Genomic DNA, 56,357 nt, shown 5'->3' on the forward strand with positions numbered 1-56,357 from the left:
CGGGAAAGAGGAGGGCGGAGGCGACCGCGTGATGGCCCTTCATGACGGGGAAGCCGATGGCGGCAAGGACGCGCCCGTTGGGCGCACAGGTGATCTGGTACGTCTGCGGCAGCGCACTCTCCAGGATGGTCCGACAGACCGCAGTGATCTCCTGGGACGGATCGCCGTGCAGCAGGTGGGCGGCGGCTCGATTGAGCACGAGGAGACGCCCCTGGTCGTCGAGCACCAGCAGGCCATCGCTCAGGTGATCTGCGGCCGCGACGATGAAGGGCCCTAAGAGCTTCTCGGCGGCGTGGTGCCGATCAAACGGATCAGGACGCTGCGACGGCGTAAGGAGAGAGCCTGGCAGCAGTTCAACCACCAGATCGCTCTTGACGTGGGTACGGCAGAGCAACACGTGGCCTTGGGCCTGCTCTGCAGCCGAGAGGATCGGGCGCGGCTGCTCGACCCGGTGGATCTGGCCACTGTGGACCATGGCCTTACACCCGCCGCAGTCGCCCTCCGCACAGCGGGTATCGACGAGGCGCAGCCCCTGCCGGAGCGCGTAGTGCAGGATCGGCTCGGTCGCCTCACACTCAATCGTGATCCCCAGCGGTTCAAACCGCACCGTGCGCTTTAGCGTCATCCTGCCGTGTCCCCTCTATGTGCGCCTGCCCCTCGTGCCTGTCACCGGGCACATGTAGCAAGCTAGCAACTCTCGTTCCACTTTTCTGTAGGGGTGGGAGGGGGGGCTCACAGGTCTTCGGTCGACGTCGCCTGTCTGCCCTGGTGGGCGCGGTGACGGACCGTCGGTGTAGAGGCAGCCACCCCTGAGGCGAACACCGCTTCGTCCGGCCACTGCACGGGGATCTTGAACCCGATGTACTGCTCGATCGCGTCGAGCGACAGGACGTACTCCTCGTCAGCCAAGCTAATCGCCTTGCCGGCCGCCCCGGCCCGCGCCGTTCGCCCGATCCGGTGGACGTAATCTTCCGGATCCTGGGGGAGATCGTAGTTGATCACGTGGCTGACCGCCTCGACGTGTAGCCCACGGGAGGCGACATCGGTCGCCACCAGGATCGGCAGCGTGCCCTCTTTGAACTTGGCTATGATTCGAAGGCGCTTGGACTGATCGATGCTGCCGCTGATCAGATCGGCCTGGAAGCCGCACCGGACCAGCTTTTCGGTGAGCCGCTCTACGCCTTGCCGGGTGTTCGAGAAAATGAGAATTCGTTGCCATGCCTCGCGCTGGAGCAGCCATCGCAACAGCCGGAATTTCTCCTTCTTCTCGACGTGGAAGAGTAGGTGCTCAACCTTATCCACCGTGACCTGTTCGGGGGAAATGGCGACCTTGATCGGGTTATTCATAAACTCATACGAGAGCTCCATCTCCCGAAATGAGAGCGTCGCCGAGAAGAGAAACGACTGCCGCTTATGGTAGGGTGGTAGCCGTCTCAGCAGGAAGCGAAGATCCTTGATGAAACCCATGTCGAACATCCGGTCGGCCTCGTCCACAACCAGTACCTCGACTTGGGAAAGCTCGTAGACCTTCTGTTTGAAGTAGTCAATAAGCCGCCCAGGCGTCCCGACGAGTATGTCCACGTTCTGCTGGAGCGCGTCCCGCTGTTTCTGGTAGTCCACTCCTCCATAGACGGCGAGCCGCGTCAGGCCGGTGAACTTACCCAGCAGCTCCGCATCACATAGGATCTGCACGGCAAGCTCACGTGTGGGGGCCAGGATCAAGGCGCGGGGGGCGCCAGGAATGGTGGGGCGCTTTGAATTGAGCAGTCTGACGAAGAGGGGGATCAGGAAGGCAGCCGTCTTGCCGCTGCCGGTCTGGGCTTGCCCGGCGACATCTTTCCCCGCCAGGGCGAGCGGCAGCGTCTCGGCCTGGATGGGCGTGCACCGGGCAAAGCCGACCGCCTCTATCCCCTTACGGATCGGCCCAGGCAGTGACAAGGCGTCAAAGGTCATACGCCGCTCCCGTACCGGACAGTCCCGGAAGGTGTTCCCGCAGGGTGTACGATGGTCGTCCAATTGTATTTTACAGGCGTGTACATGATTGTGGCTATTATGCCTCTCATAATGGGGATTGACAAGAGAAATCCATTGTGATAGAAAAACTAGGCTCTTCCTATAAGCGGGCAGATGCAGTGTGTGATAGCAACGGATTGGACGACGACCGAAGCGATTCGATTGCCTGGTAACGATGTTACCCGGCAGGCTGAAGGATCTTGCCAAAGGGCAGTTTCGGGAGCATACCCGTTGATTTCCCCTTCAATGGCTCGCCGTCCGGGAAGCGTTACGCGGAACAAGAGTTTGTCCTAACCCTTTAACTTTCTACGGAGGTACAAGTGAAGCTCAGAAACATTGCGACAGGAACGCTCATCCTATCCCTATTTTTCCTTACCGGCTGCGGGGGAGAGGGAGGGGTAGCGAAAGGGGATCCAATAACCGTGGCAGAGCAGTTTATGGATCTGTACTATCATAAAGCGAATATCAAGGAGGCGGCGGCGTTGGCTACACCTGAGACGGCCCAGAAGATCGATCCGGCGCCCGGATCTCCTGCTGTGGACGCTTCAAAGGAAAAGGACGCGGGCCAGGAGATCTCGTATTTCCTGAAGGAAAAGAGTATGGAGGGGAAGCATTCGTACGCCCTGTATCTGATCACTATCACGAGAAAGGATGCCGAGCCCATTTACAAGACGACCGCCCTCTTCATAGATCTGGTCGGAGAAGCCTGGAAGATTACCCTCTTTGATGAGAAGATCCATAACGGACCACATCAGGAAGTAAAGAAGGGCTAGTTAGGCCTTTAGACTGAAGGCTGAAGGCTATTAGGCTTAGCTTCTTCAGTCTTCAGTCTCAGGAAATAAAAAGCCCCAGGGGAAACATCCCCTGGGGCTTTTCTTCTTCCCTTCAGCCTTCAGTCTATCGACCTACTTTTCTAGCCGGATCGCTGAAAGCTGATGGCTTCTTCTTAGTACATGTCCCCCATACCGTGACCACCCCCTGGCGGCATCGCCGGCATCTTATCCTTCTCCGGAATATCGGTCACCATCGCCTCGGTGGTGATCATCAGTGAGGCGATGCTCGCCGCATTCTGCAGCGCAATTCGAGCCACCTTGGTTGGGTCGATGATCCCGGCCGCCATCATATCTTCGTACGTCTCCGTCTCAGCGTTGAAACCGTACGAACCATCCTTCTCTCGGACCTTCTGGACGACAATCGAGCCCTCGACCCCTGCATTCTCTGCGATCTGGCGGATCGGCTCCTCCAGTGCTCGCCGAATGATGTCGCCGCCAATCTTCTCGTCGCCTTTGAGGCCCAGCTTTTCGATCACCCTCGACGCCCGAAGGAAAGCCACGCCGCCGCCCGGAATGATTCCCTCTTCGACAGCCGCACGAGTCGCGTTCAGCGCATCCTCAACGCGGGCCTTCTTCTCCTTCATGGCAATCTCGGTGGCCGCTCCGACCTTGACGATCGCCACGCCGCCAGCAAGCTTGGCCAGTCGCTCCTGCAGCTTCTCCTTGTCGTAGTCCGAGGTCGTATCCTCGACCTGGGTCCGGATCTGCTTGATGCGGGCCTCGATCTCCTTCTGAGAGCCGGACCCTTCGATGATGGTGGTATTCTCCTTGTCGATCACTATCTTCTTCGCCTTGCCCAGATCGTCCAGCCGGATGTTCTCCAGCTTGACCCCCAGCTCCTCAGAGAGTACCTCACCGCCGGTCAGGACCGCGATGTCCTTCAGCATCTCCTTGCGCCGGTCGCCAAAGCCCGGAGCCTTGACCGCCGCACAGTTCAGGGTCCCTCGCAACTTGTTGACCACCAAGGTGGCCAGCGCCTCGCCATCAACCTCTTCAGCAATCACCACCAGCGGCTTACCCATCTTGGCAATCTGCTCCAGAATCGGCAGGAGATCCTTGAGGTTGCTGATCTTCTTTTCGTGGATCAGGATCAGGGGGTTCTCCAGGACTACTTCCATCCGCTCAGGATCGGTCACGAAGTAGGGCGAGGTGTAGCCTCTGTCAAACTGCATCCCCTCAACCACATCGAGGGTCGTTTCCATGCTCTTGGCTTCCTCGACGGTGATGACCCCGTCCTTGCCGACCTTCTCCATAGCATCGGCGATGAGGTCGCCGATTTCCTTGTCGTTGTTGGCCGAGATTGTGGCAACCTGGGAGATCTCCTTCTTCCCCTTGGTTGGCTTGGAGATTTTCCTCAGTTCCTCTACGACGCCCTCAACAGCCTTCTCGATTCCTCGCTTCAGCGCCATTGGGTTCGCGCCGGCCGTCACGTTCCTGATTCCCTCCCGGAAGATCGACTGAGCCAATACGGTGGCGGTGGTGGTGCCGTCTCCGGCCACATCGGAGGTCTTACTCGCGACCTCCTTCACCATCTGGGCGCCCATATTCTCAAAGCTATCTTCAAGCTCGATCTCTTTGGCCACCGTGACCCCGTCCTTCGTAATATTTGGGGCGCCAAACTTCTTATCGATCACAACATTGCGCCCCTTGGGACCCAGGGTTACCTTCACGGCGCGGGCAAGGAGGTCAACTCCTTTTTGAATCTTTCGCCTTGCCTCCTCATCAAACAGTATTTGCTTCGCTGGCATATCAGCTTTCCTCCTTAAACGATATCAATGTTTGATCGCGAAATAGCGATCTCGTCGTCAACGCCCTACAAACCTGCTATTGCAGGATGCATAGAACGTCTTCCTCCCTCATGATCAGCAATTCCTTGTCGTCGATCTTCACCTCTGAGCCAGAGTACTTGCCAAAGAGGATCTTGTCGCCGGCCTTCACATCCATCGGCTGTCTTTTCCCGTCATCGCCGACCTTACCTGGGCCAACGGCAATGACTTCGCCCTCTTGAGGCTTCTCTTTCGCGCTGTCGGGAATGATGATCCCGCCCTTCTTAGTTTCTTTCTCTTCCAGACGCTTCACCAGGATTCTGTCGTGCAGTGGCTTCACCTTCACGATCCCTTACTCCTTTCTCCCTGTCTGCTATCTGCCGACAGGCAGGCGCGGAGCAGATATGCCCCAGCAACCCCCTGACTGTACGATGCACGCAGACAGGCACTACGGTTTACCGCAACGCACCCAACAACGATCTCACACTCACAACGATTCTGTTAGCACTCTCCTTGAGTGAGTGCTAATGGAGTATAGGCGCTTTGACCCTCATTCGCAAGGACAAATGATCGGATATATTCGGATAAAAAGTGGCAATAATCGCCATTCTAAGCAGTTAATCAATTATTGGGCTATTTATCGCTGAAACACGCATACGTTCTTTATGGTGATCTGTATTTTAGGCTCGACAGAGGGCCCGAAGGAGTCTCCCACATGAGCCGGATCAATGTCGCTTCAGGCAGGAACCCGCTCACAAAACTCTCGCTCTCATTCAATGTGCTGAAGCGGTTCTCTCCATTCTTCACTCCACTGCCGCAGAGACCTATCGCTTAATCCACCCACGCGCGCCCAATGTTTCCCTTCAGTCGATAATGGTCTTGACAGTATTCTGCGCTGGAACCTATACTCCTTCGACAACTTGGTCTATCTGGTCTGTTTGGTCTATCTGGTCTGTTTGGTCTATCTGGTCTGTTTGGTCTATCTGGTCTGTTTGGTCTATCTGGTCTGTTTGGTCTATCTGGTTTAGCTGGTCCGTTTGGTCTTGACCAAACGACGAAACAGACGAGATAGACCAGATAGACGCCATAGACATTTTCAGAGGAAGGCGTATGAAAGCCGTTATTATGGCCGGCGGATTCGGAACGCGACTGCGTCCGCTAACGATCAGCATCTCCAAGCCGATGATCCCAATGGCCACCAAGCCGATGATGGAGCATATTGTGGCACTGCTCAAGAATCACGGCTTTGACGATCTCATCACCCTCCTCTACTTCCAGCCAGAGGTCATCGAGCGCTACTTCGGCGACGGTAGCGAATTCGGCGTCAAGATGGTCTATGCCACTGCTACCGAGGACTACGGCACAGCCGGAGCGGTCAAAAACGCCGAGGCCTTTCTCGACGATACCTTCCTGATCATCAGTGGCGACCTCCTCACTGATTTTGATCTCACGGAGGCGGTCAAGTTTCACAAGGATCATGGCGCCCTAGCCACCATCGTCTTAACCAGGGTCGAGAACCCGCTCCAGTACGGTGTGGTCATCACGTCTCACGACGGCCGCGTCACACACTTCCTGGAGAAGCCGAGCTGGAGCGAGGTCTTTAGCGATACCGTGAATACCGGAATCTATATCCTCGAGCCCGAGGTACTCGATCTGATCCCGCCTGGGAAGTCGTTCGACTTTAGCCGCGATCTATTCCCGAAGCTCTTGAATGAGGGCCGCGCGCTATACGGCTATGTGGCGACCGGGTACTGGAAGGACGTGGGCGATCTGATCGAGTACCGCCTTGCGCATCGGGATATCCTGGCCGGTATGGTGAAGGTCGCACTTCCAGGGAAGCTGGTGGAGGGACTTGACAAGCCGATCTGGCTTGGGGAGGGGAGTCGCGTCGATTTCACCGCGTCGCTGAAGGGCGGCGTCCTGATCGGCAAACACACGCAGGTCGGGCCAAATGTTCATATCACCCGCAGCGTCATCGGCGACAACTGCGTCATCGAGGAGGGGGCCGTCATCGTTGGATCGGTCCTCTGGAATAACGTCTTTATCGGCCCCCGCGCCATCCTGAAGGAGAACATTGTCGGCCGTGGAAGCGAGATTAAGGCGCACGCTCACCTCTTTGAGGGTGCGTTAATCAGTGATCAGTGTAAGGTCGGCGAGGGGTCAGTGGTCAAGGCCGACGTGAAGGTCTGGCCCCATAAGGTGGTGGAGGACGGGGCCATCCTGGCCACCAGTTTGGTCTGGGGGCAGAAGTGGTCCCGTTCTCTGTTCGGGGCCTACGGTGTGACCGGGTTGGCTAATCTTGAGATCTCGCCTGAGTTTGCGGCCAAGCTCGGGGCCTGCTTTGGGGCAACTCTCCGGATGGGAGCGATCGTCCGCACCAGCCGTGATTGTCACCAGGCCTCTCACATGGTCAAGCGCGCGATCATCTGTGGCCTCCACTCCGCCGGCGTGGATGTGCACGATTTTCGCATCGTCCCTATCCCGGTGGTCCGGTACCAGATGGGCGCTCGCGGTGCGGTGGGTGGTGTGCACGTCCGAAAGTCCCCCTTCGATCCCGAGCTGATCGACATCCAATTCTTTGATGAGCGCGGAATGGATATCTCGTCCAGTTGGGAAAAGAGCATCGAACGATCCTTCTTTCGGGAAGACTTCCGCCGCGCGAAGGTCGATGAGATTGGCCACCTCTCTCTCCCTGTGTACGACGTGGAATTGTACCAGGAGGGGGTGCTGAGCGTTATCGATCGGGGTGCGCTGCGCGGTCGTGGCTTCCGGATCGTGATCGACTACGCCTATGGTTCATCCTCCATTATCTTCCCCCAGATCCTCGGGAGGTTGGGGTGTGAGGTGATTGCGCTGAACGCGTACCTGGATCCGGGTAGAATCACCAAGAGCGCGGAGGGCTTCCATCGTTCATTGCAGCAACTGTCGGAGATTGTCAGAAGTCTGGGAGCTGACCTGGGGATCATGCTTGATACCGGGGCAGAGAAGATCTTCGTTGTGGATGACAATGGCGACCTGTTGAGCGATGACCTGGCATTAGCCCTCATGGCCCTACTGGTAATGCGGACCCATCCTCCGGGGGTGATCGGCGTTCCCATCACCGCCAGCTCAGCCATTGAGGATCTGGCCCGCGACCAGGGCTTTCGGGTCATCAGGACGAAAACGGCCCCGCGTGCGTCGACAGAAGCGGCAACCCAGGAGGGTGTCATCTTCGTGGGCGACGGTCTCGGCGGTTTCATCTTCTCGCAGTTCCAACCGGTCTTTGACGGAATGCTCGCTACCCTCAAGCTCCTGGAAATGTTAGCCGCTCAGGATATTCGGTTGCATCAACTGATCCGCTCCATTCCGCAGCGTTTCCGGTGCCACGAGCATATCCCATGCCCCTTGGAGCGAAAGGGCGGGACGATGCGGGCACTCATCGCCGATACTGCAGATGAGCAGGTCGAACTGGTGGATGGGGTAAAGGTCCATCTTGGCAATGACTCCGTGATCCTCTATCCGGATCAAGACCGGCCGTATTTCCACATCATCGCCGAAGCCGGTACGCTCGCGCGGGCAGAGGCCCACTTGGCTCGGTATCGAGAAGTCCTCGCGCTCTGCATGAAGAGTAGCCTGCCAGAGGTCGCTCCGTGAATCCTATCCGGTTCGGTACCTCCGGCTGGCGCGATGTCATCGCCGACACCTTCACCTTTGCCAATGTCCGCCTAGTAACGCGAGCCATCGCAGAATACCTGCTCGACGAGGGAGCAGATCAACCACAGGTCGTCGTGGGGTACGACACTCGCTTTCTCTCGGAAGCCTTTGCGGCCGAGGCGGCGACGGTATTGGCGGCTCACGGAATCCGGGTCTGGCTCACTGATCGGGATACTCCGACACCCGTTATCGCTTACGAAGTGATCCGCCGCGGCGCAGCAGGCGGCCTGAACATTACCGCCAGCCACAACCCTCCAGAATATAACGGGCTCAAATTCTCCGGCCCCTCAGGCGGCTCGGTTCCTCCCGCAGTCACCGATCGAATCGAAAAGAGGGTCCAGGAGCTACTGGCGCAACCCGAGGTCCAGTACCCCTCTCTCGCAGAGTTAGAGGCCAAGGGACTCGTGGTGCGGATCGACCCGCGGCCGACATACCTGAACCGACTACGGGAGCTGGTAGATCTCAAAGCGATTGCGGCAGCACGCCTGAAGGTGGCAGTCGACCTGCTCTACGGGACCGCCAGGGGCTACTTGGACGAGATCCTGCGCGAGGCCGGGTGTGACGTGCAGACCTTGCACGGATCCAGTAATCCCGCTTTCGGCGGTCTGACGCCGGACCCCTCGGAGATGAACCTCCGGGAGCTGGCGACTGTCGTGCGGGCCGGCGGATTTCATCTCGGGTTAGCCGCCGATGGCGATGCCGATCGATATGGGATTATTGACAAGGACGGCGGCTTCATCGAACCCAACTATATCCTGGCCCTGCTCCTGAAACACCTGACCACTACTCGCGGATGGCGCATGGGGGTAGCTCGATCGGTGGCCACAAGCCATCTGGTCGATGCGGTGGCCCGACTGCAGGCGGTCCCGGTGTATGAAACCAAGGTCGGTTTCAAATACCTCGGTGAACTCATCACCCAGGGAAAGGTCGCACTCTGCGGCGAGGAAAGCGCCGGATTGTCAATCCGGGGTCACGTGCCGGAAAAGGACGGAATTCTCGCCGCCCTCCTAGTAGCGGAAATGGTAGCCATAGCCGGTGGCCCCGGCGTCCAGAGCCTTCTCGATACGCTCTATGCCGAGGTGGGGGGTGCGATTTACGCTCGCCGCCTGAACCTCCATCTGACGCGAGAGCAGCAAGGACGCCTAGCTGATCGCCTGAAGGATTTACCGGCGCGGGTGGGTGGACTTGCCGTAGTGGAGGTGAACACGCTGGACGGCACGAAGCTGCTGCTTGAGGACGGCAGTTGGTTCCTCGTGCGGCCTTCAGGAACAGAACCGGTGGTGCGTCTCTATCTGGACGCGCATTCCGAGGCACAGATTGAGGAGCTGACGACAGCGGCGCGGGCGCTCCTCGATGTCTGAACGGGTGGTGGCGTAAGGATGCGGACGGGACAGGTTATCGCCAGCGCACAGGAGGAACTCGCAGCAGCGAAGCGCACCCGCAAACGGCGGATTGTCTTCGTCGCCGTCGTTCTGGTGATTCTGATAGCGGCTCCCTCTGTGGGCGGAAAGAAGAGCCTCGTCAAGATCTTTCAGATGAGCAAAACCAGGACCGAGCTTCAGCAGGAGATCAGCCGGCTCAGGCAGATCAACGAAGAGATCACTCGGGAGATCCAGGCCCTCGCCCACAATCCGAGTCAGGTCGAGGCAATTGCTCGCGAGGATCTCGGACTGGTTAAGCCGGGCGAGATCGTTTACCAGTTCAGTTTGCAGAGGCCAACCACTGCTCTGCCAGCTCCCTCCCGTTGAGTTGCGATGCCAGCCTACAGCCTGAACACCTATTCAGGTAGATAGACTGTAGGAACGCGCACAGATGAGCCAGGCGTTTTTCTGAATGCGACGCGAAAACGATGGATACCGAAAAGGTTCCGAGCGCCTTGATTCGGTCCATGCGCAATGGCTAACAGCCTTCAGCCTAAACACCTGCGTAGTTACGTCTTATGTTCGGACCGGACTTTTGCGCTTGACATTGCTCGGCAGTTTTGTAAATCTGTACCCTCAGCGTGTGGCGTGTAGTTGGGGTAACGGTTAATGGTCTCATGGGTGTATCTCCTCGGTAGCGCGGTGCTCGGCTACTGAGGCGGATTCTCGATGCACTGCTCAGTCAACAATCGCAGGATATAAAGGAGAAGATGGCAGATGGCAGGAATGGCCGCGGTAGTAATAGGTATCCTTATGACACCGATAGGGGCTATCGGAGGGCTTGTTGCGCTTATAGCTCTTGGTCTTTTCGCTCGATGGGTCTTTAAGGATTAGCCACAGAAATAACGATTCCACACTCGAATCTTCCGCCTTGTCTCGTACGTAAGAGAGGATCGAAGGCCTGCAGGAGGGCCTTCGATCCTCTCCGTCCGGTCAAACCTCTCAGCATTGAAGAATCAGCGCCGTTCCGTAACTACTTAGGTAGATAGACTGTAATAACGCGCACGGATGAGCCAGGCGTTTTCTAAATGCGACGCGAACATGATGGAGACCGAAAAGGTTCTGGACGCCTTGATTCAGTCCGTGCGCAAAGACTAACAGTCTTCAACCTTCAGCCTAAAACACCTTGTAGTTACGCATCACGTTAGAACGTCACCAGCCGCTATCCGACGAGCGTTTTGACGCTCATTCTATCGCTTTTCCGCCCTGCTCGGCTCGTATGCATTAGTATCTGCGAGAAATTGGTTGCGACCACTCCTCTACTCCGCCAGAGGGGAGCGCCACTCATGTCTAATAACTGGCCCGTCGGTGCGCCAAAAGATCTTGCCAAAGGTTCACGATCCGACTATACTGAGTCATTAAAGTCAAGTGAATAGCGGGTCCACCGTTGATGATTAGCATTGTGTAGCGCCAAGGGGAGAGGCGACAGTGAAGCGCGTAAGCATACTTGGCTCAACAGGGACTATCGGGGTCAAGGCCCTGGCAATGATAGATCTGCACCGCGACTCCTTTGAGGTGGTGGCTCTTGCGGCCAGGGATAATATCGATCTTCTGGAACAGCAGATCAGGCGGTTCTCTCCCCGCATTGTTGCTGTCGGAACCTCTAAGAGTGCGACAATCCTGAAAGATCGGGTGAAAGATGTACCCGTTGAGATCGGGTGGGGGGACGAGGGGGTACTGAGCGTCGCCACGGCGGCAGAGGCAGACATTGTCCTCTCCGCGATAGTGGGCGCGGCTGGCCTGCTTCCGAGCCTCGCCGCCATCAAGGCGGGAAAGGACATTGCCCTCGCCACGAAGGAGATCATGGTCATGGCGGGGGAGCTGGTGATCGCCGAGGCCCGAGCACGGGGCGTTCGGATCCTTCCCGTCGATAGCGAACATTCGGCCATCTTCCAGTGCCTGGGAGGACAAAATAGCTGTGAGCACTTGAAGCGGGTGCTCCTGACCTCCTCGGGCGGACCGTTCCGTCAGCGCCCGAAAGGAAGCTTCGCGAGTATTACCCCGGAAGAGGCGCTGCAGCACCCGACATGGGTCATGGGGAAGAAGATTACCGTCGATTCGGCTACCCTCATGAATAAGGGGCTGGAAGTCATCGAAGCCAGTTGGCTCTTTTCCCTCACGCCGCAACAGATCGACGTAATTATTCACCCACAGAGCATTATCCATTCGATGGTGGAGTTCATGGACGGTTCGATCCTGGCTCAGATGGGGGTGACAGACATGGGGCTGCCGATCCTGTACGCCCTCTCGTACCCTGATCGGCTTCAGTCTCCACTACCGCCCCTCGACCTGAACGCCCTGTCGGCTTTGACCTTCGAACCGGTTGATCACGAAAGGTTCCCCTGCCTTGGATTCGCCTATCAGGCGCTCCAGGCCGGGGGGACCTATCCGGCCGTCCTCAACGCAGCCAACGAAGTGGCGGTGGACCTGTTTCTCTCCAGCCGGATCACTTTCCCTGACATTCCCGCCCTCATCGCCAAAACGATGGACAGCCACCAGGGTCGTAAGATCGATTCTCTTGAAGATGCTCTGGATGCCGATCGCGAGGCCAGACGGCTGGTCTTGGCGGCACTGCAAACCTAAGGTGAGGAGAAGGGCTTGTACGCTGGTATGATAGCCTTGGTAACTACGGCTGCCTTCAGCCTCTTTGATGTGGTAGATCCTCGACCGCTCCTTTCGCATCTCGACTCTCTCCTTTGGGCTGTCCTCGTCCTGGGTGGGCTCATCTTCATCCACGAGCTCGGCCACTTCCTGGTCGCCAAGCGGGCGGGGGTCAAGGTGTTAAAATTCTCCCTCGGTTTTGGCCCAAAAATTATCGGGATAACGCGGGGCGAGACCGAATATCTCCTATCCGCTATCCCGCTTGGCGGCTATGTCAAGATGCACGGTGAGGATCCCAAGGAAGAGGTGGCCGACCCGGAAAGATCGTTTTCCGCAAAATCGGTCGGGTGGCGCTCGCTGATCATCCTGGCCGGCCCTGGATCCAATCTTCTCCTTGCCGTCGCCATCTTCTGGGTTATCTTCACGATCAGTGGTGTCCCGGTCCCTTCTACCAGAATTGGCAAGATTTTGGAGGGATACCCAGCCCAGACCGCAGGACTGAAAACCGACGACAGAATCTTGGCAATCGACGGGAATCCGGTCGATAGCTGGGAAGACATACCAGCGAGGATTTCCAAGCGCGCCGGTCAACCTGTTCAGCTAACAGTAGAACGGGAAGGAACTAAGTTCGATGTCACTGTCCATCCGAAAATTGACAGAGTAAAGAGTATATTTGGAGAAGAAGAGGAAATTGGACGAATCGGGATTTCACAGGCCGAAAACATCGTTATGGCCAAAGCCAATCCGCTTAGCGCATTCGGCAGAGCGATCTCTCATACGTACGATCTCAGCCGCCTGATCCTGCTCACCTTTGTCAAGCTGATCCAGGGTGTTGTCCCGGCCAAGACGATTGGTGGACCGCTCCTGGTGGCGCAGATGGCCGGCCAGCAAGCGCGCCTGGGTATCTTGTATCTCCTGAACTTTACCGCCGTCCTATCCATTAACCTGGCAATCCTGAATCTGCTGCCGATCCCTATTCTGGATGGGGGGCACCTGCTCTTCTCGCTGATTGAAGCCGTTCGCGGTAAGCCAGTCAGCCTGCAGAAGCGAGAGATGGCTCAGCAGGTTGGAATGGCCATGTTGGTGGCCCTGATGATTTTTGCCTTCTACAACGATATCTTCCGCCTGCTTGGAAAACAGTGAGATCGTTCGAAGTTCAAAGTTCAAGGTTGGAGTTCACGATGCTGGTTGTTGAGAACCTTGCACGTTGAACATTGTACTTTCTTGAACGTGAATCATGATTGAAAGACGTAAGACACGGCAGATTCAGGTTGGACCAGTCAGGGTCGGCGGTGACGCGCCGGTGACTGTCCAATCGATGACGAAGACCGATACGCGGGACGTCCGGGCCACGGTGGATCAGATCTGGGCATTGGAGGCAGCCGGGTGTGACATCGTGCGAGTCGGTGTCCCGGACAAAGACGCTGCAGAAACACTGGGCGAGATTCGAAAGCAGATCAGGATCCCGCTGATTGCCGATATTCACTTCGATTATAGACTCGCCCTCATTGCCCTCGATCAGGGAGTCGACGGCCTCCGCCTCAACCCCGGCAACATCGGGGACCGTTCTCGCGTGGAAGAGATCGTCAAGGTGGCGGCGGAGCGAAAGATTCCGATCCGCATTGGCGTGAACGCCGGATCTCTGGAAAAGGACCTGCTGGCCAGGGACGGCGGGCCGACTCTAAAGGGGATGGTGGAGAGCGCCCTGCGCCACATCCGGATTCTCGAAGACCTGAACTATCCCGAGATGAAGGTCTCGCTGAAGGCCTCTGATCCCCTGATGATGATTGAAGCATACCGCCTCCTGGCGGAAGAGATCGACTACCCTCTCCACCTTGGCGTCACAGAGGCCGGGACGCCGGGGGTGGGAACGATCAGGTCGGCCGTCGGCATCGGGACGCTGCTTGCCGAGGGAATCGGCGACACCATCCGAGTGTCGCTCTCGGCCGATCCCGTCGAGGAGATCAAGGCGGGAATAGCCATCTTGAAGTCACTCGGTCTTCGGAAGGGCGGGCTGACCTTCGTCTCCTGTCCGTCTTGTGCGAGGGCCGATATCGATCTGGTTGCCCTCGCCCAGGATGTAGAGCAGCGACTGGCGGGGATCACCAGGGAGATCCACGTCGCCGCGATGGGGTGTGAGGTGAACGGACCAGGAGAGGCCAGAGGCGCCGACATTGGGGTCGCCGGCGGTAAGGGGATCGGCTGGATTTTTAGGAAGGGAGAGGTGATTCGCAAGGTCAAGGAGTCGGAGATCGCCGATGCCCTGATGGAGGAGATCAACAAGATGTTGGCAGAAGGCGACGGCCATACTTAGCGGTCAGCCAACAGACTCTTGCTGCACGTTGGCTGCTCATAGCTGATCATTTTCCCCGGGGGAGTGCATACGACTCGCTCCCCCTTTATTTTTTCTGAAAGCTGACAGCTGATGGCTGAACGCTTCTTATTTGGGGTTACGCCATGCGTTGGACCAGATCACTGATCCCGACACTGAAAGAAGAACCTGCAGAAACAGAGGCGGTCAGCCATACACTGATGATTCGGGCCGGCTTGGTTCGACAGCTCGCGGCTGGAATTTACGTCTACCTGCCACTAGGGCAGCGGGTGATGGACAAGGTGAACGGTATCATCCGTGAAGAGATAAATGGGATCGGCGGGCAGGAGATCACTATGCCGATCCTGCACCCGGCCGAGCTGTGGCAGCAAACCGGACGATGGACGACCATCGGCGAGGAGATGTTTCGGCTGCAAGATCGTGGCAAGCGTCAAATGTGTCTGGGGATGACCCACGAAGAGGTCATTGCCTGGCTTGCAGCCCGGGAGATTCGATCTTACCGGGATCTCCCGCAGATCTGGTACCAGATCCAGACCAAGCTCCGAGACGAGGCAAGGCCCAAGAGCGGTATCCTCCGGACGCGGGAGTTCCTGATGAAGGACTCCTACTCGCTGGACCGGGATGATGAGGGGCTGGAGAGGAGCTACGAGCTTCACAAGGAAGCCTATCGTCGCATCGTGACGCGGTGCGGCCTGTCCTGTCACGTCGTCGAGAGCGACCCGGGAATGATGGGCGGTGCAACCGCGCACGAATTTATGGCGCCAAGCGAAGCCGGAGAGGATGAGGTTGCCCTCTGTGAGCGCTGCAGCTACTCGGCAAATGTCGAGCTCGCCATCTCAAAGCGATGTCCGCATTGCGAGGGCAGCCTGCGGACCCTGCGCGTGATCGAGGTCGGGAACATCTTCAAGCTCGGAACAAAATATTCGACTGCTCTCAAGGCGATGTATCTAAATGAGGCCGGAGAGGAGCGCCCCATCGTCATGGGAAGCTACGGGATCGGGCCAGCCCGGATCGCCGCCGCCGCGATCGAGCAGCACCATGATGAGCTGGGAATCATCTGGCCCACGACCATCGCGCCCTTTCAGCTCCATCTGCTGCCGGTGAACGTGCGCGATCAGAAGTTGGTTGAGATGACCGAGGCTATCTATACCCAATTTATAAGGGAGCGAATAGAGGTCCTGTACGATGACCGGGATGAGCGCCCAGGCGTGAAATTCAAGGACGCCGATCTGCTTGGCCTGCCCCTTAGAATGACCGTCGGAAACCGGGCCCTCAAGGAGGGAATGGTTGACTTGAAGGTACGAAAGACCGGCGAGGAGGTACAGGTCCCGCTATCGGAAGCGGTCTCCAGGGCACAAACCCTTCTTTCCCGCCTCACCGATTAACGTTACCAAAAGTAGAGACCCTAGAACCACGTCTCCGCTGGGGGGTCCATGACTTTAAGCCTATTCGGCTATGAGCTAAAGGTAGCTACTCAGGTAGATAGGCTGAAGGCTGAAGGTTTTTAGGGACAAATAATGCGTGATCATACAAAACTCCGGAAAGGTCTTAAATCTACTGGGGGCTCATTCCCCGCGGATTGCCGCGAGTTCGTCATACCGGCGGAAGCCGGTATCCAGAGGGCCCGACTGGATTCCGTGTCAAGCACGGAATGACTGGCCAGAACAGAAGACGCTACTCAGCGGCTTACCGCGGGGTAGTTCATTGGCTTGATTTGTGCCTTGCGAGATAATTCAGAGCCTTCAGCCTTCAGCCTGAACACCTGAGCAGTTACTACTAAAGTTTGACGACGTTAGCAGCCTGCTACGCCCTTGCCGCCCTTTAGGTCTGCTTCTCCCGCCTGCGGTTCATGTAGTAGTTTACGCCGAATACTAGAGCGCAAATACCCAGCAATGTGGTAGCCAGCTGGAACCCCAAATTTGAGAAAAACCAGGGGAGGCGGCTGTGCGCCCTTACCTCCAGGCCCACGGAAAAGGGGAAGCTGTAGGTAGGATCAACGGCGCGCATATCGGCTTCCGTAGGGTCGGTCCCGGGCCCGTGAGTGTGAGTTACCCGCTGCCATTCCCCAACCTCGGAGCCGCGATGAGGCTTGTGGGCAATACCAGGGCCCACCTTTTCCAACGTCATGAGGGCGATGTAGTGACCGGCCTTGGGGATCTCGGTATCGACCCTTACCGTACCATCACCGTAAACAGCCGGCGGACGAGAGAAGATGGCGTGAGAGTGTTCACTGCCGCCCTTGTCCTCGTGGGCCTCAACAGCCTCCACAATCCGGACCGAGATGGGCAGCACTCGCATCTCTTCATTGTAAAGGTCAAAGGCCACCGACAACTTACCCGCCTTCGGGACCCCCTCGCAGTAGGACTGAAATTCCTTCTTCACCTCCACCGAACCCACTTCGTGTAACAAGGGAACCATGCCTGCGCCCACAAGCTCCTGATAGGCCGTGAAGTGAACGGTATAATGGCCCTTCACGGCGGTGCAGGCATCTGCTGCATCCCAGTCGCCCATCACATCACCACCGCCATGGCCAAGGGCCTGAGATGCCCAGACAACCGGCGCAAGCACTACCCAGAATAACAACATCAAGCGTTTCATCATGATCCTACTCCCATCCCCTATGAATCTAGGGTGCCCACTCTCTGCCGTCAAGCTTTAATATCACCACTCACTCAGCAGTATGCGCGATATCCGCCGTGACATTATGATGATTCATCCCGCTTGCCTGGCAGGCCGGGCTCGGTAAGCTTCAACGGAACAAGGATCTCGGCAATCTGAACCTCGGTGAGCAGTTTTTCATCGCGGACTACGTCAATGACGGTCTTCTGCTCGCGCAGAGCACGCTTTACCACCTCGGCGGCCCTGGCATAGCCGATATACATGTTCAATGCTGTCGCCAGCGCCATACTGCCCTCGGCATAGCGGCGGCATCGGTTGGCGTCAGCAACGATGCCGCTGACGCAGCGGTCAATGAAGACCCGTATAGCATTCTTCAGGATCTCAATCGACTCGTGCAGATTATAGGCCATGACCGGCATCATGACGTTCAGCTCAAGCTGCCCGGCCTGGACCGCCATCGCAACGGTCAGGTCGTTGCCAATCACCTGAAAGCAGACCATGTTCAGCATCTCGGCCATGGATGGGTTGATCTTGCCCGGCATAATCGAGGAGCCCGGCTGCACGGCAGGCATCGCGATCTCAGCGAATCCTGTTGTGGGACCTGAGGTTAGAAGGCGCAGGTCGTTGCAGATCCTGGTTAGTTCGAGCGCCAACAGCCGCAGGACCGACGAGGCCTCCGCAATAGGCAGGTTCGACTGCATCGCTTCGCGCATGTCGGGCGCATTGCTCCACTCGATCCTCGTCCAGGTACGCAGGTACTCTACCAGCTTGGCGCGGTACTGCGGGTGGGTGTTCAGACCAGTACCGGAGGCGCTCCCGCCAATCCCCAGCTCTTCAAGCGATCGCGCTGCGGCAGCGATCCGCTCCTGACATTTTCCGATGGTCACGGCATAGGCTGCGAATTCCTGTCCCAGCCGGATAGGAACCGCATCCTGAAGATGCGTTCGAGCCGACTTCAGGATGCCATCGAACTCCTTGGCCTTTTCTCGAAATACCTGTTCTAGATCCTTCAGGACTGGCAGCAGCTCCGCAAACAGCATGCGAGCGGCCATCCGCATGGCGGTCGGAAAGACGTCGTTGGTGGACTGGGCCATGTTGACATGGTCGTTTGGGTGGGCAAAGGCATAGTCGCCCTTCTTTCCGCCTAAAAGCTCGATAGCTCGATTAGCCAGGACCTCGTTCACGTTCATGTTAAAAGCCGTCCCAGCCCCCATCTGGTATACTTCTACGATAAACTGATCGCGCAGCTTACCGGCCAGGACCTCGTCTGCGGCCGCCGCAATCGCTCGACTTATCTCCGGCTTCAAGAGCCCCAAGTCGGCGTTGACCAATGCGGCCGCCTTCTTGACCATCACCGTCGCCTCCACCATCTTGAAATGCATTCGGAGCCCGCTGATGGGAAAGTTTTCCAGTGCCCTGACTGTCTGGAGGCCATAGTAGGCATCGATCGGGACCTCCTTCGATCCTAATGAATCCTGCTCGATCCGCATCGTCATCCTTTTCTCTCTTGCGGCTACAAGGGTTCACACGCTGGAATCTTTACCATCAGCGCCTTGAGTCGAGTCGGCGTAAGCTCGCTCCGAAGCGACCATGCCGGATCGGCATACTGGTCCCTTTTCTTCATCAGCAGCCACTCCTTCCCGGTCTCGCCCCTGGCTAATCGGGCCAACGCGAACGCCCCCTTCAGCTTCTGCCCTTTTAGAATGAAAGCAAATTTCCCCGCTGCAAGCTGCGCCTGTGGTGAATCCGCCTCGCTCGCCTCATAGGTCCCGTAGTCCCAGACTACCACGGGTCCAGCACCGTAGCCTCCCTCCGGGATGATTCCCTCAAAGTCGATATACTCCAACGGGTGGTCCGCAACCATCACGGCCAGCCGCTTGTCAGCAGGATTCATTGATGGCCCCTTGGGAACCGCCCACGATTTGAGGACCCCGCCCATCTCGATCCGGAAGTCGTAGTGCAGCCGCGTCGCCTTATGTTCGTGGACGACAAACCGTAGCGTTACAATTGCCGTGGGTTTCGCCATCTTCTCGCACCTTCCCTGGAAGCGATCCTAGTGCCCTGTCTCAGAATTTCGATGACGAAGTCCGCGCTCCATGTATCGTCATTCCCGCGCAAGCGGGAATCCAGAACTCCTGTTATTTCCTGGATTCCGGCTCGCGCCTGCTATGCGGGCTTGGCCGGAATGACGTCAGGAAACATGCAACGAATTTCAGAGACACCACACTAGTTCACCAGGCATTATGTCATAACTAAATAAAAGGGATGGAACAAATATCTCGTGGCGCTCACCTTCGATGCGGTTGCTCGGCTCGCATCCGCGTAGTAGAATGACGCAACAACCTTCTCGGGCGTAACGAAGCGGACCAGATACACAACTAAGACACAGTGGGTGAGATGGAAAGCAAGGCGCGAGGCATCCTGTTGGATTTCGATCATACCCTCTTTGATACCGATCGCTTCTTCTGGGTCGATCTCAAGCGCGCCTTAGCCAGATTCGGCATTCCTGATGACGCCTGGGAAAAGAGCTACGAGGCAATCTGGTCATCAGGATATTCGTTGGCGAAGCACCTCGAAGAGCTTGCACGTCTTGGCGCTGTTGCCGATCCTCCAACAGTACAGGCAATGAGGGAGGCTCTTGAGAGTGCCTTCTCCGATCTTCGTCCTTATCTTTTTCCTGATGTTCTGGAGTTCCTGGACACTGCGCGACACCGGGGGTTCGAGTTGATCCTCCTCTCCTTCGGTGATCCGGCCTGGCAGAGCTACAAGGTGCGGGCCTCGGGGGTCACCCCGTACTTCACGCAGATCGTGTACACGGCCAAAGAGGCGGGCAAGGCAGCACTATGCGCGGAGCGTGCGCTGCAGTACAGAGAACTGTACGCTATCGATAACAATCCGGCGGATCTTGATGCTATGAAGGCGTCTACCCCAGGGCTACAGACGTATCTGATCTGTCGCGTGGAGCCATCCGCTCCTGAAGGGGAGGACCCGCTGGTTAGGGATCGTTTCCGAGAGGCCGCTAAGTATCTCACGATTCCATCCCTTCTCACGCATCTTCGGTGTCATAGCCTCAAGGAGGTGTCTCTTTCATGGCCGAACTGATCGTCGCGAGGGCTCCAACGCGCATCGATTTCGCCGGTGGCACGCTCGATATCCCGCCGCTGCACCTCTTTCATCAACCGGCAATTACCATCAACGTCGCGATCGACCTTATCGCCGAGGTTGCTGTGACGCAGCGTCCGGGGCGTGCAATTCGACTCTTCGCTTCTGACCAGGGACGGCAAGTAACTTGGCCGTCGCGCGATAAGATTACCTGGACACGCCAGCCATTCCTAGAGATGCTGGCCAGGCTCATCCAGTCGCTCGCGCCCGATACCGGCATGGATATCCGAACCGCCTGTCAGGCTCCGGCCGGCGCCGGGACCGGCGGCTCTTCGGCGCTGGCGATCGCAACAGCGGCTGCTTTGGCGGCAGTCGCAGGCCGACCGCTCCAGCGTTCAACGCTGATCGAATACGCGAAGAGCATCGAGACCCAGGCGATCCGTGTCCCCACCGGGTATCAGGATTATTACGCCGCAGCCTACGGCGGCGCTAGCAGCATCGAATTCGGGCTTACCGGTATCCGTCGAACCGCTATCGCAGGAAAGGCGTTTCTTGCGCAGCTTGAGCGCCATCTACTGTTGCTGTACCTTGGCAAGCCTCGCTTCTCAGGCGCCAACAACTGGGATCTGTTCAAGCGCCACATCGAGGGGGATCGCAGGACGCTGGCCCTCTTCGACGCGCTCCAGGAGAATGCCCTCGCCATGCTGCATGCCTTCCAAGCGCAGGACCTGCGTGGCATCGCCCACCTCCTGAACCGGGATTGGGAGATCCGACGGCGGGTGCTCCCTACCATGAGCAGCCCGGCCATCGACAGGTTGATTCGTTCGCTACGGCGGGCAGGAGCCCTCGGGGCCAGGGTCTGCGGCGCAGGCGGAGGAGGCTGTCTCGCCCTCATCATCGAGCCGGAGGCCAGGGCAAAACTCATCGCCATAGCCGAGGCCGCGGGCGCCAAAAGCCTACCCTCCATCATCAATACACGAGGCCTGGTAGTTCAACGCGGCAAGGACAGCTAGTAGCGGTCAGCAAGACTAGGCAAACTGGAAGGTTATATCCGAACGCTCGTCTTGACAGTTGTGGACTGTTTCTCGTATCACTGGACTCTGCTGAAAGCTGATGGCTGACCGCTGCAACTTTTTCCTTGCATCCGTCGAGGGGTTCCACTACCGTAAACTTACACAAGAAAGGAGGTGATCCAGTGGGCTTACCGTTAACCATCTGGACAACATGTGAGGTGATTGTAACGTAGGTGTGTCCTCCTCACCGGATCGACTGCCTGAGGATTTCCGCCTACGGAATTCTAGCAGTCACCGAGCCCTGAAGCCCTGGCCTTGTCCAGCCAGGCCCCGCGATGCTGTCACGGGGAAGCGCTTCGGGGCTTTCTTATTTGAAGAAGCTAGCAGGCCGCATGGGAGATGGCGTAAAGCCCTCCACTTCATTTGACCTGCAGGCTCTCCCTCAGCCGCATCATCGGCCCCTTCATCCAGTCGCCGCAGCCGCCTTTCTCCTCCCGAAGCCAGGACTCTCCGAAAGCATCGTACTCGATCCAGAAGACCCGATTATCGTAGAAATGGACTCTCAGAACCTCCATCCGTCCCGAAATTGGACCTGGTACCCATCGTCCCCAGACTTCCTGCTTGATATCCATAGGGCCCTGGGAGGAGACGAGCTTTGAGACCATCTCACGGGTCATGCCCAGCACAAGCGTCTGAAAGGCTTGGCGCGTAGGTGTGGCGACCGGCGGCGGCTGCTGCGCAAAAACCGGGGCTGCTAAGTAGAACATCGCTACCAGCAACAGGACGCTGGCTCTTCGGATCATAATAGCCTCCTTCTGTCTGGGAATGATCGAGAACTCATCAATTTTTCCATCGCAAATCCTCCCTCCACGCGAAATCCCCCCCGCTCCCCTTTGATAAAGGGGGGTTGGGGGGGATTTGTCTCGCACCGGGCGCAGCAAGCAGCGCCCCTACACGCTACACACGGTGGATACAGGGGTCCGGCTCTACTCCATCTTCGGCCCGCGCCCTCCTGATGAGGGGGTGGGAGACGATTTCAACAGATCTTCCAACGATTGAACCCTGCTCCTGAACTGCTCGCTCATAAGTTTGCCCTCTTCCGGGGTTCCAATGACATGAGGTGTGATCAGGATGAGGAGCTCGTCCCTATTGAGCACCTCTTTGGTTCCCCGGAACAGATACCCGAACAGCGGGATCGAGCTTAGAAACGGGATACCGGTGTAGTCTTTCGTCTTGTCCGTCCGGATGATCCCTCCAATGAGTAGCGACTGGCCATCCTGCACCACCACCGCCGTCTTTGTTGTCACCTTGTTGAACGAGGCACCACCCTCAGAAGCAGTAGCAGTGCTGGCAATACTCGTGTTCTCAGTCTCTATGTCCAGCGAGACCAATCGCTTCTCATTCACGTGAGGCTTGATCTTCAGGATAATCCCGATGTCCTTGCGCTGGAAGGTGCTGAAAAGATTGGAGGAGGTGTTTGTCGCGTTACCAGTAGTGGTCCCTAGAGACTGTACTCCGGTCGGAATCGGGACCTCCTGACCGATCTGGATATTCGCCTCCTTGTTGTTGGCCGTAAGCAGGTGAGGGTTGGCCAGGACCTCTGCTTTCCCCACAGTAACAAGATTATTCACGACCACGCGATACTTATCCTTGTCTACAAAAGCAAGAGTAAGACCGGTCGCGGGAGCTTTGCCGTCCTTCACAACTCCAGTGATCGCGGTCGCGAGGGGCGCGACGCCATATGCCGACGTAATGAGGAATTGACCACTCCGGATAATCTCCTCCAAGCTAAAGTTAAAACTGTCGTTCAAGCTGATCCGAGCGAGCATGAGCTCCATCAACACCTGTTTTGGGACAATGTCGATCTGCTTGATCGTCGCCTCGATGATCTCATAGTTGCGCGGCGAAGTCTTGATGATCAGCGCATTGTTCGCCTCATCCGAGACGATAGTTACGTCGCCCACGATCTCCCCTGGCGCCGCCTCGGTGCCTGGCGGTAGCGCCGCCCCAGGCGGGGGTGGCGGCTGGCCCGGGGGTGGGGGAGGAGGGGGTGGCGGCGGCGCACCAGGTCCCGCCGGGGGCTGGCCAGGCCTTGCCGGTACAGCCGCGCCACGCACCAGATCTCGGCGGCCGTACAAGGTGTTGAGTGTATTCGCCAGCTCGGCGGCCTTGGCGTTCTCCACGAAATAGACGAAGATTCGCTGGATATTGTCTCGCTTGGATGGGATGTCCAGCGCCCTGACAGTGTCAAGTAGCCGATTGATTGTTGAGCTGAAACCGGCGATGATCAGGCTGTTGGTCTCCTTGTGGACCAGCATCTTGGCACCCTTGGACAGGAACGGCTGCAGGATCTTTGTCATCTCGTCGGCGGAAAGGTGGTCGAGGTGGACAATCTGGGTTACGTAACGTTCCCGCTCTTCAGTACGCTCTTTTCCCATCTGCACGTCCTCAGGTTCCTGCTGGGCGACCGCGATCGGGACAATTTTGTAATATGCGCCCTCCTTCACTGCAATCAGATTATTGACCCCCAGCACCGATTCCATGATGGAGAAAACCTCGCTGGAAGGAACCCTGGTCGTCGTCCGCATCGTGACATTCGCCTTGACGCCAGGGCCAAGAATAAAGTTGATCCCGGTGATATCGGCAATCGATCGGAGGACCAGCTCCAGATCTGCGTTGTCAAAGTTTAGTGAGACATACTGGGGTGCTCCAGGCTGGGCAGGCACTCCTTTAGCCGCGCCACCAAGGCGAGCTCCCGCTAGGGGAACAGGAGCACCTTCTATCACGCCTGTCGAAGGCAAGGGAACAGGTTTGGGCACTGCCTCCTGGGAAGAAGCGGCGTCTTCCGTATCTTCGGCGTCTTCTGCCTCTTCTGCCTCTTCTGGGTCTTCCACTTCTTGCTCCGCCTCGACTTTATGCGGACGCGCGGGTGGCGTGGCAATTATCGGAGAAGCAGGTACCGGCGTCGGCGCCGGGGCCACGACCTTCGAAGGCGACAGCTCCGCCTCGGCTCCGGAACGTCCTAACGCCTGAAAGGCGGTACAAGCGGGAAGGAACACCGCAACCGTTAAGATCACAAGAAGAGTTCTTCGGGTAGCCAATCCTCTCTCCTTCCTCGTGTTTAGCGATTCAGACCTGAGTTCCCCTTGGTAGCAGGTAAATCACGGTCCCTACATTTCCTGCTGCGTCGCTCTCCGCTCCCGCCGCTCTTGTCGCTCCCTCAACCGCTCCGTCCGGCGTCTCTGTATCTCTTCTCTATCAGGAACCGCGTCAGGAACAGGCGCCTGGATTGGCCCGGACGATTGTGCAGGAACTCCAGCCTGAACGGCAACAGGCGCTGACGCCTTTGCGGGAGCCGCGGCTGCAGACTCAATGGCCGCCTTTAGGGCGAGATCATGCAGCGTGTCGCCGCGCTTGAAGATGATCCGATCCTCCTTGATCTCGGTAATTACCCCGCCAGCCACCTCCTGACCAATCGTGTAAATATTCGCTTTCCCTTTGTCGCTCAGGATGGCCCGGCGCTCATGGTCGCTCAGTATCGTACCGACAAGCGTTGGAAGCGGCGGGGGGGGCGGAGGGGGCGGACTTGCGCCCTGCGGCCGCACCGGCATAGGCGGCGGCTGCTTGAACGGATTCTTTTCCAGCAAGCCGTCGAACTGCGTGAGGGGTGGTCGAGCCGTCTGGCTATAGGCGAGCGCCTCCGCCTCTTGCAATGGCTTCGTGACGGCTGAGCCTGGGACCGAGGCGACAGGAGAGACCCACGCCTTCACGACGGCGGCAGCGATCAACACCGCGACAAGGCCCAAGATGAGATTCAGAAGCCGCAGCGGTCTACGCACCGGCGCTTTTCCCCTCCAACTCCATAGTGTACCCGCTGACCACTACGGTTACCTGAAGCTCGGCGCCTACCCTGGGGAAGGATGCGTTCACCTGGAGCTTTGGTACCGTGAGCAGCTTTCCGGCGCTCTCAATCTTGTACAGGAAGTCGCGAAGCTTCCTCAAATCCGCGTTCAAGGAGAGCTCTACCGCGACCTGCGTGAACCCCTCCGCTTTCTTCGGCACGTGAATGCTTTCACTTACGATAGTGACCCCGCTCTCACTCGCTGCCTTGTGCAGCATCGTCTGAAGCTCGGCGGCGGCGAGCGTCAGCTTCTCCCCAGGCAACAGTCGCTGTTGCAGTTGCTTGTACAGCCCTTCGGCCTCGGCAAATTTCTTCTCGTACCGTCTCTTTCCCTCCACAACCAGTTGGAATCGTTCAAGGGCCTGGAGTTTTTCCAGGTACTCACCTCGAACCTGCATTTGGCTTGAAATGGCCGGAACTATGGCGTAATTGATGGCGAGAAAAGCTACCAGGGCGGCTCCGCCAGCCACGAGAAATCTGCGCTCACGCGAGGCGATGTTCACGGCCGTTTCTCCTTCCTGGCCTCAAGGAGCACCTTGATCTGAAACTCTTGCCCCTCAGCGCCTCGCTGGGCCACCGGAGAGGTGAATTGAGCGTTTTCGAAGAGTGGCGACTGCTCCATAATCGAGATCAGGTCGGAGGCAGAACCGGTGATGAAGCCGCCAATCTTGACTTCTTGCTTCTCGACCGTAAAGAGCGTAAGGGTCATACCCTTCGGCAGAATCTGGAACAATTCGCGTAGCACATCCAGCTTCCTGACCTCCTCTCGGTCAATGGTCTCCAGGGTGGTGATTTGGCCGGCGAGCGCCCCCACCTCTCCCTTGAGCAACTCCACCTTGGCTGCTTCAGCCTGCACCCGATCCAGCGTGACAGTCAGCTCTGCTAAAGCCCGGCGCTCCTGACTCGCCCCATTCACCAGATACGCGAGGCCCAAGGCTACAATGAGGGCCAAGAGTCGAAAGGTCATCGCAAGACCGGGATTGTGGCGAGGGGGAGCCAGCTCTTTGGGGAGCAGGTCAATATCGAGCGGGAGCACAACGAGCCCGTGAAGCGCAAGCCCAACGGCCGCCCCGAGAGAATGGGCCGCCTGAGGATCTACGCCTCTTGCCTTGATTCGCTGAAAGGGCTGGAGGAACTCCACTTCAAGACCGGTCCGTTCGGCCAGGTGGCGCAACAGATCTCCCCTGCCCGCGCCCGTTCCTGCGATAGAGATTCGCCCTGCCTGCTGGCCGCCATTGGCTTCGAGGTGAGCGAAAAGGGCAGAGATCTCCGGTATCAGCGCATCGAGGGGCACGGCCTGGCCAAGGGTCAGGTATCGGGAGCATCGAAAGATTCCTTGTTTGGTCAGACTCAGCTCAGCCTCTCCGTCCCGCAGATCGATGAGGACCCTCAGGGGCTCCGCACCTCGGTCCTGGTTGTAGAGGAGGGCGTTGAGCGATGCGACCGTCGAGACGCCCACAGCGGTCGGCGTGATCCCTGCCTCATGCAGCAGAGCGAGGTATCTACTGACCTCCTCTTTCCTGGCCGCGGCCAACAGGACAGTGGCCTTTTCGGCATCGCGCTCAAGCACCTGGAAGTCGTACTGCGCCTCCTCTGGAGGGAAGGGGACATGTCGTTCAACCTCGTAGTCCAGGACCCCCCGGAGCTCCTCTTCGCCTACCGCCGGCATGCTCACCGATCGCATCGTGACGAAGCGTCGAGGCAGGCCAACCGTTACGAAGGCGGGTCGCTTGGGTAACCGAGCCAAGAGGCCGGACAGCTTCTCTTTGAGGACTTCCGGCCTATCTTTCTCTTCGACCGGTAGCTCCTCGATGCCATGATCGAGGAGCTGGACTCTCCCAAACGCTTTGCTTAACAAAACATGGCAGAGCAGGCTACCACGGATATCGATGCCCAGGCTGACTTTCGATCTTGGGATCAGCTCGCTGAGCGTCATACGCCTCCATGTCTCGGGTCAAGGCTCCAGAGCCGTACAGAGAGCTTCGGCCGGCCTGGCGTCCCGTCATTTCGGAGGATGGCGGCCACGCGAACCGTAAGCCTTGATCCCGTCATCCGCCCAGCCGATTTGACGGAGAAGTTTTTCGCGCTCACTGTAGCCGTCTGACTGAGTTCTGCGATTATCTGCGTCGGGTTCGCCGGGCCCGACTGGCCTCCAGGCACCACTGCGAATCCCTGTCGACCGCCCCCTAAGATGGCGCGGATAAGCTCAGTGAACTCCTGCGGGTTCTTAAATGGAAGTTGGGTACGCCGGTCGAGAACGGCCTGGACCTCTGCCGCCGTCAGCCCGAGCGCCATCAAGACCTCGGAACTGGCGGTATTGACATTCACCATCCCGGAGGAATAGATCGACAAGTGCCTGGCGACTCCGAGGGATTCACCGTGCTGGAGCTCACGTTCCCATGGAGGTTGCGCCTCCAGTTCAGTCCGCCGCTGCGCGCCAGCGACGTTGCCGTACAGGATCTCCGGGGTCATCCCTTTGATCAGGAGCAGTTCGTCGATAGTCTCGAAGTCCCCGTTCTTCGCCCGATATGGGCTGGGGAGGGACAGGTAGTAGTCGTCTTCGACGCCACTCAAGCGATGTAGAGTGTCGACGTCGCGCCAGTCCTGGATCGAATCGACGATGGTGGAGAGGAGCTTCTCATCCGTGACGCCGGAGTTAGAGAACAGCCGGCGAAGCATCGCATCGTATTGCGGGCTGATCTGCCCGTTCAGGGGAATCTTGCTCTCCTCATCCCTGACCGCCACCCGGTAATGCCCCCCGCCCAGCGCCACATTCTCATAGGCGGCCGGATTGGTACGCCAGTGCTCGTCCAGAGCGTCGTAGCTCTTCGAGTCTGGCGGGACATCACGGTCGGCATTGATGATCTCCGCCGCCGCCCGGTAGACACCGGCCTCCGCCAAGTAGTAGGCTTCCGCTTCCTGCCTGAAGTTGCCGGCCGCGGCCAGCTCTGTGCGCATCGAAAAGGTGAAGGCTGTGAACACGACACTCAGAAATGTCAGGATCCAAAGTACGACCACAAGCGCCAATCCACGCTCCGAATGAAGACGATGTTTCGAGTTTCGAGTTTCGAGTTTCGGGTAAGGGCGACCCGCCGGGTTGCCCCTATTGAAACGCCACACTCGAAACTCGAAACGCGAAACTCGAAACGTTTTCATAGCGTTCGCCCTACTTGCACTGGAAAGACCAGCGGCGGCAGGATCAACTCCCGGAGCCCAGACGATTTCGTCTGTCGAATCGTGAGCGTGAGCTCCACAGCCAACGGCATACGATCAGAGCCCTTCAGGGCGCGCTGCCCCTGTGCAGGGACGAATCTCCGAGCTGGGGGCTGCGGCGTCTCGTCTTGGGAAGGATCCCAAGAATCGCGCCAGGCGGGGGGAAGATTTTCCTCCGGCCTGCCCTCCGGCACCAGGTACCGAAAGCGCGCCTGCAACGCTCGTTCATCGAGCGGTTTGACTGAATCCTCGAACGAGGCGGATGCCTGAGTAGCAAGAGGGTAGCTTCCTGTGGCCACCAGTCCCCGACCAGACTCGACGGCATAGGCCACGATCCTGACCATGTGACTGAATGGTTCGGCCCCGTAGCTCTGTGGAAGGGTAGCAAACTTGAGGGAGTCCGACTTGCCATGAAAGGCGATGACATCCTTATCCTGCTCTTTCACACGCAAAGGGTGTATCATCGTAAGGTCTCGTGCGAGGGTCTCGACAAGGGTGCGATTGCGCTGGCTCTCTTCCGCCCGCGCCTCCCCGCTCTCCCACGACTTGGCTCCAACCTGGATCGCACCAAGTACGGCGACGAAGATAAGCGACAGGATCGTCAGCGAGATCAAGACCTCGATCAAGGTGAAGCCGTGCGGAGTGCGGAGTTCCAGGTTTCGGGTTTCGGGTTTCGGGTTTCGGGTTTCGGGAGTCCTGCTCTTGTCAGAAACCTGGAACGTGGAACTCGAAACTAGAAACTCGAAACTCGAAACTTGCTTACTGCACCACACGCGTCTGACCCAACTTCTTCTCGTCCACCATCATCCTCAGGGTCTGAAGGTTCACGGATTTCTCTCCACGGCGGCTAGGCCACGTGACGCGGACCTGGACACTGTAGAGCCGACCGGGGAGTTCTTCCTCCTGTTCGAGCGGCTGGACCTCAGAGGCCCAACGGAATCCCCCACCGAACTCCCCTGTTTCGGCCGAGCCTGTGAGGTTCCGCATTACGGCGACCTCGGCCATTTTCTGCCGAGCCAGCAGGACCGCCTGAGTGTAATCTTCGGACGCCTTCGCAGAGCGAACCCCAGCGGCTAGCAGCTCCATGGCCAAGGCGAACCCGATACCGAGAATGGCCAAGGCAACAATGACCTCGAGCAGCGTGAAGCCATGCTCCGTACGGCGTGCGGAGCATGGCAAATCCCCCCGTGCCCCCCTTTTGTAAAGGGGGGGGTGGGGGGATTTCGCGCTTCGCACTATGTTCACGCATTCTCTGCGGTGCTGATGCGAATCAACCCAACCGATGGATCCACAACAATTCGATAGGCTCGCCCCTTCTCGTCAGAGAGGTCAATCGATCCACCCGTCGAGCTCCCCTGCGGAAAGAAGGCAATGGCGCCACGCTCATCTGACCGAAGGGGGCCGGTGGTGAGGAGAACGGACTTCAGGCTCACACCAGGCGGAAGAGAACGGACCCGAGCCTGCCGCATCTGAACCTGCTGTTCCGGGTCCTCAACCGTTGGAACCTGGTCGATGCCGCTCAGGCGGCCGACAATCCAGTCGGGTCCCCTCAACCAGTAGCGATTGGTCTGCCGGTCAAGCACCACCTCCACTACATCCTGGTTGGCGATCGCCTGCGTTCTGGCAAACCGGCACAGGGCGGCGATATCCCTCGCCGAGGCCTTGAGTCGAGCCTGCCCGAATGGGTGGCTGAAGGCCGGTGCGACCAGCACGGTCACCAGCGTGAGAATGAACAGCACCACGGTAAGTTCGAGGAGCGTGAAGCCCCTCGTACCCCGCACTGGTCTATTGTTCAACCCGCTCTCCTGCCCGTTTGATGCCCGCCCAGCTCACGATGTCCTGATTCTCCCCATCGCCACCCGCCACGCCATCACCGCCATAGGAGATGATATCGTAATCGCCATGCTCCCCCGGAGACTTATAGACAAAGGGGTGCACCCAGGGATCTAACGGGATCTCCTGCTTCTTGAGATAGGGCCCATCCCAGTTCTCAACCGCGCCCGGATTGACAAGCATCGCCTTCAGCCCTTCCTCGCTGGTCGGATACCGGCCGACGTCGAGGCGAAAGTTGTCTAAGGCGGCGCCGAACAGCTCGATCTGGGCCTGAGCCGCCGCCTGCTTACCCTTCCCCACCCTGCCGAACAGCTTCGGCCCAACGAGAGCGGCCAACAGGCCGATGATGATGATGACCACCAGCAGCTCGATGAGGGTGAAGCCGGCCTGATTACGGTGCAAGGTCCTGGCCCTCGCCTTTTGCCATACCTGGATATCTTCACATCGCTGCATTCCCACGCTCAGCTCCTTTGCTCCATGCCCCATCTGTACGTATGTTCGCACCCCGCACCCCCTCCCTGCCTCTCCTCCCTTGTAGGGGCAGGCCTTGTGCCTGCCCAGAGCGGGCGACCACCAGGGTCGCCCCTACGTCGGCGAGGGTGGGGACGTACCCCGCAAACTGTACTTAGAGCGGAAGCTCATTGATACTAAATATCGCCAGCAACATCGACATCACGATGAATCCAACAATGAGGCCTAGGGACAGGATCAGGACCGGCTCCAGCAGCGAGGTCAAGCGCTTGACCGTTCGCCGCACCCGGTCATCGTAGGTGTCGGCCACCTTGATCAGCATCTCCTCCAGCTTTCCAGTCTCTTCTCCCACCCTGGCCATATGGATGGAAAAGGAGGGAAAGGCACCAGTGGCCCGCAGCGGGCCGCTGATTCCCTCGCCACGCTTCACCCCCTCTTGCAACCTGGACATGGCGCCGGCGATCACCCGATTGGTGACCGTCTCTTTGACGATAGAAACGGCGGCGAGCACCGGGACCCCGCTTTGGAGAAGCGTCCCGAACGTCCTGGCAAAGCGGGAGACCTCGATCTCCTGAATCAGGCCTCCCAGTAACGGCAAGGCCAGCTTCCACTGGTCCCACTGCATCTTCCCCTGCTCAGTCTGTAGATAGGCTCGAAGACCACCCCAGCCAATGACGATCAGCCCCACAAACACCCACCAGTAGCCGGTCGTGAACGTGCTGATCGCGAGCAGCATCCTGGTCGGCAGTGGCATGAGCTGCTTGGTATCGGCAAAGATCTGGGCAAACCGTGGAATCACGAAGTTCATCATGACCACCACGGCACCGCCACCCACAAGGAGCAGCAGAATCGGATAGATGAGGGCTGAGGTGATCTCGTCCCGGATCGTCTTGGACCGCTCCATAAACCCGGCCAGCCGCGAAAGGATCACCTCTAACACGCCGCTCGCCTCCCCCGCCTTAACCATATTGACGTACAGCCGGGAGAAAAGTCGTGGATGCTTAGCCAAGCTGTCGGCGAATGAACTACCCGCCTGGATGTCGGCCAGGACGCCACGGAGAATAGACCGGAACCGTTGATTGTCGGTCAGGTCCAGCAGGATCGACAGGCTCCGGTCCAGCTCCATCCCAGCCTCAAGCAATGTGGCAAGTTGTTGCGTGAAGGCCAGGACGTCTTGGGCGGACGGTCCCCTCGCAAATCGGCTCTGGACCCCAGCGAGACCAGGCTTGGCCTCCACCATCGCACCGGCCTGACCAATCTTGATCGGGTAGTAGCCGTTGGTCTGGAGCCAAACCACGACCGCCCGTTCGTCGGAAGCCTCCATGCTCCCCTGGATGATCTTGGCGGCACGATCAGTGGCGGTGTATTGAAATGTCCCCATACGCAGGCTTGACTGTAACTACTTAGACGTTTAGGCTGAAGGCTGAAGACTATACATTATCTCGCACGGCACAATGAACTACCCCGCAGCAAGCTACGGGGTATCGTCTTCTGTTCTGGCCCGTCATTCCGTGCTTGACACGGAATCCAGTCGGGCCCTCTGGATACCGGCTTCCGCCGGTATGACGAACTCGCGGCAAGCCGCGGGGAATGAACCCCCAGTAGATTCAAGAACTTCCCGGCTTCTACGACCTTTGGTTCTCTCAGAGAGGACTCCTCATTGGGCAAGAAGCCCACACGCTTCGACGCATTGCGACTTCAACAGCCAACTCAACTGCCAGAGGTTGTGTGTGATCATCGCTTTAACCCTAAAAGCCTTCAGCCTTCAGTCTATCTACCTAATGAGTTACATTTTACCTTTATTGACACCGAATTACAGGTATAGGTTTACGACTATAGCAACTACCGATGCACTGTCAATAGAAATCAGGTCCTGAAATGGCCCTGCAAGTCGCTTGAACTGGCCTCAAAAATCAAGCAGATAGGAGACCCTATCTGCTTGATTGATAAAGGGTTGCCGGCTCACATGGGGAAGCAGTCGGAGCTTACGCCTCCTCTTTGGTGACCCGAAGCAGATCCTCCAGGGTCGTAACCCCCAACTCAACGTTCCGCCAGCCATCCTCCCAGAGCGTCTTCATGCCAAACTGGAGCGCCTTCTGCCGAATCGTGTTAGAGTCGGCCTTTTCCAGGATCAACCGTTGAATCTCTTCGCTGATTACCAAAAACTCGTAGATGCCGCTGCGACCACGGTATCCGGTAAAGTTACACGCGGCGCATCCCTTACCCCGAAATACCTGCATCGATCCATCGACCTCGGTCTTGATCCCCATTTTTCGGACCGCAGCCGAATCCAACCGGTACGACTCCCGGCACTCATGGCAGATAACGCGGACCAAGCGCTGAGCCAGGACCGCCACCAGGACGCTCGAAACCAGGTAGTTTTCGATACCCATGTCCAGAAGCCTCGTGATGGCGCCGGGCGCGTCATTCGTATGCAGGGTGCTGAACACCAGATGCCCGGTCAGCGCCGAATGGATGGCGATGTCTGCGGTCTCCGCATCGCGGATCTCCCCAACCATGATGATGTCTGGATCCTGGCGGACGATAGAGCGCAGGCCGTTCGCGAAGGTCAGACCGATCTTGGGCTTGACGTGGATCTGGTTGACTCCTTGGAGCTGATACTCAACCGGGTCCTCGATGGTGATGATCTTTTTGTCGGCGGAGTTGATCTCACTCAGCGCCGTGTACAAGGTGGTCGTCTTCCCGCTCCCGGTCGGCCCCGTCACCAGGATCATGCCATGCGGCTTTCTAATCAGCCGCTGGAATTGTAAGCGAATATCTTCAGGCATGCCCATATCCCCGAGGCTCAGGAGGAGGCTACTGCGATCCAGGATTCGCATCACGACGCTTTCGCCGTGCAAGGTGGGAATCGTGGAGACCCGGAGGTCCAGGTCCTTCCCCAGGATCTGGAGCCTGATCCGACCGTCCTGTGGAAGCCGTCGCTCGGCGATGTTCATCTTGGCCATGATCTTGACACGGGAGATCACGGCCCTCTGGAGCCGCTTGGGAGGGGACTCGTGGTCCACCAGCACGCCATCCACCCGGTAGCGGATTCGAAGCGTATCCTCGAACGGTTCGATGTGGATATCGCTGGCGCGGGCCTCCACCGCCCTGGTGATCACGAGATTCACAAGCTGGATAACAGGGGCCTCGGAGGCCAGATCCCGCAGATGATCGATATCCTCACGATCATCGCCTGACGCCCCACCCTCCTCCTCGCTATACCCCTTGACGATCTTCTCGATCGTCGCCTGGCCATCGCCATAATACTGATCGATCGCATCGAGGATCTCCCGATCCTGGGCTAAACAGACTATGATAGCGAGGCCGGTGCTAAGTCGAAGGTCGTCTAGCGTATACGGATCAGCCAGGTCGCCCATGGCGACGGTCAACGCGCCATCTTTGATCTCAATCGGGAAGACCTTGTGCTCCCGCAGGTACTTCGAGGAGGGACGATTACGAATCAGAACAGGTGTAATCGAGAGGGCTGCGAGCGATAGATAGGGAACTGCAAATTGCAGGGCAAGAGCTTTTGCGACGTCTTCTTCTGACACATACCCAAGCTCTACAAGGGTTTCCCCAAGCCGTTTACCGACCTCCCGCTGGTGAGCTAACCCTCGTTGGAGTTGGTCCCGAGCAACCAAGCCCTCACGGATCAGGATTTCGCCAAGCGGTTCGCGCACCCCACTCCACTGCCCACTGCCCATAGTGCGATCCATCCTCGATGCTACGGCCCCTTTTGCGCGACTGAACCCACCACTTCAGCTCCCAGAAAACAAGCCATTGAGCTAGCCGAATGATAGATCGGCTCGAAAGATCGTGTCAAGGACTTAACGCCGCCTGCTACCACCAGTCTAGATCGAATTCGCTTAACAATTTGGGGATTCACCCGTTATAATGACCCCCACAGGGGATTCCCCGAGGGCGCCCCACTCCTATTTACAACGTAGCCTGTTCCTGAGTTCCGATGATGCGAGGGGCGGCAATAACAATGAGCGATCCTTCCTCAGCGGGCATCCGGTGCTTTTCTGGATTCCCCGGTCAAGCCGGGAAATAACAAGTATAGTAAACGGTGTCGTCATTATTCTAAGGCCGTTAAGAACTTCCTGAAGATTATCGCGTGGACTCAGTCAATGCAGTGAGGAACCTTTGACAGGAGGGTGAAAAATGGGGGAATCGGGAAAGACAGCAGAGCTTATCGATCGTGAGGCGAAGGAGTCCAAAGCCGCCTACGAGCGGCCTATCCTCAGACGGGTGGGGTGGCTTCGGGATGTGACCGCTCAGGCGAGCATAGATACTATTGAGTGAGGAACCTTTGACGGGAGGGTAAAAAATGGGGGAATCGGGAAAGACAGCAGAGCTTATCGATCGTGAGGCGAAGGAGTCCAAAGCCCCCTACCAGCGTCCCACCCTCAGGCGAGTGGGGTGGCTTCGGGATGTGACCGCTAACGGAAGCACTGATACTTAGATACTTTTTGGATTTGCCCCATGCCCCTTCACTAGACAGCCTGGTATTCTGGCGCCTGAGAGGTAAAGCGGCATGGACGTAGTAGGGGCTGCGCTGAGCAGGCGCCTGCGTTCGTTCTTTCGATCGCGGCGAAAGCTGCAGAAACTACAAGACTCCTTCCACAATCTGGGATGGTACGCCCTCACTGCCTGGTCACGCTGGAAGCTTAAGGGATTCCAGGGGCCGGTGATTGCTATTACCGGCACCAAAGGGAAGACTACGACCACCCGCCTGATCTCCAGGATTTATTCGGATGCCGGTTATCGGGTCGGGATGGCCTGTAGCGGGGGGGTCTACGTCAATGGCATCTGCGTCCTAAGTGGGTCATTCTCGGGTGTGGACGGTCCCCTCCGGGCCTATCGGGCCGGAGGGCGCGATCTTCTCGTGCTGGAAACCGCCCATGGCTCGATCCAGCGGTATGGATTCGGCTTCCCTGACTGTAACGTCGCGATCTTCACCAATATTACCGATGGCCACCTGGGTGAGCTAGGCATCGAAACCCTGGAGGAGATGCTGGCCCTGAAATGGAGGTTGGCTTCCAGGGTCCGTTCAGGGGGGACTATCATTCTAAACGCTGATGATCCTCTTCTGTCCTCCCTTCGCCCTCCTCGATGTGTCGAAGCGGTCCACCTGAGCCTTGCCAGATCTCCTGCGCATGGCGGCGCTGATCTCGGTGCGCCTCTGTATCGATACGATTATCATGGAGCGGTGGTAAAGGAGTGTGGCGGATGCCCTTCCATCGTTGCCGAAATCTCTGATGCACCTTTGCTTTGTAAGGGCTTTGCTCCGTATAACGCCTACAACCTGCTGGCGGCCATTGCCTCCGTAGAGGCCATGCGTCCATTCCTGCCAGTTTCACAGGAGTCGCTTCTCAAGAGTCTCATGTCTTTCGGGTCGGTCCCGGATGATAACCCTGGGCATTTCAATCTGTTCGAGGGTGCATGGGGAAGGGTGCTCCTTTTGGCGGGGAGCAACAGGGACAGTTACCAGAGGGATGCCCAGGCTCTTGCCAGAATACGGGTCTGCCCCCCTTTTCCTGTGGGACGCATCATCGGGGTTATCACGGGCATAGGGATGCAATCAACGAGTTACATCCGTGAACTTGCCGGGATCGCCGCTTCCGTGTGTGATGAGATCATCATCCGGGAACCCCTGCCGCGTTACAGGCATGTGAGGGCCCCGGGAGAGATCTCATCTATCCTGAAGTCAGCGGCGTTGGAGTCTGGCATCCCTTATCACGCCATTCATGTTTGGAGCGAGACATCTGACCTGATCAGGGATCTCGTTCTCCCCAACAGGGAGGCAAACCGTTTCGTTGCTGTCTTTTCTGCATTTGCCCAGGAGCCGATCATTGATCTCTGCCGGCGCTTGGGTGACCTGGGTTCCAGCTCTAACCGGTGGTCGTGAGTGCTTCCCAGCCTGTCGGTCATCATGACAGGTTAGTGGCGGTCGTTAATGACCAGAGCTGATAACCAGGGTCAACCTCCAATACTCTCAATACACTGGAAGTCGCCATGTGCGGGTAGTGGCGAATCTCCTTGACCGGTTAGGGCATGGTCTGATATGAGGTTGGAGTTGACCAAGTCTCAACCGTCGTCACACGTATGAGGCATCGATGGAATTGAGAGATCTTACTCGTATTTGCCCGATGAAAGGTGAACATGTCACATGGAAGGCCCTCGAAGGGGAGAGCGTACTCCTCCATCTCGAGACCGGTGTCTATTTCACCTTGAATGAAACGGGCACCACGGCATGGGAGCTGTTCGATGGGGCGACCTCTTTGGCTGCGATAGGTGAGGCCCTGTACGCGCGATTCGATGTCCTGCCAGAACAGGTTGGGCAGGATCTCCTCGATCTGACGCAGACACTCCTAAAGGAAGGATTGGTGAGGGTTTGTGAAGACCCTTCGACGCCTTCGGGAACTGAGCGATCCTGAGGCGCTTTGGCTCTTCGTCTGGTCGCTTCTCACCATCTTCGAGGCAGCCGTCCTTGTGCGGACCTTGCCATTGCCCACGCTCCTCAGCCACTTTAGCCGTCAGTCTTCAAGGCGTTCCGAGCGGAAGGCGCTCGTCAAACCGGAGATTCGCTCACTCGACCGGGTCCGGCGGTATAGCAATATGATCATCACACGTCTCCTCCGTTCTCGGCGCCCATGCCTACTCCGCTCCCTAGTCGTGTACCGATACGGTTGCAAGCACGGTATCCCAGTCTCGATCCACTTTGGTGTGAGGTCCGGTATGGATAGATTGGAAGGACATAGCTGGGTGACGCTTGACGGCGCCCCCCTGGGTGAGTCGGAAGAAGGGTTGCGTCCGTATGTGGCCGTCTATTCGTACCCGACAGGTACCGACGGGGCCGACCCCCAACACGCTCTGGCAGCGGTTGGCTGGCGGCCATGATCGGACAGCTCGTCGAAACAGGGTGCCGCGCCACACCCGGTCTTGGTCGCTGGTACCTGGACCATTATGTCAGTATCAAGCGATTCGAGAAGCAGGTCCGACGCCGACTAGGATTTCCCGCACCCCCCTCATCGGTAGATCTCCTGCTGACCTATGGCTGTAACTTCACCTGCGATCACTGCGAATCCTCGTCCCATCCCAAGGCCGAGTGGGGGCTTTCCTTCGAGACGATCGCCCGGCTGATTCGTGAGATGGGGGAGATGGGGGTGAAGTATCTTAACATTACGGGCGGCGAGCCACTCGTTCGACACGATGTCTTCGACATCATTGATCTCGCCACTCAACAGGGATTGCGGGTGCATCTGGCCACCAACGGAAGCCTGGTCGAGCAGAACCGCGAACGGCTGGCCCGGCTCAAGCTGGCCAGCGTCTTTACCAGCGTGGACGGCTTGGAGGAGACGAACGATCGCTTCCGACACCACCCCGGGGCCTTCAAGAAAACCTTCCGGGCCCTTGAGTTGTTTCAGGAGATGGGGATCTCCCCTCGCATGGTCAATACGATGGCCCATCCCGGAAACCTCCATGAGATGGAGGAGCTGGGGGATTGGATTATGGCCTCGGCTGCGACCTGCTGGCGGATCGCGCTGGCCCTGCCCTCGGGGCGGGCAAAGGGCAAGGATCGTTTCCATCTGACCGACGATCAGATCCGGTGGATTCTTGATTTTATCCGAGAGCGACGGGAACGATTTCCGGTGATGCTAAGCGAAGAGGTGGGGTATCTGGGACCGTGGGATCTGGAGGTCAGGTCGAAGCCATTCACCCCCTCGGAAGGGCTGAGCGTCTGTGCCATCATGCCAACAGGGGATGTCATCGGGGCAACCGTCCTTCATGATGCGGCCTATTCCGAAGGGAACATCAAGGATCAGGGCCTCAGGGAGATTTGGAATAACGGCTTCCAGCGCTATCGGGAGCCGGTCCTTCCAGAGGAGTGTTACGCCTGCCGCCACCTCCCTGCCTGCGGCGGCGGCAAGTTAGTGATGCGCGTAGGTAATCGTCACTGCAACAAACAACTCTGGGAAGGAGGAGGAAACGCATGAAGGAAGTCCAGGAACAGAACGTCCATGAGACCGATCAGAAGACGCCCTACACGAAGCCGACCCTCACGAAGCACAAGCCGCTGCGGGATATTACGGCGGGGGACATCTCGGGTGCCCGTGGATAAGGGTGCGAAGTAGACTGATGCTTACCGATGCGGCATAGCCCTCGATATCGTAAACCTTAAAGATAAAGTCCAAGGAGCGAGCCAATGAAGGATGTTACGCCAACTCCAAAGCAGCCGTACACGAAGCCGACGCTGACGAAGCACAAGCCACTGCGAGATATCACGGCAGCAAATCCCTCGATTACATAAGTCTTTATCGGTTGGGAATATGCGTGGATGTGACGATGCTTGACTGTGAGGTTGCTTGAGGGGGCCGTGCCGAGCGTACCACTCACCCTAACCCTCTCCCACAGCGGGGAGAGGGGATCTAAAAGTTGGGTCGAGACAATACGTCACCGTAATTCTGGCCAGAAGGAGTAAGGAGCGGGATTCTTATGTATGGGGCACATGGGAGCAGCGGGGATCGATTGCGTCGCGTCACCAGCCGCCAGGATGAAGGCGACACGTGTACGCTGTAATGGCACTATGAGCGGTCTCCTGACGCAGCATTTTAATATCCACGGCATCGGCGTTCGGGTGGATACTGATATTCCGTTGTTGGCCACCGCGATTGGTGAGCTGCTGCACCGGTTTGCCTATCCTCCCGTGACGGATAGTCAGCCGCTGCGATTCATCTATGGACGTAGCGGGAAGGCCCTGGACCCACTTTCAAATGGATCATCCGATGGAGGCGGGCCATTGCTCTTCTCGACATCCTGGGAAAATGCCTTCGATCTTGCTGGGCGGCTGGGAGTCAACTGGGACGTCTATGGTCGGGATGGTTGCCTATTGCTGGATTATCATCGACGTGGCCGGCTACGGCTTGACGTCTCGGCAGGGGTACTCGAGGGATCGCTCACTGAGCCGTTGGATCTCCACCCTGCACTGCTCCCCAGCATCTTCTTCTTTTTTCCGCTCGCGCAGCTTCTGGCACGGCGGGGACTCCATATAATTCATGCAGCCGCGCTGGAACGGAACGGGTGCGGGGTGCTGATCCCCGGCTTGAGCGGGAGCGGCAAGAGTACCAGTTGTGTGGCACTCATGCGTGGAGGGTATCGCTGCCTCTCTGATGACAAACCGTTTCTCCGAGGGACCGAGAACGGCCTTGAGCTGCTCGCCTTCCCAGAGATGATCGATGTGACCGATCAGACCATTGCCTTCTTTCCGGAGCTTCGTGAGAGAACGGCCGCGATCGCGGTGGGTTATCGAAAGAAGCGGTTCTGCGCCGAGATGCTCTATCCGGGATCAACGGTCGATGCCGCCACACCTCGCGTGATTCTGTTTCCACAGATCAGTAAAGAGTCGACAAGTAGAGTCGAGCCGCTTTCAAAGATCAGGGCACTTCAGGCGCTCCTGCCTCATAGTCTCCTCTGTTTTGATCGCGAGGTTTCGGTACGTCACTTCGAGCTGCTCTCACGCCTCGTCGAAACAACTGCCTGCTATCGCCTGCATTTTGGCCGTGACGTCATGGACCTGCCCCGCCTGATCGATCCGCTCCTGGGATGACGGGGATGAAAAGTTCCCCAGAGGGGCACGCCCTCCTTAGGATACTCCGGGCCTCGCTGTCTGAGGCCTCTTCAGATCCGGCAATCGTCCTCTCCGCTCTCGACTGGTCCCTGCTCCAGCGATTGGTCCGCCACCACCGGGTCGGACCGCTCCTCTCATACAGCCTGCGCCGGTCCCGGATTCGTGGGATCCCAGACTGGCTACGATCGGAATGGGAGGCGCAACGCCGTGAGACGGTCGCCACCGCCCTGTACCACGTGCAGGCCCTAGGGGAGCTGGCGGGACTGTTCGAGGCTCGTGACATCCCATTCATCCTCCTGAAGGGCGAGGCCCTCTCGAAAACATGCTATCCGGATGAAGGGCTGCGGCCCTACAGCGACATCGATCTCCTCATCAAAGAGGGCTCCTACGAGACGGCAAAGGCTGCGCTGACAGAGTGTGGGTTTGGCCTAAGGTACCCGCACCTCGAGACCGAGAAGCGCGAGTTGTTTGGGGAGGTTGAGTTCGATCGGCAAGGTCCAAGAACGCTGACGGTGGATCTCCACTGGGATACCCTCATGGCCTCCTGGGGGCCACCATCCCTTTTGAGCGGTACAGAAGCATGGAGCGTCGCTGAGCAGATCCAGATCGGGGGGCGACTCGTACCAATACTCGGAGGCGAGACTCTACTGCTCCACCTCTGTGTCCACTTTACATTCCACCACGCCTTTGACGGCCTAATTCTCCTGTGTGATCTTTTCCTGGTCCTCAGGCGGGAAGGTGGCCGGATCGACTGGGGTCGTCTCTTGCGGAAGGCTGATCGCTATCGGTGCCGCTACGCGGTCTACTATGCCCTGACTTGCGTACAGTCGCTCCTGGGGGCCCACATCCCGTCCCCGATCCTAAAGAGACTGAGACCGGCGATTCCGGTTAGGCTCCTCATGCCGGTTACTCAGTTGCTCCTACGGGATCGTCCGGTCCCTCAGTTGCTGGAACGCTATGTCAAGTTCCTCCTGATCGACGATCAGGCGGGCCGCTGGCGGGCTGCTCAGAGCTGGTGGGGGTCAAGCAAGCCGTGGCTGATCAAACGGAACCGCGCCTCGCGCCGTTCAGCTACTGTTGACATTACCGCACCCGGCGCATAGGTTTAACCCGACTTTTGCAGTTAACCTCATGCGTGAGCCTCTCTCGCAGTTCCTGACCTGCCGAGTCCCGTGGTTGACATCCTCTTTTACACGGATCGGGGCTCATGCATCCCTCATCAAGCGGGCGTCGACCTTTCCGTGCCTGCCGCCGTTGAAGGGGAGATAAAGAACGCTACGACATCCTCGCCCCCATCCACCCCGATCACGTTACCTGTCATCCAGTAGGTCTCGGGGCGGCTCAAGGTGACGAGGATTTCGGCAATGTCCTCGGGCGTGGTGAGGCGGCCGGAGGGATTGAGCCGCATCGCAGTTTCTACGATCTCCTGGCTTCCTGGGATCTTCCGGAGCGCTGGAGTATCGGTGACCCCTGCGCGGATAGCGTTCGCCGTAATCCCCATGGGGGCCAGCTCCATCGCGAGCTGCCGGATATGCGACTCCAGAGCCGCCTTGGCCGCCGAGACGGCCCCATAGCCGGCCCAGACCCGCCTCCCGCCAGAACTGGTCATCGCGTACACCCGTCCACCGCGGACCATCAACTTTCGCGTCACCAGCTCCTGAACCCAATAGATGAGGCTGTGGGCCATCACACCCAGGGTCATATCCATCTGGACCGAGGTGATGGCGTCCTTGGGCGAAAGGGCAACGAACGGCTTCAGGGTCCCGAAGGCGAGGGAGTGCAGCATCACATTCACCGCAGAGGACTCCCCTCGATCGGCCAGGATCTTCTCCATCTGATCCAGGACATCGCACCGCTTCTCTGAATCGGAGGCGTTCACGTTGAAAAAGACCGCTTCCCGCCCCGCGTGTTTGATCTCGCTGATGATCCGCTCGACATTCGGCATGGTTGCCTTGCGGTCCAGGTGTACGCCAAATATATGCATCCCTGCTTTCGCCAGAGCAAGGGAGGCGGCCCCACCGAAGCCGCTGGAGGCCCCAAGGATCAGGGCCCACCCCTGCAGTCCCGAACTCTGCGATTGCGTTGTCATGCACTCCTCCGCGTCTGTTTTCTTTATATCTCAGGAATGACGGTTTCCGGAGATCTGTCGAACGGTACTGTCGTTTGACGCCGAGCTTCTATAAATATAGCGCAGCATCTCATCAGCAGATGGAGCTTAGACTTCTTTTTGTCCTCTGTCAACCATGAATCAGACGTCTCTCCGCACTCAGAAGGTACCCCATGGGGGGAATGAAGGTGAGGGAGTACCAAGCATTGGACCTAACGCCTCCCCACCAAACTTGCACGCCCATGGACGCACCACTGGCGCATCGAGTATTACGAGAGAGCAACGCGGCTGAAGCAAACTCTTAGTTATGGCGGTGCGTGACTGGAGACATGAGGAAGGATCTAGATTCTCAAGAGCTTAGCAGAGAGTCCGATATCGTCCATGGTGTGCTTTCTGTCAAAGACTGGATGATACCCCGCTCGAATCCGATACGGCGACTGCCTCTAAGTCGTTACCTCCGCATGTAAGGGGTACCCACACTAAACTCGCAACACCCCTAATCCTCAGCCTTTATAGCCGCGCTGGGCTCACGTTGGTCAGGATGTGGTGAGGGCTCATGTCGATTTGTAGATAGCAGGCCTAGCTGGTACATCAGCCCAAGGAAGTCGTGCTGTGCCCATCGCTCTATGATCTTCCCTCCCTCGAAACGGTAGATGACAATACCGGTCATCTCTAACCGCTTTCCAGTTGGCGGGACACCAAAGAGTTCGCCTGTATGCATTCCAGCCGCTGTCATTCGGACCACCACCCGGTCTCCCTCGGCAATCAGATCGTGAATAACGGGGTTGCCCTCTGGGGCCGCGGACGCAAAAGCTCTGAACGTCTGCTTGATCGCTTCAAGTCCGGGCTTGAGACCGGGGATCGGCGGTGGATCGTGGTAGACAAGATCGGGGGAGAAGAACTCATCCATTGCCGAGAATTTGAACCCCTCGTCGTAGAGGCGACGCACTAGACGCTTGTTGTCTTCCGTCGACATCTGACACCTCCTACATTGCTGTTGTATGCGCGGGGCTAAGCGCCGCGCCTATCTGGGGCCTAACCAGTTATTGCGGATTGCTTTTCAGTCAAACAGAAAGTTTTTAGTGAGTCAAGGGATAAATTGAGAGTAACCATTCAGTTACGGGTGGAAAAATCTCCCCTAGCCCCTCTTTTCCAAAGAGGGGGACTACCCGTTTCCCCCTTTGAAGAAGGGGGATTAAGGGGGATTTTATAAAAACCTACCACATTTTATTTAATGATTTCCCCCCTATCACTGAATGGTTACAATTGAGAAGGGCGATACGTTGACAACCTGCATGCGGAAAGTTATGATGGTGATCTTCTAATCGAACGAAACGTGAACCGTTTCCTGCACTGGAGGGAGCAATGATTGTCGTAACTAACAGAGTGCCTGTCACAAAGGGGTATGAAAAGGAGTTCGAGAAGCGATTCGACCACCGCTTAAGCGTTGTAGAGCGTAAGCCGGGATTCATCCGAAACGAGATTCTACGGCCTATCCTGGGCGATTATTACATCCTCCTGACCCATTGGGAGAGCCGGGAGACGTTCGAGGCCTGGACCCAGAGTGAAGAGTTCAAGCAGGTCCACAGCAACCTGGCGCCTAAGGAGATGTGCCCCGGTCCCAACGGCTTCGAGATGCACGAGGTCATCCTGGTGTCAGAGAAGAAGCCATAGGGACAGATCTGTGTGCCAGCCCAGATGGGGCGAACGTATAGGTTCGCCCCTACATTGAGGAAAGAAAACGCGGGGGGACGTTTGGCACAACGACCTGTTGAGGGGCTGCACTCCAGTGGTCAGTACTGCAACTCATAGAGCCGGCTGTAGAGCCCGCCGTTGGCCAGCAATTCCTGATGGGTTCCTTCCTCCCGGATGCGCCCCTTGTGCAGGACGATGATCCGATCGACGAACTGGATTGTCGAGAGGCGGTGGGCAATGATCAGGGCGGTCCGCCCGACCAGCAGCGCTCTCAGGGCATCCTGGATCAGCAACTCCGTTGCCGTGTCCACCGAACTGGTCGCCTCGTCCATGATCAGGATCGGTCTGTCGAAGGCCAGAGCCCTGGCGAAAGAGAGAAGCTGGCGTTCGCCCTGGGAGAGCGTAGAGCCACGCTCCTCCACGACGGCGTGCAAACCGCCGGGCAGCCGATCGATAAAGCCCTGGGCGTGAACGCGTCGCACCGCTTCGACCATCTGCGCTTCTGAAATAGCAGGATCGCCGAGACTGATATTGCGGGCGATATCTCCGGAGAAGAGAAAGACGTCCTGTAGCACTAACCCCAGGTGCCGACGTAACGTCCGCTTGTCCCATTCCCGCACGTCGATGCCATCGATGCGAACGCTGCCGCTCTGGACGTCATAGAACCGGCAGAGGGCCGAGATGATCGAGGTCTTCCCGGCGCCAGTGGCGCCGACCAAGGCCACCTTTTCGCCAGGGGCCACCCGCAGGGAGATCCCCTTGAGAACCGGCTCGCCGACTGCGTAGGAGAGCCAGACATCCCTGAACTCGATCTCACCGCGCAGGCGAAGCGGGTGGGTGGGTGTAGCAGGTCCCGCCAGCGATTCCTGCACATCAAGCAGCTTGAATACCCGTTCGCTCGATGCCATCGCCGCCTGCAAAATGTTGTACTTCTCCGCCAGATCGCGGATCGGCGCAAAAAGGCGGTTCACATACTGGACAAAGGCGATGATGACGCCAGGGAGAACCTGTTCGTCGAGGATCATGGCGCCGCCCACCCAGAGCACGATGCCGACGGTGATAGCGCTGAAGAGCTCGATTGAGGGGAAGAAGACCGCATTGTACTGGATGCTCTGGAGCAACGCATCCCGATGCTGGGCGTTGATCTCTTTGAACCTGCGGAAGTGACGCGCCTCCTGACCGAAGGCCTGGATGGTGGCCATACCGGAGATGTTCTCCTGGAGAAACGCATTCATCCGGGCCAGGATCCGTCGGCTGTCGCGGTAGTTCTCGCGCGCCCGTTTGCGATAGGCAGCCGTCGCGGGCAGGATAAACGGGAAGGTCGCGAACGAGATCACGGCCAGACGCCAATCCAACGCCAACATGGCTACCGCGACCCCGATCAGCATCAGCAGATCGCCCAGCAGCGCGACCATCCCCGATCCGAACAGCTCGTTCAGGGTCTCCACATCGTTGATGACCCTGGTCATAAGCCGGCCAACCGGATTCCTGTCGAAGAAGGCGAGATCCTGTCGTTGCACGTGGGTGAAGAGTTGCGTCCGCAGGTCATGCATGGCTCGCTGGCCGGTAGACTGCATGGTGTAGCTCTGGGCGTATTGGGACAGGAACCCGATGAGGACAGTGACCAGGTAGGCCAGGACTGCGAGGTTCAGACCATGCAGGTCGTGGGCGGCGATATGGGTATCAATAGCAACCTTCGTGATATACGGCCCGAGCAGTTGCATCCCTGTGGTCAGGAACAGGAGCAGGAGGGAGACCACGACCCACCACCGATACGGCGCAAGGTATCTGAGCAGCCGCCGCATCAGTTGGCCATCGTAGGCTTTGCCCAGCAACTCCTCGTCCTGATGACCCTGCTCTTCCTTCATCACCGTGCCACTCCATTATCGCTCAGGGCTTCAATCTCTCGAGTTAACAACTGTCGGCGATAAAGGCGGTAGTAGTGGCCACGCAAGGCCAGCAGCGCTTCGTGACTACCCCGCTCCACGATCCGACCATCCTTCAGGTAGATAATCTGGTCAGCCGCCATGACCGTCGAGATCCGGTGTGAGATCAGGATCGCAGTCCGCCCCCGCATGAACCCTTTCAACTGTTCAAGTATCCGTTCCTCAGTCTCAGTGTCTACGCTGGAGAAGGCGTCGTCCAGGATCAGGATGGGCGAATTCTTGATGATAGCCCGAGCCAGCGCCGTTCGTTGTTTCTGTCCGCCGGACAACCTCACCCCTCGCTCCCCCAGCAGCGTCTCGAACTGGTCCGTAAACCCCTGGATGCTGGGAGTTAATTGGGCGAGATCGGCCGCCATCTCTAACTCCTCCGATGTGGCGTCGCCGTTACCGAAGAGGATGTTTTCCCGGATCGTGTCGGAGAACAGAAAGATGTCCTGGGAGACGAAGCCGATAGCGTGCTTCAGGCTCTCCATGGGAAGCTGCTGGAGCTCGATGTCATCGATGAAAACGGTTCCGGGCGGCGACTCGTGCAGGCGCGGCAGGAGGCTCACCAACGTACTCTTCCCGGCGCCGGTCTCGCCCACCACCCCACACCAGGTGCCGGCCGGAATCGTGAGGGTAATCTCTTGCAAGGCGAGCGGCGCAGAGGGGGCATAGCGGAAAGACAGGTTACGGAACTCGATCTTGCCGCGCAACTCTGAGACCTGCCAAGTCCCTGGTGTTTGATATCCCGCCGCAACCGGCGCATCCAGGATCTCCACGAGGCGCGCCAGCGCGGCCGAACCGCGCTGATAGAGTGTGATCACGTACCCGATCGCCATCATGGGCCAGGTGAGTATGCCCAGGTACCCGTAGAAGCCGGCCAGTTCCCCGAGGGACATTGTTTGCATGGCAACCTGGCGGCCGCCGAGCCACAAAACGACCGTGGCTGCCAAACCGGATAGAAAACTCGTTACCGGCCAGAAATATCCCCAGCGCTTGACCAGATCGAGGTTCTTGACCCGATACTCCTGACTCAACCTGTCGAAATGCCGCTGTTGGTTCTCCTCTTGCGCATAGGCCTGGACAACCCTGACGCCGGCCAGGTTCTCCTGGACAAATGTACTGAGAGTGCTGAGATGACGCTGGATATCCCGATACCGATTAAAGATGCGGTTGCCGGAAACAAGCATAAGGACGGTGATGCCTGGCAGAGGTAGGAGGCTCCACAGCGTAAGCCACGGATCGATGATCACCATCAGCACGAGACTGGCGGACATCATCAGGACGGCGTCGATCGTGGCCATGGCCCCCATCCCCAGCATCTCGCGGAGGGAGACCATATCGTTGGTCATCCGCGACATCAGGTCACCGGTCTTGGTGTGGGTGAAGTAACTGAGCGGCAGGCGCTGCAGGTGAGCAAAGATCGCATTTCTGAAATCCCACTCGATGTGCCTCGAGAACCCGAATACGTGAGTCCTCCAGAAGTAGCGGAAGATCACTTGAAAGCCGGCGGCCAGCACAATCAGGGCAGGGTACTTCCAGGGGGCGATAGCCACCCCTGGACCGGCCAGGAAGGTGTCCAGGGCGTCCTTGGTCAGCCACGGGATGGCCAGCCCGCACAGGTCAGTCATGACCAGCGCAGCGAGGCCAATGAACAGGAACCGACGGTGCTGGTACAGGTACGGTCGAAGCCGGGTGAACTTTTTAAAAATCTTACGCCTCCGTGTTCAGGTACGGGTGGGTCAGAGCAGTCAGCGAAATAATTGTACGTCAGCCCAAACCCCGTGTAAAGGCATTGTAGGCAGCAATGGCCTTAGGTTACGCTGCGATTAACTAACGGGATTGAGACCTGTGGCGGGTTAGCGTCAGATGCCCTCTTCGAGGACGTTCTTGGGGATGGTAGAATCCGCTCCGCTCGATCAGCAGGGTAGGACAGGCAGGATCGGCAGGCGATTTAGCACTTGGCGATGGAACTTCCACGTGGGCATGAATCGGTCCATTAGCGCGACGAAACGGGCGTTATGGGTCGGTTCCAGCAGGTGAACCAGTTCGTGAACGACAATGTATTCGAGGCACTCCGCCGGCTTCTTGGTTAGCTCGGTGTTGAGGCGAATCGTGCGCGCCTTGTGGTTGCAGCTCCCCCACCTGGTCTTCATCCGTCGCACGAACAACCGCTCCACTCTCACGCCCAGCAGCGGCTGCCATCGCGCGAGCAATGGCGACACAGCCTCCTTCAACTGCTCTCGATACCATTCCTCTACGAGCGCCCTCCTCTTGTCTTCATCTGATCGCGGTCGCACCCGCAGATGCATGCAGCCGTGCTTCACCTCGATTGAGGGTGGCTCATCGCTCTCGGAAACGGTAAGCAAGTAGCGCTCGCCCCACACGTAGTGGCTTTCCCGCTCCACGTATTCCCGAGGCGTTTCGCGTTCCTGCTCCCGCAGCCTCGTCTGCTGCTGCTTGATCCAGTCCAACTTCGAGATGGCGAAGAAGCGGATCGTGTCGATGCTCATGCGCTTCGGGGCCGAGATGCGGACGCGGCCCATCGGGGGATGGACGCTGAGATGAACGTTTTTGATGTCCTTCAGGACCACGTCCACCGCGATGTCACCCAGATTGATCTGCGACATCCTCAATACTCGCCCTGCGCCTTGATGATCAGGAAGATGCGCTCCACCTCAGCCACATCATTGTTCAGTAGCGGCAGCAATGCGCCCTTAAGCGTTACCTCCTCGGCGATGGCGAAGTCGTTCTGCTCCGGCTCGTGCCAGTTGATGAGGTGGACTTTCTCCGTCACCTTGCCCGCCTCGGTCTTCACGTCTACACCGTAGCGCAGCAGCTTGTAGACGGCCTGGTTGTTGCCGTAGAGTGTGCGGCTGTGACTGTCCGCCTCGGTGCGCAGGTCGTAGAGCGCCTTGGAAATCTGCGCCGGGCTGTAGCGGCACTTAGTCAGCCATGCGGCGAGCAAACCTTCATCGATGTTACTGTTGCCGTCGCGGTCGGTCCAGTCACCGAGGTAGCGGTAGCGCAGTTCATCGCGGAACAGGGCGATGACCCGATTCTGCGTGGCGCGCTCGGGCTGGCCGACGGCGTTCACTTCACGACCTCCCAATAGCCGCCTTTTGCCGAGCCGATTCGTCGCACGCGGTTCTGCTGCCGGAGTTGCCTGAGATTTCGCTCGATGGATCGGTCCGTAATGCCGAGCATGCGTGCCATCTCCGGGATCGTGGCATCGGGATTCGCAATCAGATACGCGAGGATTTTCCCCGACGTTTTCCCCGACGTTTCACCGACCTTCTCCCCCAACAGCCGATGGGCCTCCTTCTCGCCCAACGCAGCACTCAGGTGCTCGGGGTTGGCTTTGAACGTCAGCATCAAGCCGGAAAGGCTGGCGTCGTAGATCGGCGCCTCGATGCCATGCTCGCGACACTCGCGCGCAATCTTCTCGATGCCGCGTCCCCAAGACTCGATGTAGCCCGCACGGAAGAAGGCGTTGGCCAGCAGGGGATTGAAGGGGTGCGACGGGTGCTTGCCCCTCAGCTTCTCCAGCGTCCAGCTCTGCGGCAACTGACCTGGATTCCACAACACGATCTGGTGCTCGTAGACGCTGATTTGGATCGGGATGGCACTGCTGTAGTCCTTATGCACTACCGCATTCAGCAGGGCCTCGCGCAACGCGCCGTCGGGGAACAGAAAGGTCTCCAGCCACTGCACACCTTGGTAGCTGATATAGGCCTTTAGGTACTTCTGGTGAAGAATCTCCAGCGTTTTCTCGACCTGCTCGAACAGGTTTCCGCGCATCTCGTCCTGGTAACGCAGATCGTCGTCGGTAACGAAGAAGCCGATCTTGATCCAGGCCCCGCCGACGTAGTGCTGCGGCCGCTCGGAGAACAACAGGTAGGCGGCACGCTTCAGATACTGGCCCTCGGTCAGTTCCAGGTTGTCCAGAACGGCCTCACGGCTGTCGTTCAACACCGCTTCGTCCATACGACCGCTGCGTACCGCTCGCTGCGCAAACAGCCGGAGGGCGTCCTGACTGCAGTCTGCGGCATGGAAGGTCGGTTCGGGAACGCCGTCCCAATGCAGGCCGCGCTTCCTAAGCAGGAACCGCTCGAGGGCCGCGCCCTTGAGGGCCTGGTTGGTACTGCCGCTCCGATAATGGTATTCGCCTCTGAGGCTGATCGGGTTATGGAATGGAGAATGGAGAGTGGAGAATTATTGGGCATGGGAGTAAAATTGAAAGTGGAGAATGGAGAGTGGAGAATTATTGAGCATGCTTGTCTTTCCTCGATGTTTTGACGATCGAGACCAGCAGCTTGACCAGTTCTTCGCTGTCTGTTCGGATCGATGTAAAGCTCTGCTCAGCGATGTACTCGGCTTGGTGCAGCAACTCCAGCCAGTAGAGAGTTTCGTTGGCTTCCTTGAGCGCGATGTTCATCTTGTGGGTAAAGTCTGGTTTGCTCTCGGCATGTTCCGCCTCGCGTACCAGCGCACCAATTGCGGTCCCGCTGCGTAACACCTGCTTGGACAGCACAAACTCCTTCTTCTCGTCCTGCAAATATTTCGCCAACCTTACCACGCGAAGCGCAAACGCAAACGACTTCGCCTTTACAACGTTTTCCTTCATTCTCAATTTCCTATTCCCTCATTCTCCATTCTCCATTTTCAATTCTCAATTTATTAACCGGTCGTCTACACTTTGCGCACGGGCCCGGGGTACCGGGCCAGTTGCGCGTCGCCGGTGAGGAGGATGATGCCCTCGCTTAAGGCCTGGGCCAGCAGCAGGCGGTCGAAGGGATCTTTGTGCAGTGGGGGCAAGCTGTCGATGTTTACCGCGTGCTGACTGGTGATGGGAAGCTCGGTATAGCCGTTGTCGAGCAAACCCCGGCGCAGCAGGCGTGGCTCGACGCGGAAGTCTTCCCGCCCCAGGGTATTCTTGATGGCGATCTCCCACAGGCTGGCGGCGCTAAAGAGGAGCTCGTTGCGCGGGTCGTTCAGGAGCTTACGCGCCGCCGCGGAGAGCCGCTCGGGCTGGCCGGCCGCCCAAAGCAGGATCTGAGTGTCCAGCAAGAGCTTCACGCCCCGCTCCCGAACAGGGCCGCGATCTCGGCTTCGCCCATGCTGTCAAAATCTTCGGGTACGGCGATCTCGCCCGCCAGGAAGCCCAGCCGTTTCGGCGCCACTGGGGTATCCAGTGCCGCAACCTTCACCAGTGGCTTGCCCGCCTTGGCGATCACGAACGCTTCGCCCTTGACCGCTTGATCGACCAGCTTCGAGAGCTGGGTCTTGGCTTCATGGATGTTGACGGTAACCATATCGACCTCCAAAGACTAAGTTAATAAGACTAAGTCTACTCCGTCGCCCTCCCACCGTCAAGGAGAGTACAATTGAGAGTGGAGAATGGAGAGTGGAGAATTATTTGGCATGCTTGTCTTTCCTTGATGTTTTGACGATCTAGACCAGCAGCTTGACCAGTTCTTCGCTGTCTGTTCGGATCGATGTAAAGCTCTGCTCAGCGATGTACTCGGCTTGGTGCAGCAACTCCAGCCAGTAGAGAGTTTCGTTGGCTTCCTTGAGCGCGATGTTCATCTTGTGGGTAAAGTCTGGTTTGCTCTCGGCATGTTCCGCCTCGCGTACCAGCGCACCAATTGCGGTCCCGCTACGTAACACCTGCTTGGACAGCACAAACTCCTTCTTCTCGTCCTGCAAATATTTCGCCAACCTTACCACGCGAAGCGCAAACGCAAACGACTTCGCCTTTACAACGTTTTCCTTCATTCTCAATTTCCTATTCCCTCATTCTCCATTCTCCATTTTCAATTCTCAATTTATTTACCACTCGTAGCGCAAACGCAAACGACTTGTCTTTGACAATATTGTCCTTCATTCTCAATTTCCTATTCCCTCATTCTCCATTCTCCATTTTCAATTCTCAATTTATTTACCACTCGTAGCGCAAACGCAAACGACTTGTCTTTGACAATATTGTCCTTCATTCTCAATTTCCTATTCCCTCATTCTCCATTCTCCATTTTCAATTCTCAATTTTCAATTCCCCATGCCACACGCCAACGATCCAGACCACCTGCCCCTTGACGCGATAGAAGAAGCGGTACGGCGCAATTACAACTTCACGCTGAGGAAGGTCGGGAAACTCCGGGATCGCCCGGCCTGATTCCGGAAATTTCACGAGTCTTTTGAGAACAGTCTCCGCACGTCGGCGGAACCGCAATGCGGCGTCGGGTTTGTCGCGGCGAATATACGCGAGAGCAGAAAGAAATTGGGTTCGGGCGGAGGGGGTGAAGAGGATTTTCACCGGTCAATCTTCCGCCAATAACTCATCAGCCTCCGCCATCACGGTTTCCAGATCATACCCCTTCCCCGCGGCGATCTCTTTGTCTCCGCGGGCCAGGAGGCGAAGAAGCTGTCTGTCGTGCTCCGCCTTTTCGTATGCGTCTGTACTCATCATCACCGCTGCGGCCCGACCGCGTTGAGTAATGATGACCGGCTCTTTCGTGTTCTGAACGCGCTTAAGCACGCTTGCCGCGTCCTGACGAAGGTCAGTGATCGGAATTAGATTCGGCAGCTTGCCCATTGGTCTCACCCCCTACCATACATCTAAGCGTATCATTAATATCCTCATCGCAAGCAGATTGTAATCCCCTAATGGTGGGTGTCAAGTGGAAAGCGGCTAGTGCCAGACGCCTGGGATCGCGGTCTGGCAGGTCTAGCAGGCGCCGTCGTTGAGGGTATTCTTAAGGATGGTATAGCCGCACCGCTCGATCAGCAAGGTCCGGCAGGAGGGGCAGTAGGTATGCTCATGGGGGCCTACCGATGTTGCCGGCATAGACACTGCGGAGGCCGGTACTCTTGCCAATGTCAGCGGCCCGGAACAGAGTGCTGGCAGCCGTATTGGCGTGGTCCCGCATCTTGTAATCCTGGTGGAAGGCCGTGACATGCCAGGGCATATCGGTGGAGACAGAGGCCAGGAACTCGGCGATCTGGGCGAGCTCCGCATCCGAGTTGTTAAACCCCGGCACAATGAGCGTGACGATCTCGACCCAGAACTGCTTTTTCACAAGCAGCTTGATGGTCTCCAGGACGTTTCCCAACACTCCGCCCAACTTCCGGCAGTTCGTGTCGTTGAATCCTTCCAGGTCGACCTTATATAGGTCCACCCAGGGCTTCAGGTACTCGAGGACCTCGGGGGTGCCGTTACCGTTGCTGATGTAAGCGGTCTTCAGGCCGCGCGCTTTGGCTACGCGGAAGATCTCCACCGCCTCCTCGCTGGTGATCAGGGGCTCGTTGTAGGTGCTGGCGATGATCGGCGCGCGGTGCCGTTCGGCCATGCCGACCAAGTCGTTGACCGACACCCGCTCCGGCGGGCTCACAGCCTCGGGATCGCGCAGCGCCTGCGACGTGAGTCAATTCTGGCAATAAGGACAGAGTCACATCCGTCTTGCATTGATTACGTTCCCTGGGCCTCCTCCAGATCGATCAGGGCCCGGATCATATCTGTTTCGGTGATAATGCCGACTACCTTCTCATCCTTCAAAACCGGCAGCGCCCCGATCCTCCGGTTGAGGAGCAGATGTGCTGCCTCTGCGATCGTGGTCTCCGGCGTCACGGTGATCACCTTCTTGGTCATGATCTCCTTCACCTTCAGTTTGTCCAGCAGGTAGTGGACCTCGTAGATGGACAGGCTCGTAGCAGGGGAGGGCCTCATGAGCCGAAAGTCCCGATCGGTGACAATCCCTCGTAGCTTGCTGTTATCGGTCACGAGGAGGTGTCGAATGCCCTTCTTCTTCATCATGTACAGGGCCGCGTTGGCCCGCTCATCGAGACCAACCATGATGACCTTGGTCTGCATGTACCGTTTCACTAGCATGGGTTCTCCTTTACCGGGGTTATTTGCTCGCACGACGGCGAACGGCGGCGCCAAGGCGCTGCATCGGAGTTGAGTAGACACCTGGGGGAATGATCGCATCGATCAGGATTGTGGCCTTGACCTCCAGCGCCTGCGCCGTAGGTCACGGCAGCTACGCCCAGGCCTTGGACGCGCGCATAGGCGTCCGCCGCATACCCCACGGCCGGCTCATGGGTGAGGATCACCGGCTCGATCCCCGGCTCCTCCTCCAGGGCCCGGAAGAGGGGCAGAACGAAGTCGCCAGGCAGGCCAAACACATGGCGCACCCCGGCTTCCTTAAATCGCTCAAACAGATACCGACATAGTTCCATGCCCTACCTTTTAGCGCACTGCGAGGGGCAGGTCAATGTGAAGTCTCAGGGCGGGCCATTCGGTGAGGTGCGCGGTGAGTGGATTACAGTTCACTCGTCCCGTCACTGTCGGTTCCTGGCAGCAGGTCAGCGAAGACGAAACCGTCGCGGGTGACAACCTCCCCGAGGCTTACCGGGATAGAATGGGCGAACATCGGCCCTTCGTAGGCGAAGGTGTGAAACTCCCCCCGCTCGCCACAGGGATCCACCTCATCAGGCAATTCATCCAACAGATTTCCATCGAACAGGCGTCCTGCATACGAGGGGGAGAGTCTCTTCGGATCGACGCACGTAATCCGAGCCCTGAGGCCAGCGCTCACCATCTCGTGGGCAAGAATTCGTGTTGGCCGGCCCCATAGCGGAAACAGCGGCGTGAGCCCAGTGCCCTGCATCCGGCTCTCACGATATTGTCGGACATCCTCGAGGAAGAGATCACCGAAGGCGACATGCGTAATCTTGAGCTGTGTGCGCGCCTCAGCCAGGGCCCGACCCATCGCCTCCTCATAGGCCGCATTCGAGCATGGCCAGGGCAGCGGCACATTGATGAGCGGGAGATCGGCGGCTCGTGCCTGCGCCTCGACCAGCCCACGCCGCACGGCGTGCATGGCCACCCGGTCGAACGCCTCGTTGAAGGTGGTGAGCAGTCCCACTACCTCGATCTCACCGCCCTGCCGCAAGACCTGGAGCGTCCAGGCCGAGTCCTTCCCGCTGCTCCAGGCGATCAGGACACGAGGACGGTTGTATCCGGGTTTCATTACTTGCCCACCTCAAAGGTCATCCATCCACTCCAATCTGCTTCGAAGTTGTATTTACTGTTCGTATGCCTGGGCTCGGATATCATATGCACCTAGCTTCAGGTCTAATTCCCATGTTGCACCTTCAGGCGTGCAATTCTTGATCGGATCAATCAAACCGGTAATGCTTCTTGACGGGGCGGCGGATGTCCCAGGTGCAGGCCATCCCGACGGGAAAGGTGACGAGATCGCCCTTGCCGACCTGCACCGGCTCCCATCCCTCTGGCGTCACGATCACCTCCCCCTCCAGGATATAACAAGTCTCCGTGCTGTCGTAGCTCCAGGGAAAGATGGAGACCTCTTTACTCCAGGTTGGCCAGTCCTCGACCTTGAGCGCTGTGAGTCGCGCCGGGGAAGGGTTGCGCTCCACTCGAATCTTCATGCATCCGTCCTCCTTTCGTTTCAGGATGCCTTCTTCGTACGTAGCCGCATGGTAAGATGTCCCTGACGACATGGTCAAGCCCAAACTATTCCAAACCCATTCATCGAAGCGTCATTGCGAGGAGCGGAGCGACGAAGCAATCTCTCAGTAAAAGTACGGTGAGATTACCGCGCTCCCTTCGGTCACTCGCAATGACGGACCAATGAAAGGGTTGCGCTTTAATCTATTCTCGCCTTCTCGAACGATCCTTGGAAACGATCGAACGCTCTGTTATGATTCATATGAAAGGGAGAAACGGAGAGGCTATGCCGACCCCCGAGGAACTCAAGGAAGAGGACAGGAAGTTGCGGCAACTTCGGGTCGTGGTCAGCCTTACGATGAGCACGATCAGCCAGACTACGCTTTCGCTGGAGGAGGCCTCCAAGATGGTCACCGCCACGAGGGCGTTGGCGCTGCGCCTCTTTCCCGGTAAGGAGTTGGCCTTCGAGCTGATCTATCAGCCCCGCTTCCGGAGGCTCCTGGCCGAACGGTTCCGCCTCCATTGAGGTTGGGATCCCCTCGGTATCCTCACCAATAATGACACAGAAACCGCAGCAGTTTACTGAGACCGACCTGCTCCTCGGCGCCCATATGTCGATCGCGGGAGGGGTCGATCTGGCGCCACTGAGGGGCCAGCAGGTTGGCTGTCGGACCATCCAGCTTTTCACCAAAAGTAGCAACCAGTGGCGG

The 56,357-nt window shown here is 58.0% G+C and carries 58 protein-coding genes and 1 pseudogene (1 of these 59 running past the window's edge); 22 read left to right on the plus strand and 37 right to left on the minus strand.

From position 1 onward, the window contains the following. Positions 1 to 625: PAS domain-containing protein (locus tag CLG94_RS00310; RefSeq protein WP_133174583.1), on the minus strand; the 625-nt coding region annotated here is incomplete at its 3' end. 107 nt (positions 626 to 732) lie between these two features. Then, positions 733 to 1,953: a DEAD/DEAH box helicase gene (locus CLG94_RS00315; RefSeq protein ID WP_107560913.1), complete on the minus strand. Its 1,221-nt coding sequence runs from the start codon at positions 1,951 to 1,953 to the stop codon at positions 733 to 735. Positions 1,954 to 2,333: 380 nt separating this feature from the next. On the opposite strand from CLG94_RS00315, the gene CLG94_RS00320 reads away from it, so the two are divergent. Further along, positions 2,334 to 2,786, plus strand: a complete 453-nt coding sequence (locus CLG94_RS00320) for a hypothetical protein (protein WP_107560914.1) — start codon at positions 2,334 to 2,336, stop codon at positions 2,784 to 2,786. Positions 2,787 to 2,959: 173 nt separating this feature from the next. Here CLG94_RS00320 and groL read toward each other — a convergent pair whose 3' ends face one another. Further along, entirely contained in the window at positions 2,960 to 4,594 is a 1,635-nt protein-coding gene (gene groL / locus CLG94_RS00325) for a chaperonin GroEL (protein WP_107560915.1), read from the minus strand. A 76-nt stretch (positions 4,595 to 4,670) separates the two neighbouring features. Next, the gene (gene groES, locus CLG94_RS00330; protein ID WP_018129559.1) at positions 4,671 to 4,958 is read right to left on the minus strand and encodes a co-chaperone GroES; all 288 of its coding nucleotides are present in this window, start codon (positions 4,956 to 4,958) and stop codon (positions 4,671 to 4,673) included. A 764-nt stretch (positions 4,959 to 5,722) separates the two neighbouring features. On the opposite strand from groES, the gene CLG94_RS00340 reads away from it, so the two are divergent. The 7 genes from CLG94_RS00340 (at position 5,723) to proS (ending at position 16,044) form a co-directional block, all read left to right on the plus strand. After that, entirely contained in the window at positions 5,723 to 8,245 is a 2,523-nt protein-coding gene (locus tag CLG94_RS00340) for a mannose-1-phosphate guanyltransferase (protein ID WP_107560916.1), read from the plus strand. Next, positions 8,242 to 9,666, plus strand: coding sequence for a phosphoglucomutase/phosphomannomutase family protein (locus CLG94_RS00345; RefSeq protein ID WP_107560917.1), 1,425 nt, complete (start codon positions 8,242 to 8,244; stop codon positions 9,664 to 9,666). The genes CLG94_RS00340 and CLG94_RS00345 overlap by 4 nt, the downstream gene beginning before the upstream one ends. A gap of 18 nt (positions 9,667 to 9,684) precedes the next feature. After that, complete coding sequence (locus CLG94_RS00350) at positions 9,685 to 10,053, plus strand: FtsB family cell division protein (protein ID WP_107560918.1); 369 nt, start codon at positions 9,685 to 9,687, stop codon at positions 10,051 to 10,053. 1,101 nt (positions 10,054 to 11,154) lie between these two features. Further along, a complete protein-coding gene (locus CLG94_RS00355; RefSeq protein ID WP_107560919.1) occupies positions 11,155 to 12,309 on the plus strand; it encodes a 1-deoxy-D-xylulose-5-phosphate reductoisomerase in 1,155 nt (384 codons plus the stop codon). A gap of 27 nt (positions 12,310 to 12,336) precedes the next feature. Next, positions 12,337 to 13,470, plus strand: a complete 1,134-nt coding sequence (gene rseP, locus CLG94_RS00360) for an RIP metalloprotease RseP (RefSeq protein WP_107560920.1) — start codon at positions 12,337 to 12,339, stop codon at positions 13,468 to 13,470. A 94-nt stretch (positions 13,471 to 13,564) separates the two neighbouring features. Next, entirely contained in the window at positions 13,565 to 14,641 is a 1,077-nt protein-coding gene (gene ispG, locus CLG94_RS00365; RefSeq protein WP_107560921.1) for a flavodoxin-dependent (E)-4-hydroxy-3-methylbut-2-enyl-diphosphate synthase, read from the plus strand. Positions 14,642 to 14,784: 143 nt separating this feature from the next. Further along, on the plus strand, positions 14,785 to 16,044 hold the full coding sequence (gene proS / locus CLG94_RS00370) for a proline--tRNA ligase (RefSeq protein ID WP_107560922.1): 1,260 nt from the start codon (positions 14,785 to 14,787) through the stop codon (positions 16,042 to 16,044). 436 nt (positions 16,045 to 16,480) lie between these two features. Here proS and CLG94_RS00375 read toward each other — a convergent pair whose 3' ends face one another. The 3 genes from CLG94_RS00375 to CLG94_RS00385 form a co-directional block, all read right to left on the minus strand. After that, positions 16,481 to 17,260 carry a hypothetical protein gene (locus CLG94_RS00375; RefSeq protein WP_107560923.1) on the minus strand — a complete coding sequence of 260 codons (780 nt, stop codon included), beginning with the start codon at positions 17,258 to 17,260 and terminating at the stop codon, positions 16,481 to 16,483. Between the two features lie 101 nt (positions 17,261 to 17,361). Next, positions 17,362 to 18,774, minus strand: coding sequence for an aspartate ammonia-lyase (locus tag CLG94_RS00380; protein ID WP_107560924.1), 1,413 nt, complete (start codon positions 18,772 to 18,774; stop codon positions 17,362 to 17,364). A gap of 17 nt (positions 18,775 to 18,791) precedes the next feature. Then, positions 18,792 to 19,304, minus strand: coding sequence for a DNA polymerase ligase N-terminal domain-containing protein (locus tag CLG94_RS00385; protein ID WP_107560925.1), 513 nt, complete (start codon positions 19,302 to 19,304; stop codon positions 18,792 to 18,794). 371 nt (positions 19,305 to 19,675) lie between these two features. Here CLG94_RS00385 and CLG94_RS00390 point away from each other — a divergent pair, with 371 nt between their 5' ends. Next, positions 19,676 to 20,380 (plus strand): HAD family hydrolase, encoded by a 705-nt coding sequence (locus CLG94_RS00390; protein WP_107560926.1) that lies wholly within the window; start codon positions 19,676 to 19,678, stop codon positions 20,378 to 20,380. Beyond that, entirely contained in the window at positions 20,368 to 21,393 is a 1,026-nt protein-coding gene (locus CLG94_RS00395) for a GHMP family kinase ATP-binding protein (protein WP_107560927.1), read from the plus strand. The genes CLG94_RS00390 and CLG94_RS00395 overlap by 13 nt, the downstream gene beginning before the upstream one ends. 419 nt (positions 21,394 to 21,812) lie before the next feature. Here the strand turns inward: CLG94_RS00395 and CLG94_RS00400 are convergent, their stop codons facing one another. The 12 genes from CLG94_RS00400 to gspE all read right to left on the minus strand — a co-directional run bounded on the left by CLG94_RS00400 (position 21,813) and on the right by gspE (position 34,518). Continuing rightward, a complete protein-coding gene (locus tag CLG94_RS00400) occupies positions 21,813 to 22,196 on the minus strand; it encodes a hypothetical protein (protein ID WP_107560928.1) in 384 nt (127 codons plus the stop codon). A 183-nt stretch (positions 22,197 to 22,379) separates the two neighbouring features. Further along, the gene (locus CLG94_RS00405) at positions 22,380 to 24,494 is read right to left on the minus strand and encodes a secretin GspD/PilQ domain-containing protein (protein WP_133174584.1); all 2,115 of its coding nucleotides are present in this window, start codon (positions 24,492 to 24,494) and stop codon (positions 22,380 to 22,382) included. A 69-nt stretch (positions 24,495 to 24,563) separates the two neighbouring features. Continuing rightward, the gene (locus CLG94_RS00410; RefSeq protein WP_107560930.1) at positions 24,564 to 25,232 is read right to left on the minus strand and encodes a type II secretion system protein N; all 669 of its coding nucleotides are present in this window, start codon (positions 25,230 to 25,232) and stop codon (positions 24,564 to 24,566) included. Continuing rightward, positions 25,225 to 25,797, minus strand: a complete 573-nt coding sequence (gspM, locus tag CLG94_RS00415; RefSeq protein WP_107560931.1) for a type II secretion system protein GspM — start codon at positions 25,795 to 25,797, stop codon at positions 25,225 to 25,227. Before gspM ends, CLG94_RS00410 begins: the two co-directional genes overlap by 8 nt. Beyond that, entirely contained in the window at positions 25,794 to 27,230 is a 1,437-nt protein-coding gene (locus CLG94_RS00420) for a type II secretion system protein GspL (RefSeq protein ID WP_107560932.1), read from the minus strand. The genes gspM and CLG94_RS00420 overlap by 4 nt, the downstream gene beginning before the upstream one ends. Continuing rightward, the gene (locus CLG94_RS00425; RefSeq protein ID WP_107560933.1) at positions 27,227 to 28,450 is read right to left on the minus strand and encodes a type II secretion system minor pseudopilin; all 1,224 of its coding nucleotides are present in this window, start codon (positions 28,448 to 28,450) and stop codon (positions 27,227 to 27,229) included. Before CLG94_RS00425 ends, CLG94_RS00420 begins: the two co-directional genes overlap by 4 nt. Then, positions 28,447 to 29,280 (minus strand): type II secretion system protein GspJ, encoded by an 834-nt coding sequence (locus CLG94_RS00430; RefSeq protein ID WP_107560934.1) that lies wholly within the window; start codon positions 29,278 to 29,280, stop codon positions 28,447 to 28,449. Before CLG94_RS00430 ends, CLG94_RS00425 begins: the two co-directional genes overlap by 4 nt. Continuing rightward, positions 29,267 to 29,686: a type IV pilus modification PilV family protein gene (locus tag CLG94_RS00435; protein WP_161953938.1), complete on the minus strand. Its 420-nt coding sequence runs from the start codon at positions 29,684 to 29,686 to the stop codon at positions 29,267 to 29,269. Before CLG94_RS00435 ends, CLG94_RS00430 begins: the two co-directional genes overlap by 14 nt. A 62-nt stretch (positions 29,687 to 29,748) precedes the next feature. Continuing rightward, entirely contained in the window at positions 29,749 to 30,303 is a 555-nt protein-coding gene (locus tag CLG94_RS00440) for a GspH/FimT family pseudopilin (protein ID WP_107560936.1), read from the minus strand. Continuing rightward, complete coding sequence (gspG, locus tag CLG94_RS00445; RefSeq protein WP_107560937.1) at positions 30,293 to 30,793, minus strand: type II secretion system major pseudopilin GspG; 501 nt, start codon at positions 30,791 to 30,793, stop codon at positions 30,293 to 30,295. Before gspG ends, CLG94_RS00440 begins: the two co-directional genes overlap by 11 nt. Before the next feature lie 172 nt (positions 30,794 to 30,965). Beyond that, the gene (locus CLG94_RS00450; protein ID WP_107560938.1) at positions 30,966 to 32,192 is read right to left on the minus strand and encodes a type II secretion system F family protein; all 1,227 of its coding nucleotides are present in this window, start codon (positions 32,190 to 32,192) and stop codon (positions 30,966 to 30,968) included. 604 nt (positions 32,193 to 32,796) lie between these two features. Then, complete coding sequence (gene gspE, locus CLG94_RS00455) at positions 32,797 to 34,518, minus strand: type II secretion system ATPase GspE (RefSeq protein ID WP_107560965.1); 1,722 nt, start codon at positions 34,516 to 34,518, stop codon at positions 32,797 to 32,799. A 460-nt stretch (positions 34,519 to 34,978) separates the two neighbouring features. Between gspE and CLG94_RS13165 the strand changes: the two genes are divergently transcribed. From CLG94_RS13165 to CLG94_RS00485, 9 genes are all read left to right on the plus strand, one after another. Beyond that, the gene (locus CLG94_RS13165; RefSeq protein ID WP_161953939.1) at positions 34,979 to 35,119 is read left to right on the plus strand and encodes a hypothetical protein; all 141 of its coding nucleotides are present in this window, start codon (positions 34,979 to 34,981) and stop codon (positions 35,117 to 35,119) included. Between the two features lie 25 nt (positions 35,120 to 35,144). Beyond that, the gene (locus tag CLG94_RS13730) at positions 35,145 to 35,279 is read left to right on the plus strand and encodes a hypothetical protein (protein WP_275666204.1); all 135 of its coding nucleotides are present in this window, start codon (positions 35,145 to 35,147) and stop codon (positions 35,277 to 35,279) included. Between the two features lie 72 nt (positions 35,280 to 35,351). Further along, positions 35,352 to 36,725 (plus strand): Mur ligase family protein, encoded by a 1,374-nt coding sequence (locus tag CLG94_RS00460; protein WP_107560939.1) that lies wholly within the window; start codon positions 35,352 to 35,354, stop codon positions 36,723 to 36,725. A gap of 208 nt (positions 36,726 to 36,933) precedes the next feature. Then, positions 36,934 to 37,254: a PqqD family protein gene (locus CLG94_RS00465; RefSeq protein ID WP_107560940.1), complete on the plus strand. Its 321-nt coding sequence runs from the start codon at positions 36,934 to 36,936 to the stop codon at positions 37,252 to 37,254. Further along, positions 37,214 to 37,717, plus strand: coding sequence for a lasso peptide biosynthesis B2 protein (locus CLG94_RS00470; protein ID WP_107560941.1), 504 nt, complete (start codon positions 37,214 to 37,216; stop codon positions 37,715 to 37,717). Before CLG94_RS00465 ends, CLG94_RS00470 begins: the two co-directional genes overlap by 41 nt. Beyond that, positions 37,714 to 38,814 (plus strand): radical SAM/SPASM domain-containing protein, encoded by a 1,101-nt coding sequence (locus CLG94_RS00475; RefSeq protein ID WP_107560942.1) that lies wholly within the window; start codon positions 37,714 to 37,716, stop codon positions 38,812 to 38,814. Before CLG94_RS00470 ends, CLG94_RS00475 begins: the two co-directional genes overlap by 4 nt. Continuing rightward, a complete protein-coding gene (locus CLG94_RS13735) occupies positions 38,811 to 38,939 on the plus strand; it encodes a hypothetical protein (RefSeq protein ID WP_275666205.1) in 129 nt (42 codons plus the stop codon). Before CLG94_RS00475 ends, CLG94_RS13735 begins: the two co-directional genes overlap by 4 nt. A gap of 378 nt (positions 38,940 to 39,317) precedes the next feature. Then, on the plus strand, positions 39,318 to 40,424 hold the full coding sequence (locus CLG94_RS00480) for a hypothetical protein (protein ID WP_153062377.1): 1,107 nt from the start codon (positions 39,318 to 39,320) through the stop codon (positions 40,422 to 40,424). Between the two features lie 5 nt (positions 40,425 to 40,429). Next, a complete protein-coding gene (locus CLG94_RS00485; RefSeq protein ID WP_161953940.1) occupies positions 40,430 to 41,548 on the plus strand; it encodes a nucleotidyltransferase domain-containing protein in 1,119 nt (372 codons plus the stop codon). Between the two features lie 116 nt (positions 41,549 to 41,664). Here the strand turns inward: CLG94_RS00485 and CLG94_RS00490 are convergent, their stop codons facing one another. Both CLG94_RS00490 and CLG94_RS00495 read right to left on the minus strand, forming a co-directional pair. Then, positions 41,665 to 42,534, minus strand: a complete 870-nt coding sequence (locus CLG94_RS00490; protein ID WP_107560945.1) for an SDR family oxidoreductase — start codon at positions 42,532 to 42,534, stop codon at positions 41,665 to 41,667. Positions 42,535 to 43,048: 514 nt separating this feature from the next. Then, positions 43,049 to 43,528, minus strand: a complete 480-nt coding sequence (locus CLG94_RS00495; protein ID WP_107560946.1) for an ester cyclase — start codon at positions 43,526 to 43,528, stop codon at positions 43,049 to 43,051. A 389-nt stretch (positions 43,529 to 43,917) separates the two neighbouring features. On the opposite strand from CLG94_RS00495, the gene CLG94_RS00500 reads away from it, so the two are divergent. Continuing rightward, positions 43,918 to 44,226, plus strand: a complete 309-nt coding sequence (locus tag CLG94_RS00500) for an antibiotic biosynthesis monooxygenase family protein (RefSeq protein WP_107560947.1) — start codon at positions 43,918 to 43,920, stop codon at positions 44,224 to 44,226. Positions 44,227 to 44,345: 119 nt separating this feature from the next. Here CLG94_RS00500 and CLG94_RS00505 read toward each other — a convergent pair whose 3' ends face one another. The 16 genes and pseudogenes from CLG94_RS00505 to CLG94_RS00580 form a co-directional block, all read right to left on the minus strand. Then, positions 44,346 to 46,115: an ABC transporter ATP-binding protein gene (locus CLG94_RS00505; protein WP_107560948.1), complete on the minus strand. Its 1,770-nt coding sequence runs from the start codon at positions 46,113 to 46,115 to the stop codon at positions 44,346 to 44,348. Continuing rightward, a complete protein-coding gene (locus CLG94_RS00510; RefSeq protein ID WP_320414599.1) occupies positions 46,115 to 47,887 on the minus strand; it encodes an ABC transporter ATP-binding protein in 1,773 nt (590 codons plus the stop codon). The genes CLG94_RS00505 and CLG94_RS00510 overlap by 1 nt, the downstream gene beginning before the upstream one ends. 207 nt (positions 47,888 to 48,094) lie before the next feature. Next, on the minus strand, positions 48,095 to 48,805 hold the full coding sequence (locus CLG94_RS00515) for a M48 family metallopeptidase (RefSeq protein WP_107560950.1): 711 nt from the start codon (positions 48,803 to 48,805) through the stop codon (positions 48,095 to 48,097). Between the two features lie 83 nt (positions 48,806 to 48,888). Then, a pseudogene (locus CLG94_RS00520) lies at positions 48,889 to 49,272 on the minus strand (type I restriction endonuclease); the annotation flags it as partial. After that, on the minus strand, positions 49,269 to 50,162 hold the full coding sequence (locus CLG94_RS00525) for an ATP-binding protein (protein ID WP_239993045.1): 894 nt from the start codon (positions 50,160 to 50,162) through the stop codon (positions 49,269 to 49,271). The pseudogene CLG94_RS00520 and the gene CLG94_RS00525, both read right to left, overlap by 4 nt. Before the next feature lie 277 nt (positions 50,163 to 50,439). Next, on the minus strand, positions 50,440 to 50,802 hold the full coding sequence (locus CLG94_RS00530; RefSeq protein WP_107560953.1) for a four helix bundle protein: 363 nt from the start codon (positions 50,800 to 50,802) through the stop codon (positions 50,440 to 50,442). 65 nt (positions 50,803 to 50,867) lie between these two features. Beyond that, positions 50,868 to 51,254, minus strand: coding sequence for a type II toxin-antitoxin system VapC family toxin (locus CLG94_RS00535; RefSeq protein ID WP_107560954.1), 387 nt, complete (start codon positions 51,252 to 51,254; stop codon positions 50,868 to 50,870). Continuing rightward, positions 51,251 to 51,490 (minus strand): type II toxin-antitoxin system Phd/YefM family antitoxin, encoded by a 240-nt coding sequence (locus CLG94_RS00540; protein ID WP_107560966.1) that lies wholly within the window; start codon positions 51,488 to 51,490, stop codon positions 51,251 to 51,253. Before CLG94_RS00540 ends, CLG94_RS00535 begins: the two co-directional genes overlap by 4 nt. 139 nt (positions 51,491 to 51,629) lie before the next feature. After that, a complete protein-coding gene (locus tag CLG94_RS00545) occupies positions 51,630 to 51,953 on the minus strand; it encodes a four helix bundle protein (RefSeq protein WP_107560955.1) in 324 nt (107 codons plus the stop codon). Positions 51,954 to 52,209: 256 nt separating this feature from the next. After that, entirely contained in the window at positions 52,210 to 52,491 is a 282-nt protein-coding gene (locus tag CLG94_RS00550; RefSeq protein WP_107560956.1) for a type II toxin-antitoxin system RelE/ParE family toxin, read from the minus strand. Between the two features lie 3 nt (positions 52,492 to 52,494). Then, the gene (locus CLG94_RS00555; RefSeq protein WP_107560957.1) at positions 52,495 to 52,770 is read right to left on the minus strand and encodes a type II toxin-antitoxin system Phd/YefM family antitoxin; all 276 of its coding nucleotides are present in this window, start codon (positions 52,768 to 52,770) and stop codon (positions 52,495 to 52,497) included. Positions 52,771 to 52,993: 223 nt separating this feature from the next. Beyond that, positions 52,994 to 53,566: a radical SAM protein gene (locus tag CLG94_RS00560; RefSeq protein WP_133174585.1), complete on the minus strand. Its 573-nt coding sequence runs from the start codon at positions 53,564 to 53,566 to the stop codon at positions 52,994 to 52,996. A 77-nt stretch (positions 53,567 to 53,643) separates the two neighbouring features. Further along, on the minus strand, positions 53,644 to 54,063 hold the full coding sequence (locus CLG94_RS00565; RefSeq protein WP_161953941.1) for a CBS domain-containing protein: 420 nt from the start codon (positions 54,061 to 54,063) through the stop codon (positions 53,644 to 53,646). After that, the gene (locus CLG94_RS00570) at positions 54,057 to 54,413 is read right to left on the minus strand and encodes a thiamine pyrophosphate-binding protein (protein WP_107560960.1); all 357 of its coding nucleotides are present in this window, start codon (positions 54,411 to 54,413) and stop codon (positions 54,057 to 54,059) included. Before CLG94_RS00570 ends, CLG94_RS00565 begins: the two co-directional genes overlap by 7 nt. Before the next feature lie 83 nt (positions 54,414 to 54,496). Continuing rightward, positions 54,497 to 55,207 carry a Dph6-related ATP pyrophosphatase gene (locus CLG94_RS00575; protein WP_107560961.1) on the minus strand — a complete coding sequence of 237 codons (711 nt, stop codon included), beginning with the start codon at positions 55,205 to 55,207 and terminating at the stop codon, positions 54,497 to 54,499. A gap of 148 nt (positions 55,208 to 55,355) precedes the next feature. Then, positions 55,356 to 55,628 carry a cupin domain-containing protein gene (locus CLG94_RS00580; RefSeq protein WP_107560962.1) on the minus strand — a complete coding sequence of 91 codons (273 nt, stop codon included), beginning with the start codon at positions 55,626 to 55,628 and terminating at the stop codon, positions 55,356 to 55,358. Positions 55,629 to 55,933: 305 nt separating this feature from the next. Here CLG94_RS00580 and CLG94_RS00585 point away from each other — a divergent pair, with 305 nt between their 5' ends. Together CLG94_RS00585 and CLG94_RS00590 are read left to right on the plus strand one after the other, a co-directional pair. After that, positions 55,934 to 56,173 (plus strand): hypothetical protein, encoded by a 240-nt coding sequence (locus CLG94_RS00585; protein WP_107560963.1) that lies wholly within the window; start codon positions 55,934 to 55,936, stop codon positions 56,171 to 56,173. 31 nt (positions 56,174 to 56,204) lie between these two features. Further along, on the plus strand, positions 56,205 to 56,357 hold the beginning of the coding sequence (locus CLG94_RS00590) for a deoxyribonuclease IV (RefSeq protein ID WP_107560964.1). 747 nt of this gene lie beyond the right edge of the window; 153 of the gene's 900 nt are visible here — the first part of the coding sequence; it begins with the start codon at positions 56,205 to 56,207; the stop codon falls past the right edge of the window.

It is taken from the genome of Candidatus Methylomirabilis limnetica (genome assembly GCF_003044035.1).
In the GTDB taxonomy this organism is placed as follows: domain Bacteria; phylum Methylomirabilota; class Methylomirabilia; order Methylomirabilales; family Methylomirabilaceae; genus Methylomirabilis; species Methylomirabilis limnetica.

What these genes read in the sequence shown, in the direction of transcription:
- CLG94_RS00315 (WP_107560913.1), bottom strand. Translation starts at nt 1,953, where the DNA reads ATGACCTTTGACGCCTTGTCACTGCCTGGGCCGATCCGTAAGGGGATA.
- groL (WP_107560915.1), bottom strand. Translation starts at nt 4,594, where the DNA reads ATGCCAGCGAAGCAAATACTGTTTGATGAGGAGGCAAGGCGAAAGATT.
- CLG94_RS00340 (WP_107560916.1), top strand. Translation starts at nt 5,723, where the DNA reads ATGAAAGCCGTTATTATGGCCGGCGGATTCGGAACGCGACTGCGTCCG.
- CLG94_RS00350 (WP_107560918.1), top strand. Translation starts at nt 9,685, where the DNA reads ATGCGGACGGGACAGGTTATCGCCAGCGCACAGGAGGAACTCGCAGCA.
- rseP (WP_107560920.1), top strand. Translation starts at nt 12,337, where the DNA reads ATGATAGCCTTGGTAACTACGGCTGCCTTCAGCCTCTTTGATGTGGTA.
- ispG (WP_107560921.1), top strand. Translation starts at nt 13,565, where the DNA reads ATGATTGAAAGACGTAAGACACGGCAGATTCAGGTTGGACCAGTCAGG.
- proS (WP_107560922.1), top strand. Translation starts at nt 14,785, where the DNA reads ATGCGTTGGACCAGATCACTGATCCCGACACTGAAAGAAGAACCTGCA.
- CLG94_RS00375 (WP_107560923.1), bottom strand. Translation starts at nt 17,260, where the DNA reads ATGATGAAACGCTTGATGTTGTTATTCTGGGTAGTGCTTGCGCCGGTT.
- CLG94_RS00380 (WP_107560924.1), bottom strand. Translation starts at nt 18,774, where the DNA reads ATGACGATGCGGATCGAGCAGGATTCATTAGGATCGAAGGAGGTCCCG.
- CLG94_RS00385 (WP_107560925.1), bottom strand. Translation starts at nt 19,304, where the DNA reads ATGGCGAAACCCACGGCAATTGTAACGCTACGGTTTGTCGTCCACGAA.
- CLG94_RS00390 (WP_107560926.1), top strand. Translation starts at nt 19,676, where the DNA reads ATGGAAAGCAAGGCGCGAGGCATCCTGTTGGATTTCGATCATACCCTC.
- CLG94_RS00395 (WP_107560927.1), top strand. Translation starts at nt 20,368, where the DNA reads ATGGCCGAACTGATCGTCGCGAGGGCTCCAACGCGCATCGATTTCGCC.
- CLG94_RS00400 (WP_107560928.1), bottom strand. Translation starts at nt 22,196, where the DNA reads ATGATCCGAAGAGCCAGCGTCCTGTTGCTGGTAGCGATGTTCTACTTA.
- CLG94_RS00420 (WP_107560932.1), bottom strand. Translation starts at nt 27,230, where the DNA reads ATGACGCTCAGCGAGCTGATCCCAAGATCGAAAGTCAGCCTGGGCATC.
- CLG94_RS00425 (WP_107560933.1), bottom strand. Translation starts at nt 28,450, where the DNA reads ATGAAAACGTTTCGAGTTTCGCGTTTCGAGTTTCGAGTGTGGCGTTTC.
- gspG (WP_107560937.1), bottom strand. Translation starts at nt 30,793, where the DNA reads ATGCAGCGATGTGAAGATATCCAGGTATGGCAAAAGGCGAGGGCCAGG.
- CLG94_RS00450 (WP_107560938.1), bottom strand. Translation starts at nt 32,192, where the DNA reads ATGGGGACATTTCAATACACCGCCACTGATCGTGCCGCCAAGATCATC.
- gspE (WP_107560965.1), bottom strand. Translation starts at nt 34,518, where the DNA reads ATGGGCAGTGGGCAGTGGAGTGGGGTGCGCGAACCGCTTGGCGAAATC.
- CLG94_RS13165 (WP_161953939.1), top strand. Translation starts at nt 34,979, where the DNA reads ATGGGGGAATCGGGAAAGACAGCAGAGCTTATCGATCGTGAGGCGAAG.
- CLG94_RS13730 (WP_275666204.1), top strand. Translation starts at nt 35,145, where the DNA reads ATGGGGGAATCGGGAAAGACAGCAGAGCTTATCGATCGTGAGGCGAAG.
- CLG94_RS00460 (WP_107560939.1), top strand. Translation starts at nt 35,352, where the DNA reads ATGGACGTAGTAGGGGCTGCGCTGAGCAGGCGCCTGCGTTCGTTCTTT.
- CLG94_RS00465 (WP_107560940.1), top strand. Translation starts at nt 36,934, where the DNA reads ATGGAATTGAGAGATCTTACTCGTATTTGCCCGATGAAAGGTGAACAT.
- CLG94_RS00475 (WP_107560942.1), top strand. Translation starts at nt 37,714, where the DNA reads ATGATCGGACAGCTCGTCGAAACAGGGTGCCGCGCCACACCCGGTCTT.
- CLG94_RS13735 (WP_275666205.1), top strand. Translation starts at nt 38,811, where the DNA reads ATGAAGGAAGTCCAGGAACAGAACGTCCATGAGACCGATCAGAAGACG.
- CLG94_RS00480 (WP_153062377.1), top strand. Translation starts at nt 39,318, where the DNA reads ATGGGGCACATGGGAGCAGCGGGGATCGATTGCGTCGCGTCACCAGCC.
- CLG94_RS00485 (WP_161953940.1), top strand. Translation starts at nt 40,430, where the DNA reads ATGAAAAGTTCCCCAGAGGGGCACGCCCTCCTTAGGATACTCCGGGCC.
- CLG94_RS00490 (WP_107560945.1), bottom strand. Translation starts at nt 42,534, where the DNA reads ATGACAACGCAATCGCAGAGTTCGGGACTGCAGGGGTGGGCCCTGATC.
- CLG94_RS00495 (WP_107560946.1), bottom strand. Translation starts at nt 43,528, where the DNA reads ATGTCGACGGAAGACAACAAGCGTCTAGTGCGTCGCCTCTACGACGAG.
- CLG94_RS00500 (WP_107560947.1), top strand. Translation starts at nt 43,918, where the DNA reads ATGATTGTCGTAACTAACAGAGTGCCTGTCACAAAGGGGTATGAAAAG.
- CLG94_RS00505 (WP_107560948.1), bottom strand. Translation starts at nt 46,115, where the DNA reads ATGAAGGAAGAGCAGGGTCATCAGGACGAGGAGTTGCTGGGCAAAGCC.
- CLG94_RS00515 (WP_107560950.1), bottom strand. Translation starts at nt 48,805, where the DNA reads ATGTCGCAGATCAATCTGGGTGACATCGCGGTGGACGTGGTCCTGAAG.
- CLG94_RS00525 (WP_239993045.1), bottom strand. Translation starts at nt 50,162, where the DNA reads ATGGACGAAGCGGTGTTGAACGACAGCCGTGAGGCCGTTCTGGACAAC.
- CLG94_RS00530 (WP_107560953.1), bottom strand. Translation starts at nt 50,802, where the DNA reads ATGAAGGAAAACGTTGTAAAGGCGAAGTCGTTTGCGTTTGCGCTTCGC.
- CLG94_RS00540 (WP_107560966.1), bottom strand. Translation starts at nt 51,490, where the DNA reads ATGGTTACCGTCAACATCCATGAAGCCAAGACCCAGCTCTCGAAGCTG.
- CLG94_RS00545 (WP_107560955.1), bottom strand. Translation starts at nt 51,953, where the DNA reads ATGAAGGAAAACGTTGTAAAGGCGAAGTCGTTTGCGTTTGCGCTTCGC.
- CLG94_RS00555 (WP_107560957.1), bottom strand. Translation starts at nt 52,770, where the DNA reads ATGGGCAAGCTGCCGAATCTAATTCCGATCACTGACCTTCGTCAGGAC.
- CLG94_RS00565 (WP_161953941.1), bottom strand. Translation starts at nt 54,063, where the DNA reads ATGCTAGTGAAACGGTACATGCAGACCAAGGTCATCATGGTTGGTCTC.
- CLG94_RS00570 (WP_107560960.1), bottom strand. Translation starts at nt 54,413, where the DNA reads ATGGAACTATGTCGGTATCTGTTTGAGCGATTTAAGGAAGCCGGGGTG.
- CLG94_RS00575 (WP_107560961.1), bottom strand. Translation starts at nt 55,207, where the DNA reads ATGAAACCCGGATACAACCGTCCTCGTGTCCTGATCGCCTGGAGCAGC.
- CLG94_RS00580 (WP_107560962.1), bottom strand. Translation starts at nt 55,628, where the DNA reads ATGAAGATTCGAGTGGAGCGCAACCCTTCCCCGGCGCGACTCACAGCG.
- CLG94_RS00585 (WP_107560963.1), top strand. Translation starts at nt 55,934, where the DNA reads ATGCCGACCCCCGAGGAACTCAAGGAAGAGGACAGGAAGTTGCGGCAA.